Origin of the sequence: Cryobacterium sp. TMT4-10 (genome assembly GCF_004403275.1) — a bacterium.
GTDB lineage: Bacteria > Actinomycetota > Actinomycetes > Actinomycetales > Microbacteriaceae > Cryobacterium > Cryobacterium shii.
Genome location: NZ_SOGU01000048.1, coordinates 1 through 55,722 on the forward strand (window position 1 = coordinate 1; position 55,722 = coordinate 55,722).

At 69.4% G+C, this 55,722-nt stretch carries 54 protein-coding genes, 2 pseudogenes and 1 riboswitch; of the genes and pseudogenes, 29 read left to right on the plus strand and 27 right to left on the minus strand.

Going from position 1 to position 55,722, the window contains the following annotated elements; all coding sequences use genetic code 11:
• Window positions 1-1,152, minus strand: a pseudogene (locus tag E3T42_RS07420) (hypothetical protein); the annotation flags it as partial.
• Window positions 1,153-1,310: 158 nt separating this feature from the next.
• Here E3T42_RS07420 and E3T42_RS07425 point away from each other — a divergent pair.
• From E3T42_RS07425 to E3T42_RS07440, 4 genes are read left to right on the plus strand one after another with little or no spacing between them, the layout of a single operon-like run.
• The gene (locus E3T42_RS07425) at window positions 1,311-2,585 is read left to right on the plus strand and encodes an MFS transporter (protein ID WP_134366528.1); all 1,275 of its coding nucleotides are present in this window, start codon (window positions 1,311-1,313) and stop codon (window positions 2,583-2,585) included.
• Complete coding sequence (locus E3T42_RS07430; protein ID WP_134366527.1) at window positions 2,585-3,820, plus strand: amino acid deaminase/aldolase; 1,236 nt, start codon at window positions 2,585-2,587, stop codon at window positions 3,818-3,820. Before E3T42_RS07425 ends, E3T42_RS07430 begins: the two co-directional genes overlap by 1 nt.
• A complete protein-coding gene (locus E3T42_RS07435; protein WP_134402749.1) occupies window positions 3,817-5,130 on the plus strand; it encodes a D-arabinono-1,4-lactone oxidase in 1,314 nt (437 codons plus the stop codon). Before E3T42_RS07430 ends, E3T42_RS07435 begins: the two co-directional genes overlap by 4 nt.
• Window positions 5,127-6,596, plus strand: coding sequence for a glycoside hydrolase family 1 protein (locus E3T42_RS07440; protein ID WP_134366525.1), 1,470 nt, complete (start codon window positions 5,127-5,129; stop codon window positions 6,594-6,596). The genes E3T42_RS07435 and E3T42_RS07440 overlap by 4 nt, the downstream gene beginning before the upstream one ends.
• Before the next feature lie 208 nt (window positions 6,597-6,804).
• Here the strand turns inward: E3T42_RS07440 and E3T42_RS07445 are convergent, their stop codons facing one another.
• Both E3T42_RS07445 and E3T42_RS07450 read right to left on the minus strand, forming a co-directional pair.
• Window positions 6,805-7,539: an ABC transporter permease gene (locus tag E3T42_RS07445; RefSeq protein ID WP_134402750.1), complete on the minus strand. Its 735-nt coding sequence runs from the start codon at window positions 7,537-7,539 to the stop codon at window positions 6,805-6,807.
• A complete protein-coding gene (locus tag E3T42_RS07450) occupies window positions 7,536-8,303 on the minus strand; it encodes an ABC transporter ATP-binding protein (protein WP_134402751.1) in 768 nt (255 codons plus the stop codon). Before E3T42_RS07450 ends, E3T42_RS07445 begins: the two co-directional genes overlap by 4 nt.
• A 221-nt stretch (window positions 8,304-8,524) precedes the next feature.
• On the opposite strand from E3T42_RS07450, the gene E3T42_RS07455 reads away from it, so the two are divergent.
• Both E3T42_RS07455 and E3T42_RS07460 read left to right on the plus strand, forming a co-directional pair.
• Window positions 8,525-9,091: a LemA family protein gene (locus tag E3T42_RS07455; RefSeq protein ID WP_134402752.1), complete on the plus strand. Its 567-nt coding sequence runs from the start codon at window positions 8,525-8,527 to the stop codon at window positions 9,089-9,091.
• 12 nt (window positions 9,092-9,103) lie between these two features.
• On the plus strand, window positions 9,104-9,988 hold the full coding sequence (locus E3T42_RS07460) for a M48 family metalloprotease (RefSeq protein WP_134366521.1): 885 nt from the start codon (window positions 9,104-9,106) through the stop codon (window positions 9,986-9,988).
• Between the two features lie 82 nt (window positions 9,989-10,070).
• Here the strand turns inward: E3T42_RS07460 and E3T42_RS07465 are convergent, their stop codons facing one another.
• The gene (locus E3T42_RS07465; protein ID WP_370261980.1) at window positions 10,071-10,961 is read right to left on the minus strand and encodes a winged helix-turn-helix domain-containing protein; all 891 of its coding nucleotides are present in this window, start codon (window positions 10,959-10,961) and stop codon (window positions 10,071-10,073) included.
• Window positions 10,962-11,415: 454 nt separating this feature from the next.
• Here E3T42_RS07465 and E3T42_RS07470 point away from each other — a divergent pair, with 454 nt between their 5' ends.
• From E3T42_RS07470 to ilvA, 6 genes are all read left to right on the plus strand, one after another.
• Window positions 11,416-12,552, plus strand: a complete 1,137-nt coding sequence (locus E3T42_RS07470; protein ID WP_134366519.1) for an ABC transporter substrate-binding protein — start codon at window positions 11,416-11,418, stop codon at window positions 12,550-12,552.
• The gene (locus E3T42_RS07475; protein WP_174235672.1) at window positions 12,539-13,402 is read left to right on the plus strand and encodes an ABC transporter permease subunit; all 864 of its coding nucleotides are present in this window, start codon (window positions 12,539-12,541) and stop codon (window positions 13,400-13,402) included. Before E3T42_RS07470 ends, E3T42_RS07475 begins: the two co-directional genes overlap by 14 nt.
• Window positions 13,399-14,262: an ABC transporter permease gene (locus E3T42_RS07480; RefSeq protein ID WP_134366518.1), complete on the plus strand. Its 864-nt coding sequence runs from the start codon at window positions 13,399-13,401 to the stop codon at window positions 14,260-14,262. Before E3T42_RS07475 ends, E3T42_RS07480 begins: the two co-directional genes overlap by 4 nt.
• On the plus strand, window positions 14,259-15,386 hold the full coding sequence (locus tag E3T42_RS07485) for an ABC transporter ATP-binding protein (RefSeq protein WP_134366517.1): 1,128 nt from the start codon (window positions 14,259-14,261) through the stop codon (window positions 15,384-15,386). Before E3T42_RS07480 ends, E3T42_RS07485 begins: the two co-directional genes overlap by 4 nt.
• 62 nt (window positions 15,387-15,448) lie before the next feature.
• Window positions 15,449-16,753, plus strand: coding sequence for an AI-2E family transporter (locus E3T42_RS07490; protein ID WP_241975906.1), 1,305 nt, complete (start codon window positions 15,449-15,451; stop codon window positions 16,751-16,753).
• Entirely contained in the window at window positions 16,746-17,981 is a 1,236-nt protein-coding gene (gene ilvA, locus E3T42_RS07495; RefSeq protein ID WP_134366516.1) for a threonine ammonia-lyase, read from the plus strand. Before E3T42_RS07490 ends, ilvA begins: the two co-directional genes overlap by 8 nt.
• A gap of 334 nt (window positions 17,982-18,315) precedes the next feature.
• Here the strand turns inward: ilvA and greA are convergent, their stop codons facing one another.
• On the minus strand, window positions 18,316-18,807 hold the full coding sequence (gene greA, locus E3T42_RS07500) for a transcription elongation factor GreA (protein WP_134366515.1): 492 nt from the start codon (window positions 18,805-18,807) through the stop codon (window positions 18,316-18,318).
• 167 nt (window positions 18,808-18,974) lie between these two features.
• Window positions 18,975-19,376: a DUF4307 domain-containing protein gene (locus E3T42_RS07505; RefSeq protein ID WP_134366514.1), complete on the minus strand. Its 402-nt coding sequence runs from the start codon at window positions 19,374-19,376 to the stop codon at window positions 18,975-18,977.
• Between the two features lie 70 nt (window positions 19,377-19,446).
• Here E3T42_RS07505 and mca point away from each other — a divergent pair, with 70 nt between their 5' ends.
• The gene (mca, locus tag E3T42_RS07510) at window positions 19,447-20,310 is read left to right on the plus strand and encodes a mycothiol conjugate amidase Mca (protein ID WP_174776682.1); all 864 of its coding nucleotides are present in this window, start codon (window positions 19,447-19,449) and stop codon (window positions 20,308-20,310) included.
• Window positions 20,307-20,579: a hypothetical protein gene (locus tag E3T42_RS07515; protein WP_241975907.1), complete on the plus strand. Its 273-nt coding sequence runs from the start codon at window positions 20,307-20,309 to the stop codon at window positions 20,577-20,579. The genes mca and E3T42_RS07515 overlap by 4 nt, the downstream gene beginning before the upstream one ends.
• A 24-nt stretch (window positions 20,580-20,603) precedes the next feature.
• On the opposite strand, the gene E3T42_RS07520 is transcribed toward E3T42_RS07515, so the two are convergent.
• A complete protein-coding gene (locus tag E3T42_RS07520; protein WP_134366513.1) occupies window positions 20,604-21,305 on the minus strand; it encodes a hemolysin III family protein in 702 nt (233 codons plus the stop codon).
• A 70-nt stretch (window positions 21,306-21,375) separates the two neighbouring features.
• On the opposite strand from E3T42_RS07520, the gene E3T42_RS07525 reads away from it, so the two are divergent.
• The 3 genes from E3T42_RS07525 (at window position 21,376) to E3T42_RS07535 (ending at window position 24,859) form a co-directional block, all read left to right on the plus strand.
• Window positions 21,376-22,161: an isoprenyl transferase gene (locus E3T42_RS07525; RefSeq protein ID WP_134366512.1), complete on the plus strand. Its 786-nt coding sequence runs from the start codon at window positions 21,376-21,378 to the stop codon at window positions 22,159-22,161.
• Between the two features lie 8 nt (window positions 22,162-22,169).
• Entirely contained in the window at window positions 22,170-23,291 is a 1,122-nt protein-coding gene (locus E3T42_RS07530) for an aminotransferase class V-fold PLP-dependent enzyme (protein ID WP_134366511.1), read from the plus strand.
• A gap of 215 nt (window positions 23,292-23,506) precedes the next feature.
• Window positions 23,507-24,859: a PhoH family protein gene (locus E3T42_RS07535; RefSeq protein ID WP_241975908.1), complete on the plus strand. Its 1,353-nt coding sequence runs from the start codon at window positions 23,507-23,509 to the stop codon at window positions 24,857-24,859.
• Window positions 24,860-24,987: 128 nt separating this feature from the next.
• Here E3T42_RS07535 and E3T42_RS07540 read toward each other — a convergent pair whose 3' ends face one another.
• The 5 genes from E3T42_RS07540 to xseA form a co-directional block, all read right to left on the minus strand.
• The gene (locus E3T42_RS07540) at window positions 24,988-26,400 is read right to left on the minus strand and encodes a class II fumarate hydratase (protein ID WP_370261987.1); all 1,413 of its coding nucleotides are present in this window, start codon (window positions 26,398-26,400) and stop codon (window positions 24,988-24,990) included.
• 113 nt (window positions 26,401-26,513) lie between these two features.
• The gene (locus tag E3T42_RS07545) at window positions 26,514-27,155 is read right to left on the minus strand and encodes a carbonic anhydrase (RefSeq protein ID WP_134366509.1); all 642 of its coding nucleotides are present in this window, start codon (window positions 27,153-27,155) and stop codon (window positions 26,514-26,516) included.
• Window positions 27,152-27,811 carry a DUF4245 domain-containing protein gene (locus tag E3T42_RS07550; protein WP_160141013.1) on the minus strand — a complete coding sequence of 220 codons (660 nt, stop codon included), beginning with the start codon at window positions 27,809-27,811 and terminating at the stop codon, window positions 27,152-27,154. The genes E3T42_RS07545 and E3T42_RS07550 overlap by 4 nt, the downstream gene beginning before the upstream one ends.
• Window positions 27,808-28,050, minus strand: coding sequence for an exodeoxyribonuclease VII small subunit (locus E3T42_RS07555; RefSeq protein ID WP_198416031.1), 243 nt, complete (start codon window positions 28,048-28,050; stop codon window positions 27,808-27,810). The genes E3T42_RS07550 and E3T42_RS07555 overlap by 4 nt, the downstream gene beginning before the upstream one ends.
• On the minus strand, window positions 28,038-29,282 hold the full coding sequence (xseA, locus tag E3T42_RS07560; protein WP_134402755.1) for an exodeoxyribonuclease VII large subunit: 1,245 nt from the start codon (window positions 29,280-29,282) through the stop codon (window positions 28,038-28,040). Before xseA ends, E3T42_RS07555 begins: the two co-directional genes overlap by 13 nt.
• Before the next feature lie 90 nt (window positions 29,283-29,372).
• Between xseA and E3T42_RS07565 the strand changes: the two genes are divergently transcribed.
• Window positions 29,373-30,413 carry a 4-hydroxy-3-methylbut-2-enyl diphosphate reductase gene (locus tag E3T42_RS07565; protein ID WP_134366532.1) on the plus strand — a complete coding sequence of 347 codons (1,041 nt, stop codon included), beginning with the start codon at window positions 29,373-29,375 and terminating at the stop codon, window positions 30,411-30,413.
• Between the two features lie 18 nt (window positions 30,414-30,431).
• Here the strand turns inward: E3T42_RS07565 and E3T42_RS07570 are convergent, their stop codons facing one another.
• The 3 genes from E3T42_RS07570 to fbaA all read right to left on the minus strand — a co-directional run bounded on the left by E3T42_RS07570 (window position 30,432) and on the right by fbaA (window position 32,597).
• Entirely contained in the window at window positions 30,432-30,860 is a 429-nt protein-coding gene (locus E3T42_RS07570) for a VOC family protein (RefSeq protein ID WP_134366505.1), read from the minus strand.
• A 129-nt stretch (window positions 30,861-30,989) separates the two neighbouring features.
• Window positions 30,990-31,565 carry a DUF6264 family protein gene (locus tag E3T42_RS17280; protein WP_370261991.1) on the minus strand — a complete coding sequence of 192 codons (576 nt, stop codon included), beginning with the start codon at window positions 31,563-31,565 and terminating at the stop codon, window positions 30,990-30,992.
• A 6-nt stretch (window positions 31,566-31,571) separates the two neighbouring features.
• Complete coding sequence (gene fbaA, locus E3T42_RS07580) at window positions 31,572-32,597, minus strand: class II fructose-bisphosphate aldolase (protein WP_134366503.1); 1,026 nt, start codon at window positions 32,595-32,597, stop codon at window positions 31,572-31,574.
• Between the two features lie 246 nt (window positions 32,598-32,843).
• Here fbaA and glpX point away from each other — a divergent pair, with 246 nt between their 5' ends.
• The gene (gene glpX / locus E3T42_RS07585; RefSeq protein WP_241975912.1) at window positions 32,844-33,776 is read left to right on the plus strand and encodes a class II fructose-bisphosphatase; all 933 of its coding nucleotides are present in this window, start codon (window positions 32,844-32,846) and stop codon (window positions 33,774-33,776) included.
• A gap of 101 nt (window positions 33,777-33,877) precedes the next feature.
• Here glpX and rmuC read toward each other — a convergent pair whose 3' ends face one another.
• Window positions 33,878-35,215 (minus strand): DNA recombination protein RmuC, encoded by a 1,338-nt coding sequence (gene rmuC, locus E3T42_RS07590; protein ID WP_134402756.1) that lies wholly within the window; start codon window positions 35,213-35,215, stop codon window positions 33,878-33,880.
• 89 nt (window positions 35,216-35,304) lie between these two features.
• Entirely contained in the window at window positions 35,305-35,922 is a 618-nt protein-coding gene (locus E3T42_RS07595) for an exonuclease domain-containing protein (protein ID WP_134366500.1), read from the minus strand.
• 83 nt (window positions 35,923-36,005) lie between these two features.
• On the opposite strand from E3T42_RS07595, the gene ychF reads away from it, so the two are divergent.
• Together ychF and E3T42_RS07605 are read left to right on the plus strand one after the other, a co-directional pair.
• Complete coding sequence (ychF, locus tag E3T42_RS07600) at window positions 36,006-37,079, plus strand: redox-regulated ATPase YchF (protein WP_134366499.1); 1,074 nt, start codon at window positions 36,006-36,008, stop codon at window positions 37,077-37,079.
• A gap of 759 nt (window positions 37,080-37,838) precedes the next feature.
• Complete coding sequence (locus E3T42_RS07605) at window positions 37,839-38,618, plus strand: SDR family oxidoreductase (RefSeq protein ID WP_241975910.1); 780 nt, start codon at window positions 37,839-37,841, stop codon at window positions 38,616-38,618.
• A gap of 24 nt (window positions 38,619-38,642) precedes the next feature.
• Here E3T42_RS07605 and E3T42_RS07610 read toward each other — a convergent pair whose 3' ends face one another.
• From E3T42_RS07610 to E3T42_RS07640, 8 genes are all read right to left on the minus strand, one after another.
• Window positions 38,643-39,029, minus strand: coding sequence for a hypothetical protein (locus E3T42_RS07610; protein WP_198418097.1), 387 nt, complete (start codon window positions 39,027-39,029; stop codon window positions 38,643-38,645).
• Between the two features lie 199 nt (window positions 39,030-39,228).
• Window positions 39,229-39,501, minus strand: a complete 273-nt coding sequence (locus E3T42_RS07615; protein WP_134402758.1) for a DUF2277 domain-containing protein — start codon at window positions 39,499-39,501, stop codon at window positions 39,229-39,231.
• A gap of 170 nt (window positions 39,502-39,671) precedes the next feature.
• Window positions 39,672-40,271: an NAD(P)-dependent alcohol dehydrogenase gene (locus E3T42_RS17020; protein WP_198416907.1), complete on the minus strand. Its 600-nt coding sequence runs from the start codon at window positions 40,269-40,271 to the stop codon at window positions 39,672-39,674.
• 45 nt (window positions 40,272-40,316) lie between these two features.
• Complete coding sequence (locus tag E3T42_RS17025) at window positions 40,317-40,694, minus strand: alcohol dehydrogenase catalytic domain-containing protein (RefSeq protein WP_198417467.1); 378 nt, start codon at window positions 40,692-40,694, stop codon at window positions 40,317-40,319.
• Complete coding sequence (locus E3T42_RS07625; RefSeq protein WP_134402759.1) at window positions 40,691-41,383, minus strand: DUF2306 domain-containing protein; 693 nt, start codon at window positions 41,381-41,383, stop codon at window positions 40,691-40,693. Before E3T42_RS07625 ends, E3T42_RS17025 begins: the two co-directional genes overlap by 4 nt.
• Window positions 41,384-41,388: 5 nt before the next feature.
• Window positions 41,389-41,601 carry a hypothetical protein gene (locus tag E3T42_RS07630; RefSeq protein ID WP_134366496.1) on the minus strand — a complete coding sequence of 71 codons (213 nt, stop codon included), beginning with the start codon at window positions 41,599-41,601 and terminating at the stop codon, window positions 41,389-41,391.
• A 33-nt stretch (window positions 41,602-41,634) separates the two neighbouring features.
• The gene (locus tag E3T42_RS07635; protein WP_134366495.1) at window positions 41,635-42,324 is read right to left on the minus strand and encodes a hypothetical protein; all 690 of its coding nucleotides are present in this window, start codon (window positions 42,322-42,324) and stop codon (window positions 41,635-41,637) included.
• A gap of 127 nt (window positions 42,325-42,451) precedes the next feature.
• Window positions 42,452-45,166, minus strand: a complete 2,715-nt coding sequence (locus E3T42_RS07640) for a LuxR C-terminal-related transcriptional regulator (RefSeq protein WP_134402760.1) — start codon at window positions 45,164-45,166, stop codon at window positions 42,452-42,454.
• A gap of 274 nt (window positions 45,167-45,440) precedes the next feature.
• On the opposite strand from E3T42_RS07640, the gene E3T42_RS07645 reads away from it, so the two are divergent.
• Together E3T42_RS07645 and E3T42_RS07650 are read left to right on the plus strand one after the other, a co-directional pair.
• A complete protein-coding gene (locus tag E3T42_RS07645) occupies window positions 45,441-45,752 on the plus strand; it encodes a hypothetical protein (RefSeq protein WP_134366493.1) in 312 nt (103 codons plus the stop codon).
• 185 nt (window positions 45,753-45,937) lie between these two features.
• Window positions 45,938-46,507: an HhH-GPD-type base excision DNA repair protein gene (locus tag E3T42_RS07650; protein WP_174235670.1), complete on the plus strand. Its 570-nt coding sequence runs from the start codon at window positions 45,938-45,940 to the stop codon at window positions 46,505-46,507.
• A gap of 245 nt (window positions 46,508-46,752) precedes the next feature.
• Here the strand turns inward: E3T42_RS07650 and E3T42_RS07655 are convergent, their stop codons facing one another.
• A complete protein-coding gene (locus tag E3T42_RS07655; protein WP_134402761.1) occupies window positions 46,753-47,559 on the minus strand; it encodes a 2'-5' RNA ligase family protein in 807 nt (268 codons plus the stop codon).
• 88 nt (window positions 47,560-47,647) lie between these two features.
• On the opposite strand from E3T42_RS07655, the gene E3T42_RS07660 reads away from it, so the two are divergent.
• From E3T42_RS07660 to E3T42_RS07675, 3 genes and pseudogenes are all read left to right on the plus strand, one after another.
• On the plus strand, window positions 47,648-47,842 hold the full coding sequence (locus E3T42_RS07660) for a hypothetical protein (RefSeq protein ID WP_198416027.1): 195 nt from the start codon (window positions 47,648-47,650) through the stop codon (window positions 47,840-47,842).
• Window positions 47,843-47,901: 59 nt separating this feature from the next.
• Window positions 47,902-48,621: pseudogene (locus tag E3T42_RS17285) on the plus strand (DUF2461 domain-containing protein).
• Between the two features lie 38 nt (window positions 48,622-48,659).
• Window positions 48,660-49,898, plus strand: coding sequence for an FAD-binding domain-containing protein (locus tag E3T42_RS07675; protein WP_198416026.1), 1,239 nt, complete (start codon window positions 48,660-48,662; stop codon window positions 49,896-49,898).
• On the opposite strand, the gene E3T42_RS07680 is transcribed toward E3T42_RS07675, so the two are convergent.
• Complete coding sequence (locus tag E3T42_RS07680) at window positions 49,895-50,239, minus strand: LysR family transcriptional regulator (RefSeq protein WP_134366489.1); 345 nt, start codon at window positions 50,237-50,239, stop codon at window positions 49,895-49,897. The genes E3T42_RS07675 and E3T42_RS07680 overlap by 4 nt on opposite strands.
• Window positions 50,240-50,464: 225 nt before the next feature.
• Window positions 50,465-50,562: riboswitch (glycine riboswitch) on the plus strand.
• 180 nt (window positions 50,563-50,742) lie between these two features.
• On the opposite strand from E3T42_RS07680, the gene gcvT reads away from it, so the two are divergent.
• From gcvT to gcvP, 3 genes are read left to right on the plus strand one after another with little or no spacing between them, the layout of a single operon-like run.
• A complete protein-coding gene (gene gcvT, locus E3T42_RS07685) occupies window positions 50,743-51,915 on the plus strand; it encodes a glycine cleavage system aminomethyltransferase GcvT (protein ID WP_134402764.1) in 1,173 nt (390 codons plus the stop codon).
• Window positions 51,916-51,948: 33 nt separating this feature from the next.
• A complete protein-coding gene (gene gcvH / locus E3T42_RS07690) occupies window positions 51,949-52,320 on the plus strand; it encodes a glycine cleavage system protein GcvH (RefSeq protein ID WP_134366487.1) in 372 nt (123 codons plus the stop codon).
• Window positions 52,321-52,349: 29 nt separating this feature from the next.
• A complete protein-coding gene (gene gcvP / locus E3T42_RS07695) occupies window positions 52,350-55,325 on the plus strand; it encodes an aminomethyl-transferring glycine dehydrogenase (protein WP_134366486.1) in 2,976 nt (991 codons plus the stop codon).
• Window positions 55,326-55,722 lie beyond the last annotated feature (397 nt).

Consider the following 55,722-nt stretch of genomic DNA (forward strand, 5'->3'; position numbering starts at 1 on the left):
GCTCCGGGCCGGTTCCGGCGCGGGCGCCGCGGTCGCGGTCGCGGCGGCGAGTGGAGCGGATGCCCGCGGAGAGGGGGTCGCCCGGCCGGCGGCCGGTGCCGGTGCGGCCGGGCCGTAGGCGAGGGTGAAGGCGGGGCTGCCCTGGCCCACATTGCCCGCGGCATCCTGCTGCACCGCGATCACGGCGTACGAACCGGCGGCCACGCCGCCGGCGGAACAGGTCCAGGAGCCGCCGGCGACGACGCCGCTGCAGACCGAGTACGCGCCCGCGAAGACCGTCACGGTCGAACCGTTCTCCCCGGAACCGGCGTAGGTGGCCCGGTCCAGCGGCACCCGTCCGCCCGCGGCCGGCTCGGTCACGGTCGGCGGCGCGGGCCGGTCGACGTCGAACAGGAGGGCGATGGCGGCGCTCTCGTTCGACCAGGAGGGCAGGCTGAAGGTGGCCTGCTGGGCTGCCGTGACCTCGGCGGCCCCGCTGGCAAGGCGCCCGCCGAATGCGCAGGTCCAGGCGCCGGAGGTGTCGGCCGTCGCCGTGCAGCGATTGCCGTCGGCCAGGCGGACGATGACGGATGCGTTCGGGTACGCCGTCCCGCGCACCACGCCGTTCGATGCCGCCTGGCCGCTCGGCCCGCCGGTCACGACCGGTGCGGCCAGCACGGCGATGGTCTGCTCCGCGGCGAAGGCCGGGTCGGCGGTGACCACGACCCGCAGCCGCACCGACGGGCCGCTGGGCAGGCGCACCCCCGTGCAGCTCCACTCCGAGGAGTCGTCGACGACCAGGATGCAGGACGGGTCCTCGCCCGGGAACGCCGACAGGAGCTGGATCTCCTGGCCGGGCTCGCCCGTGCCGGAGACGGTGGTGCTGCCGCTGCCGACGAAACTGCCCGGCCGTGGACCGGTGATCGTCGGTGAGACGGTGGGCGGCGCCGACGACCGGGTCGGCGCCGGTGTCGCTGCGGGGGTCGCTGCGGGGGTCGGCGCGGGGGCCGGCGTGGGGGAGGAGGTGGCGGCGACCGCGGACCCGACGGAGCCGCCCGCCAGGAGGGCCGGAACGAGGAAGCCGAGCAGAAGGACCCCTGCAAGGAGACGGCCGGCGCGGTAGGACCGACGGGCCCGCGATGAGCCCGATCCGGTGAAGCGTGTCCCAACCATGATTTCCCCCCGTGACCATTTCAGGGGGTGGGGGCCTCAAAGTCAACGCCGGACACGCCGTGCCGGTTGCACCGCGACACATTCGTGATCTTCCGGGCATGGTGCATACTGAAAAATCGGGTCATCTGTCCCGCCCACCAACCAGAACGGGACGGCGCATGAGCGCACCGAACCTACTCGCGGGCTCCGGCTCCGGCTCCGTCTTCGCCGAACCGAACCGGCGCGTTCCCGGGCGCTGGATCGCCGTCTTTGCGACGGCCTGGCTCGGCATCTGGATGGCGCAGCTCACCCCGGTGCAGCTCCTCCTGCCGGCCCAGATCGACCGGCGCCTCCAGCCCGAGAATTGGGTGGACAGCGTCGTGGCCTTCGGCGTGATCTCGGGCATCGCCGGCCTGTGCGCGATCGTGGCCTACCCGCTGACCGGGGCGCTGTCCGACCGCACGACCTCCCGGTTCGGCCGTCGCCGACCCTGGATCGCCGGCGGGGCGGTGCTCTTCGCGGCCGCCCTGCTGCTGCTCGGCGCGCAGACCACCATGCTGGGGATCGGGTTCTTCTGGGCGCTCGCCCTGACTGGTTTCTGCGTGATGACGGCCGCGCTCACCGCCACCATCTCGGACCAGGTCCCGGTCGACCAGCGCGGGTACGTGTCCGGCTGGCTGAGCGCCCCGCAGGCGGTGGGCATCATCGTGGGCCTGCTGCTCGTGACGATGCTGTTCACCGGCCAGTTCGCCGGCTATTTGGTCGTAGCGGTGCTCCTGCTGGTCCTGGCGGTTCCGTTCCTGCTGCTGCCCGACGCGGTGCTCCAGCCGCACCAACGCGCGCCGGTGACCGTGCTGGGCCTTCTGTCCAGCCTCTGGATCAGCCCGCGGGAGCACCCCGATTTCGGCTGGACCCTGCTCAGCCGGGTGCTGGTCAGCTTCGGCAACGCGTTCGGCACGACCCTGCTGCTCTACTTCCTGATGTTCGGGCTGAACGACGAGAATGCGGAAGACGACCTGATCCTGCTCACCCTCGTCTACATGGTGTTCGTGATCCTGGCGTCGATCTTCCTGGGCCGGTGGAGCGACGCGCTGGGCATCCGCAAGGGCTTCGTCTTCGTCGCCGCCGGCCTGCAGGGGTTCGCGGCGCTGCTGCTCGCCTTCATCCCCGACCTGGGCGTCGCGATGGTGGCCGCCGGCATCCTCGGTCTCGGCTACGGCTGCTTCCTCTCCGTCGACCAGGCGCTGGCCACCCAGGTGCTGCCCGACCCGGCCGCCCGCGGCAAGGACCTCGGCATCATGAACATCGCCACCGCGGTGCCGCAGGCGCTCGCGCCGCTGCTGGGGGCGTTCACGGTCGCCGTGGGCGGCGGCTTCCAGGCCCTGTTCGTGCTCGCGGGCCTCTGCGCCTTCGGCGGGGCCCTCGCGGTCACCCGGGTGAAGGCGGTGCGCTGATGGGCCTCGACCTCGGCTCCCGGCCGGCGTCGCAGCCCTGGCTGACCCCCGGGCAGTACTGGCCCGGACTGACCGCCGCCACGGCGCAGCTGGAGACCCCCGTCGCCGCCCTGCACCTGGACGCGCTGCGGCACAACACCCGGTCCCTCCTCGGTCGTGCGGGCGGCACCCCGATCCGGGTGGCGACGAAGTCGATCCGGGTGCGCGGCGTGATCGAGGCCCTCCTGACCCTCCCCGGTTTCCAGGGGGTCCTCGCGTACACGCTCGCCGAGGCGCTCTGGCTGGCCGAGACGGTGACGGATGTCGTCGTCGGCTACCCCACGGCCGACCGGTCCGCGATCCGGCGGCTGGGCACCTCGCCACACCTGGCCGCGACGGTCACGCTGATGATCGACTCGGTCGCGCAGCTGGACGAAATCGACGCCGTGCTCCCGCCGGCCGGCCGGGCCCCGATCCGGGTCTGCCTGGAACTCGATGCCGCCTGGGACGCCCCGGTGCTCGGCCACCTGGGCGTGTGGCGCTCGCCCGTGCACACCCCGGCGGATGCCCGCAGCCTTGCCGCCGCCGTCGTGGCCCGGCCCGGCTTCTCCCTGGTCGGCCTGATGGCCTACGAGGCGCAGGTGGCCGGAATCGGCGACCGCCCGGCCGGCAAACCGGTGCAGGGGCGGGTCAACCGCTGGGTGCGGCGGCGGTCCGTGGCCGAGATCGCGGACCGGCGCAGCGCGGCCGTCGCCGCGGTGCGCGAGATCGTCGCGCTCGAGTTCGTGAACGGGGGCGGGACCGGTTCGCTGGAGACCACCCGCGCCGACGCATCCGTCACCGACATCGCCGCCGGCAGCGGCTTCTTCGGCGGGCACCTGTTCGACCACTACGCCAGTTTCCGGCCCGCGCCGGCCGCCGCGGTCGCCCTCTCGATCGTGCGCAAGCCGAGCCCGGCCACGGGTACGCTGCTCGGTGGAGGCTGGGTGGCCTCCGGGGTGCCCGGCCGCGACCGCTTGCCGCGCCTGGTCTGGCCGGAGGGCCTGCGCCTGATGCCGCGGGAGATGGCCGGCGAGGTGCAGACCCCGCTGACCGGGCCCGGAGCGGCCGGCCTCTCCGTCGGCGACCGGGTCTGGCTGCGGCACGCCAAATCCGGGGAGCTGAGCGAGCACGTGAACGAATTCGCCCTGGTCGACAACGGGCGGGTGGTCGACATCCTGCCGACCTACCGCGGCGAGGGGAAGGCCTTCCTGTGAGTGCGAGCGGAGGGGTCTGGACCAACTGGGCCCGCAACCAGAGCGTGCGGCCGGTGCGCGTCGAACGGCCCCGCAGCGTCGGCGCCGTGCAGCGCGCGGTGGTGTCGGCCGGGAAGGCCGGGCTGCGGATCAAGGCGGTGGGGTCCGGGCACAGCTTCTCCGCGATCGCGGTGGCCGGCGGCGTGCAGCTGGACCTGCTCGACCTGGCCGGCCTGATCAGCGTCGACCCGGTTCTGGGCCGGGTCACGCTCGCCGCCGGCACCCGCCTGTTCGAGCTGCCGCGGCTGCTCGAACCCCACGGCCTGGCCCTGGCGAACATGGGCGACGTGGACCGGCAGACGATCTCCGGCGCCACCTCCACCGGCACGCACGGCACCGGCGGCCGTTTCGGCGGCCTCGCCACCCAGATCACGGCCCTCACCCTGGTCACCGGCGACGGCACCCTGCTGCGCGTGAGCGAGACCGAGAACGCCGAGCTGCTCCCGGCGGCCCGGCTCGGGCTCGGGGCGCTGGGCATCCTGGTGGACCTGACCCTGCAGTGCGTGCCCGCGTACCTGCTGCGCGCCGTCGAGGCCGCCGAACCCCTCGAGGAGGTGCTGGACACCTACCTCGATCGGTCGGAGAACCCCGACCACTTCGAGTTCTACTGGTTCCCGCACACGGACACCGCGCTGACCAAGACCAACACCCGACTCCCGGCGGACGCGGGCCGGTCCCCGCTCGGCCGGGTCTCCCGCTGGGTCGACGACGAACTGCTCGCGAACGGGGCCTACCGCGCCATCTGCGCGCTCGGCCGGCTGGCGCCCCGGGCGGTGCCCCCGTTCAACCGGCTCGCCACCCGCCTCAGCGGCCGGCGTGAATTCACGGATGTCTCCAACCGGGTGTTCGTGACCCGCCGCACGGTGCGCTTCCGGGAGATGGAGTACGCCCTGCCGCGCGAGCAGGTGCCGGCGGCGCTGCGCGAGGTGCGGGCCCTGATCGAGGAGCGCGGCTGGCGGATCTCCTTCCCGATCGAGGTGCGCTCCGCGGCGGCCGACGACCTGTGGCTCTCCACCGCCAGCGGGCGGGACACCGGCTATATCGCCGTGCACCGCTACTTCCGGGAGGACCCGGCCGAGTACTTCGACGCGGTGGAAGCGATCATGCGCGCGCACGACGGGCGCCCGCACTGGGGCAAGCTGCACGACCGGGACGCGGACTCGCTGCGCCAGAGCTACCCGCACTTCGACGACTTCCTCTCGGTGCGTGACAGGCTTGATCCGGAGCGCCGCTTCAGCAACAGCTATCTGGAAAGAGTTTTGGGTCGATGAGCACCAAGCCAGTCAACAGCAACACCCCCGCGGCGCGCGCCTGGGAACACCGGGCCGCAGAGTTGGGCGACCGGCTCCCGGACGGTTTCGTCGTGGGCACGGCCACCTCCGCCTTCCAGATCGAGGGCGGGGCTCGCGAGGGCGGACGCGGGGAATCGAGCTGGGACCCGTTCACGGCGGCGACCGGCCGCATCCGTGACGGTTCGAACGCCTCGGTGGCGACCGACCACTTCACCCGGGTCGACGACGACGTCGTCCTCCTCCGCGAACTGGGCGGTGACGCGTACCGGTTCTCGCTGGCCTGGTCGCGGGTGCAGCCGGACGGCCGCGGGGCGCTCAGCCGCGCGGGCCTGGCGTTCTACGACCGCCTGCTCGACGGCCTGCTCGCGGCGGGTATCAGCCCGATGGCGACGCTGTACCACTGGGACACCCCGCTGAAACTCCGCGGAGGCTGGCTGAACCGCGACACCGCGATGCGGTTCGGTGACTACGCGCACCAGGTCGGCGAGGCCTTCGGGGACCGGATCGATTCCTGGGTGACCCTGAACGAGCCCGCGACGGTGACCCTGAACGGCTATGCCCTGGGCACCGACGCGCCCGGGGAGGCCCGGCTCTTCGGTGCCCTGCCGGCCGCCCACCACCAGCTGCTCGCCCACGGCCTCGCCGTGCAGGGGCTCCGCGCCGCCGATGTGCGCGGCGGCATCGGCATCGCCAACGCGCACTCGCCCGTGCAGGCCGCCAGCGGCCGGGAAGCCGACGAGGTGGCGGCGCAGCTGTTCGACGTGCTGCACAATCGGATGTTCGCCGACGCGGTCCTGCTCGGCCGCTACCCGGAACCGCCCGAACCGTACGCGGTCCCGCTGCGGCTGCTGCTGGAGACCGACCCCGACGACCTGCGCACCATCCGGCAGCCGCTGGACTTCTACGGCCTCAACTACGTGCAGCCGTCCCGGATCAAGGCCGGCCCGGCCGCGCCGAAGACCCCGCAGGGTCCGCCCCGGGAGGGGCCGGCCGAGACGGTGGTCGCGTTCCCCTTCCACGTGATCCCGTTCCGCGAGTTCCCGGTGACCGGGTCCGGCGCCGCCATCGCCCCGGAGTACCTCGGCGTGGCGCTGGGCGAGCTGCGGGACCGCTACAGCGACGACCTGCCGCCGGTGTACGTCACGGCCGGCGGCGCGGCCTTTCCCGACGTGGCCGACAAGTGGGGAGCCGTGCACGACCCGGCCCGGATCGACTACCTCGCCGAGCACCTCACGGCCGCGCTCGCCGCGGTCGCCCCGGGCGGCACCGCGGCCGGGGTCAGCCTCCGCGGCTACTTCATCTGGTCCCTGCTGGACAGCTTCGAGTGGACGGCCGGTTACACCCGCCGGTACGGGCTCGTGCACGTGGACTTCCTCGACGGAACCCGTCCCCGCACGCCCAAGTCCTCCTACCGCTGGCTGCAGAAGGTGCTCGCCGCCCGCTGACCCGCCCCCTTCCCCGTCACGCCTGCCTCGCTACCCAAATCCCGCCTGCCCGTGTGTGGCTAACTCAGGAGAAACGCGGCTACCGCGGGGTGCAGGCCGCGGACCAGTGCGACGGATGCCGCCACTCTGGCGGGATCTCCTGAGTTGGCCACGGGAGGGCAGAGCAGTGGATGCGCGCGGAGGGTGGTGGGCGCAGCGTAGGAGGCGGCTACGGGGTGCGGCGGCGCAGGGTGATCGAGCCGAGCACGACGGTGCCGACGATCCAGGCGCCGATGATCAGCAGCTCGCCGGCGACGTAGGCGGCATCCTGCGAATCGGTCGCCACCGCCCGAAGCGCGTCGACGGCGTGCGAGAGCGGCAGCCAGTCGCTGACCGCCTGAAGGGCGTCCGGCAACTGGTCGCGGGGGAGGAAAATGCCGCAGAGCAGGATCTGCGGGAAGACCAGCAGCGGCATGAACTGCACCACCTGGAATTCGGTGCGGGCGAACGCGCTGGCCAATAGGCCGAGGGTGGTGCCGAGAATCGCGTCGGCGACCGCGACGGCGAGCAGCAGCCAGATCGAGCCCTGGATCTCCAGCCCGCAGACCCAGACCGAGAAACCGACCGCGATCGAAGACTGCAGCACCGCGAGCAGACCGAACGCGAGCGTGTAGCCGAGGATGAAATCACCCTTGCCGAGCGGCATAGAGAGCAGCCGCTCGAGGGTTCCGGTGCGCCGCTCCCGCAGGGTCGTGATGCTCGTGACGACGAACATGATCGTGAACGGGAACAGGGCGATCATCGCCGGGCCGACCGTGTCGAAGACCCGGGTGTCGGAGAAGATCCAGGCCAGCAGCCCGATCAGCAGGCTGGGCACGGCCAGCAGGAGCACCACGGTGCGCGGGTCGTGCCGGATCTGGGTGAGCACCCGTCCGGCCGTCGCGAGGGTGCGGCGCGGATTCACGAATGGCCCGCGTCCGTCGGGCCGGCGGGGAACGTGTCATCGACCGACGGATGTGACGCGATCAGCGCGAGGAACGCCGCCTCGATATCGGGGGTGCCGGTGGTGCCCAGGAGAACCGCCGGTGTATCGTCGGCGAGGATCTCACCGCCGCGCATCAGCAGGAGCCGGTCGCAGCGGCTGGCCTCGTCCATCACGTGGCTGGAGACGAGCAGGCTCGTTCCGGCCGCCGCGAGGCGGTGGAACAGGCTCCACAGCTCCACCCGCAGCACCGGGTCCAGGCCGACCGTCGGTTCGTCGAGCACCAGGAGCTCGGGCGAGCCGAGCAGCGCACCGGCCAGGGAGACCCGGCTGCGCTGGCCGCCGGAGAGGGACCCGGCCAGCTGGCCCGCATACGGGGCCAGGTCGGTGGCGTCGATCACCCGGTCGACGTCGCCCAGGGGCACCCCGAGCACGGAGCGGAAGTACAGCAGGTTCTGGCGCACCGTAAGGTCGTCGTAGACGCTGGCATCCTGGGTGACGTAGCCGACCCGGCGCCGGAGCGGCGCGGAACCGGCGGGACGTCCGAGCACGGTCACGGTGCCGGACCGCACGATCTGAACGCCGACGATCGCCCGCATCAGGGTGGTCTTGCCGCATCCGCTGGGTCCGATCAGGCCGACGACCAGCCCGCTGGGCACCGTGAGGTTCAGGCCGTGCAGAACCGGATGCGCGCCGCGACGGGCACGAAGGTCGCGCACCACGACGGCGGAAGTTTCGGAGGTCACTCCTGCATTATTCGCCCGTGCTGCGGGAATGTCGATCAACCGCCGGGGCGATTCTTGGAGTCTGATGGGAAGCGGATGGGAGCCTCAGGACGCGCGGTTATGATGGTCACGAACTGCGAGTACGCCTCCGAGGCGAGCTTGTTCAGTCCGTGTCTCCTCTCTCAAACACAAGCTCAATCGCCCGCTCAGAATTGCCTCACCCGTCTCAAGGAGAAGCTGCCATGGAATGGCTCATCCCGGTCCTCATCATCGTTGTACTCGTCGCCATCGTCGGGATCTACCTGTGGGCTACCTACAATTCCCTCGTCACGCTCAAGGTTCGCGTCGACGAGGCGTGGAGTGACATCACGGTGCAGATGAAGCGGCGGGCCGACCTGATCCCCAACCTGATCGAAACGGTCAAGGGCTACGCCGCGCACGAGAAGGCGGTCTTCGAGAACGTCACCAAGGCGCGCGCCGAGTCGCTTAGCGCGCAGGGCCCGGCCGAGGCCGCCGCCGCGGAGAACCACATGCAATCCGCCCTGCGCAGCATCTTCGCCGTCGCCGAGGCCTACCCGCAGCTGCAGGCCAGCCAGAACTATCTGCAGCTCCAGGCCGAGCTGGTCGACACGGAGGACAAGATCCAGGCGTCACGCCGCTTCTACAACGGCGGCGTGCGCGAGCTCAACACGAAGATCCAGGTCTTTCCCAACAACCTGATCGCCCGCAATCTCGGTTTCACCCAGCGCGATTTCTTCGAGGTGTCCGACTCCGACGCCATCGCGGAGCCGCCTCGCGTGCAGTTCTAGCGGCCGGCCGATATGTACAGCGCGATAGCGCGCAATAAGCGCAACACGGTCTTCATCATCATCCTGTTCCTGGTGATGATCGCGGGCCTCGGCTGGCTCGCCAACTATGTCTACAGTCCTCCGGGCAGCTACGGCATCCTGATCATGACGATCGTGATCGCCTCCGGCTACGCCCTGGTGCAGTACTTCATGGCCGGCCGCCAGGCGGTTGCCCTGAGCGGTGGAGTGCGCCTGAACAGCAAGGCGGAGAATCCGCGGCTGTGGAACATCGTCGAGAACCTGTCGATCACGACCGGCACCCCGATGCCCGAGATCTACGTCATCAACGACCCGGCCCCGAACGCCTTCGCGACCGGCCGCGACCCCCGACACGCGATCGTGGCGGCCACCACCGGGCTGCTGGAGATCATGACCGATTCCGAACTCGAGGGCGTCATGGCGCACGAGCTCGGGCACGTGCGCAACTACGACATCCGGGTGTCGATGGTCGTCTTCGGGCTGGTCGTCGCCGTCGGTTTCATCTCCGACATGTTCCTGCGGATGGCGTTCTTCGGCCGCGACAACAAGAACGGCAACCCGGTCGTGATGGTGTTCGGGCTGGTCGCCATGGTCGTGGCGCCGTTGGTGGCCAGCATGGTGCAGCTGGCCGTGTCCCGTCAGCGCGAATACCTGGCGGATGCGACGAGCGCGCTGACCACCCGCAACCCGGACGCGCTGGCCAGCGCCCTGGCCAAACTCGAGACCTACGCCCGGCCGATGCGCAAGCAGAACACGTCGATGGCGCACCTCTGGATCGCCAACCCGCTGAAGCCGGGCGCGATGGCGAAGCTGTTCAGCACGCATCCGCCGATCGAGGAACGGATCGAACGCCTGCACACCATGGGCCGCAAGTTCTAACTGCCGTTCCCGCCGCCCGAGAGTGACCGTTCCGGTCGAGAGTGCCCGCTCCGCCGGGCACTCTCGACCGGAACGGGAACTGTCAGAGCTCTGCGGCCAGCGCGGCCGCGAGGGTGCCGCGCGGCCGGACGTCGATCGCGCCCAGTCCCTGCCAGGCGGCGGTCTCGCGCAGCACGCCGGCGAGCCGTTCGGCCGTGTCGCGGGGCGCGCCGGGCTCTGACCAGGCCGCCTGCACCCGGAGCACCCCCGCCTGGCGGTCGTTCTTGAGGTCGACCCGGCCGACGATCGTGTCGCCCAGCAGCACCGGCAGAACGTAGTAGCCGAAGACCCGTTTGGGCTGCGGGGTGTAGATCTCGATCCGGTAGTGGAAGCCGAACAGGCGCTGGGCCCGGCCCCGATTCCAGACCACCGGGTCGAAGGGCGAGAGCACCGCGTCGGCGTCCACGCTGCGCGGCAGGCGGGCGTCCCGGTGCAGCCAGGCGGCTCCCGGTGAGCCCGCGGGGCCCCAGCCCGGCACCTCGACCGGGAGCAGCTCGCCGGCATCCGTCAGGTCCCGGATGGCGGCCAGCGTCGGTGCGCTCTTCAACCGGAAGTAGTCGGCGAAATCGTTCGCCGTGCCGATGCCGTGGGCGCGCGCCGCCCGGCGCACCAGCTCCCGGTGCGCGTCGGCCGGTTCGACCCTTCGGCCGAGCAGCTCGGCCGGGAAGATCTGCTCCGGCAGCCCGTACACCCGCTCGAACCGTGAACGCCCGGCGCTGACCACATCGCCCCAGCGGAAGAGCACCTCGAGCCCGGTCTTCACGTCCGACCAGCCCCACCACGGGCCGCTGCGCCTGTTCGCGTCGTGCTCGATCGCGCTCGCGGGGAGGGGGCCCTTCTCGGCGAGTTCCGCCAGCAGCCAGTCCAGCAGGGGCTTGTTCCCCGCCGACCACGCATCCGGGCTGCGTGCGGACAGGTCGCGGTACTGCTGCATCCGCCAGCCGAACAGCGGCCGGGTGTCGAGCGGCAGGAACGACGCCTCGTGCGCCCGGCGCTCCCCGCGAGACGGCTGAACGCCGGCAGGTAGTGGCTGCGCTCGAACACGTTCACCGAGTCGATCTGCAGCAGCTCCAGCCGGTTCACGAGGGCGTCCAGCTGACGGATGCCCGGAGTCACGCCCGAGCGCCGGCCGAAACCCTGCGCGCCGAGCGCGATCCGGCGGGCGAGGGCGGGGGAGACGGTCTGGAGCACAGTCCGACCCTAGCGGCACCGGGCGCGCTGTCGGCGCGGGCGCCCACCGGCATCCGTCATGCGTCATTCACGCGGCGTTCAGGTCGGTGCCGCCTGCCGGTCGAATTCCGATCCTAGTCTCGCGGTGACCAGTTACCCGGTTACGAACGGCCCGCGCTGACGCGTGAGCGGCCGGGCCCTGGTCCGACGGAGGAAAATTGTTCAGCACCCGAACCCTGGCCACCACCCTGGCCGCGGCCGCACTCGCCCTCAGCCTGGCGGCGTGCAGCGGATCGGCCGCGGGCGGCACCCCGGCGGCCGGCGCGGTCGACGCCGCCACCGCCACCAGCCTCACCGCTTTCGGCGACCTGACCGCGCTGGAGGACGCAGCCCAGGCCGAGGGCGCCCTGAACGTCATCGCCCTGCCGCGCGACTGGGCCAACTACGGCGCCGTGCTCGACGCGTTCGCGAAGAAGTACCCGGGGATCGCCATCACCGAGGCCTCGCCCGACGGTTCCAGCGCCGAGGAGATCCAGGCGGCCGACAACCTCAAGGGCCAGGACACCGCCCCCGACGTGTTCGACCTGGGCCTGGCCGTCGCCCTGTCGAGCACCGACCGGTTCGCGCCGTATCAGGTCGCCACCTGGGCCGACATCCCGGATGCGCTCAAGGAGGCCAGCGGCCTCTACACCGGCGACTACGGCGGATACATGGCCGTCGGCTACGACCCGGACGTGGTCCCGGCACCGAAGAAGCTGGATGACCTGCTCGGCAGCCAGTACAAGGGCAAGGTCGCTATCAACGGCGACCCGACCCAGGCCGGTGCGGCGTTCGCCGCCGTCGGGATGGCCGCCGTGCAGAACGGCGGCACGGTCGACGACTTCCAGCCCGGCGTCGACTTCTTCGCCAAGCTCAACACGGCCGGCAACTTCGTCAAGATCGACCCGACCCCGGCCACCATCGCCTCGGGCGAGACCCCGGTGGTGCTCGACTGGGACTACCTCAACGTGGGTTACGGCACCAAGCTGAAGGGGGAGCGCAACTGGAAGGTCGTCGTCTTCCCCGGCACCGGCTACGCCGGGTACTACAACCAGGCCGTCAGCAAGGATGCCCCGCACCCGGCAGCCGCCAGGCTCTGGCAGGAGTTCCTCTACAGCGACGAGGGGCAGAACCTTTGGCTGGCCGGCGGGGCCCGCCCGGTGCGAGCCGAGGCCATGGCCGAGGCCGGCACCATCGATTCCGCCCTCTTCGACGCCCTCCCCGCCGCACCGGCGGAGACCGTCGTGCCGACCGAGGACCAGAGCGCCACGGGAGCCGCACTGCTCGGCGAGAAGTGGGCGGCTGCTGTCCGCTAGACGACGCCCGCCGGCAGCGGCCTTCGGGCTGCTGCCGTTCGCGGCGTATGTGCTGCTCTTCCTGGTGGTGCCCACGGTCATCGCGGTGGGCACCGGCTTCGTCGACCAGGACGGCGCGTTCACTCTGGCCACCGTGGCCGCCCTCGGCGACCCGGTCGTCCTCGGCGCGTTCTTCAACTCCTTCTGGCTGTCCGCTCTGACGGCGGTGATCGGCGCCACCGTCGGCGCCGCGGCCTGCTACGCGCTGCTGGGCGCCCCCAGCGGCGGCCCCCTGCGTGCCGTGGTGGATTCCCTCAGCGGCGTGCTGGCCCAGTTCGGCGGCGTCATGCTGGCCTTCGCGTTCATCGCGACCATCGGCATCCAGGGCATGGTCACCGTGGTCCTGCGCGACAGCTTCGGCGTCGACATCTTCGCGGACGGGGTCTGGCTCTACGAGATGCCAGGCCTGGTGCTGCCCTATATCTACTTCCAGGTGCCGTTGATGATCATCACCTTCATGCCGGCCTTGCAGGCGCTGAAGCCCACCTGGGCCGAGGCGAACGCCACGCTCGGCGGCAGCCGGTCCACCTACTGGCTGCGCATCGCGCTGCCCATCCTCGCCCCCTCCTTCCTGGGCAGCCTGCTGCTGCTCTTCGCGAACGCGTTCTCGTCCTATGCGACCGCCGCGGCCCTCACCAGCCAGGGTTCGCAGATCGTGCCGTTGCAGATCCGATCCGCCCTGACCAGCGAGACCCTGCTGGGCCGGGAGAACCTCGCCGGCGCGCTGGCACTCGGGATGGTCGTGGTCATGGGCCTGGTCATGTTCGGGTACTCGGCGCTGCAGGCCCGCGCGGCCAGGTGGCAGCGATGAACCGCTCCGAACTTTCGAGCGGCCGGCCGGCGGCTCCCGCCGTGGCGCACGCCCCGTCCCGCCCGGTCCGAACGGCGATCCTGGGCGTGATCGGCCTGGTCTTCGCCGTGCCGATCGTGGCGATGGTCGAATTCACGCTGCGCAAAGGCCTCGGCGGGGGACACGACTTCAGCCGCTGGAGCGCACTCTTCGCCGGCGGAGCCAGCGGTCAGTACCGGCCGGTGCTGACCGCCCTGGGCAACTCGGTCGGGCTGGCCCTGGGCACGGTCTTGATCGTGCTCCTGCTGCTCGTGCCCACCCTGCTGCTCGTGCACCTCCGCTTCCCACGGTTGCGGCGGCTGATCGAATTCGTCTGCATCCTGCCGATCAGCATCCCCGCGATCGTGCTCGTCGTCGGGCTGGCGCCCGTGTATTCGGTGATCGCGGGGATCGTCGGCAGCGGCGTCTGGACCCTCGCCTTCGCCTACGGCATCACGGTGCTCCCGTTCGCCTATCGGGCCATCCAGTCGAACCTCGACGGCGTGGACGTGCGCACACTGAGCGAGGCGGCCCGCACCCTGGGCGCCGGGTGGGGCAGCGTGCTCCTGCGTGTGCTCGTGCCCAACCTCCGCCGGGGCATCCTGGCCGGGGCCTTCATCGCGATCGCGGTGGTGCTCGGCGAGTTCACCATCGCGTCCCTGCTCAACCGCATCACCCTGCAGACGGCGCTCGTGGTCGTCAGCAAGGCCGACCCGTACACGGCCGTCATCCTGTCCCTGCTCGCACTCGGGTTCGCCTTCGTGCTCCTGCTCGTCATCGGGCGGCTGGGCGCGGTCCGCACGCGCCCCGCACGTCGACCAACCCCCGGAGGTCAGCCATGATCCAGCCTCAGACCCAGCCCACGATCCAGGCGGAGACCCGGCCCCGGACACAGGCGGAGAGCCGCCCCCGGCCGGGCGCGGTCGTCGAATTCTCCGGGGTCGTCAAGGAATTCGCCGGCCACCGGGCACTGGCCGGTTTCGATCTCACGCTGCACGCAGGGGAGTTCGTGGCCCTGCTCGGTCCGAGCGGGAGCGGCAAGACCACGGCGCTCCGGGTGCTCGCCGGCCTGGAATCCACGGATGCCGGCAGCATCCTGATCGACGGCACCGACGTGTCCCGGATGGCGACGAGTCGGCGCGACATGGGGATGGTGTTCCAGTCGTACTCCCTGTTCCCGCACCTCAGCGCCGGGGAGAACGTCGAGTTCGGGCTGCGGATGCGCAAGGTCCGGGGCGAGGAACGTCGCAGCCGTGCCGCCGAGGCGCTGGCGCTGGTGGGCCTGGACGCCCACTACGACCGCTTCGCCCACCAGCTGTCCGGCGGGCAGCAGCAGCGGGTGGCCCTGGCCCGCGCCCTCGTCACCCGGCCGCGCGTGCTCCTCCTGGACGAGCCGCTGTCCGCCCTCGACGCCAAGGTGCGCGTGCAGCTGCGCGAGGAGATCCGGCGGATCCAGACCGAACTGGGAATCACCACCCTGTTCGTCACCCACGACCAGGATGAGGCGCTCGCCGTCGCCGACCGGGTGGCCGTGATGCGGGACGGATTGGTCGAGCAGGTCGGCACGCCCGAGGAGCTCTACACCCGGCCCGCCTCGCCGTTCATCGCCGATTTCGTGGGGCTGAGCAACCGGCTCGCCGGGGAGGTGCGTCACGGCTTCGCCCGCGTGCAGGGCGCGGTGCTGCCGCTGGTCGATCCCTCGCACCCCGACGGCGACGTGCTGGTCTCGGTGCGCCCCGAGGACCTTGAACTGACCGATCTCGAACTGACCGAGGATGACGCGCGGGGCCAGGTGCTGTCCACCAGCTTCCACGGTTCGCTGCGCCGCACGACCGTGCGGCTGGATGACGGGACGCTCGTGTTCGTGCAGCACGGTGCCCGGCTGCATCCGTCGAAGGGAGACCGAATCGGGGTGCGGTTCACGGGGGTGCCGGTGTCGGTGGAAACGGTGCGGCCGGAGGCCTGACCCCGGCCCGGAAACGGCGGAACATGCCTGACCCGGCACGTGTGACTGCCTAGAATGATGCCGTGACTGAATCCGAGACAAACCCGGCCCGTGGCAGGTTGTTCGGTGCGCGGGGACGCCGCCGGGTGCCGGCTTCGATCCGGACCCAGGTCCCGACCGCCGAGGCCCCCAACGGCACGGTCCCGAACGGCACGGTCCCGAACGGCGTCGACGAGAACCTTCCGCCCGGTCTGCGTCTGGCCGCCGCCTGGTCGTGGCGCCTGCTCGCGCTCACCGCCGCGATCGCGGTGTTCATCTTCATCGTCATCCAGCTGCGGCTGATCGTCATCCCGGTGCTCGTGGCCGTGCTGGTATCCGCGCTCCTCGTGCCCCTCGTCGGCTTCCTGGTGCGTCATCGGTGGCCCAGGGGCCTGGCCGTCGCGGCGGCCCTTCTCGGCACCCTCGCGGTCGTCGCCGGGCTGATCACGCTGGCTGTGACCCAGATCGCCGTCGGCACGGTCGGCCTGAACGACCGGGTCGCCGCCTCCTACCAGAGCCTGAAGGCCGTGCTCCTGGCCTCCCCGTTGCAGCTGACCGAACCCGAGCTGAACGCGTTCCTGCAGCAGGTGTGGAAGGCCGTCCAGGCTGACAGCCAGGTCTTCGTGAGCGGGGCCCTGACCGTGGGATCCTCGCTGGGGCATCTCCTGACCGGGCTGCTGCTGGCCCTGTTCAGCCTCCTGTTCATCTTGATCGACGGCAGGGGGATCTGGGCCTGGGTCGTGCGCATCTTCCCGCAGCGGGCCCGGGCGGCCGTGGACGGCGCGGGAACGGTCGGTTGGGCGGCCCTGGGCAACTTCGCGAAGGTGCAGATCCTGGTGGCCTCCATCGACGCGGTCGGCATCGGCGTCGGGGCGGCGCTGCTCGGCGTGCCCCTGGCCATCCCGATCGGCGTGCTGGTCTTCCTCGGCTCCTTCATCCCCATCATCGGAGCCGTCGCCGCCGGAGCCGTGGCGGTCGTCATCGCCCTGATCTTCAACGGCTGGGTGGTGGCCCTGCTGATGCTCGGGGTGGTGCTGTTGGTGCAGCAGGTCGAGGGGCATGTCCTGCAGCCGCTAATCATGGGAACCGCGGTCAAGGTGCATCCGCTCGGCGTCGTGCTCGCGGTCGCCGCGGGATCACTGCTCGCCGGCATCGCCGGGGCGCTCTTCGCAGTGCCGGTCGCGGCCGTGCTCAACGTCATGATCACCTACATCAACAGCGGAGTCTGGCGGGACGTACCGCCCACGACGGTCCCCGTCGCCCGTTCCCCGCTCTGGCAGACCGTTCCGCAACGCCCCGGATTCCGCCGAACCGGCTACCGCATCGAGAAAAGTGCCACCCATGACTAACGCCTCCCTCGTCGGACCGACCTTGGCCGACTTCGAGTCCGCCCGTGCCGTCGTCGCCCGGGTCACCGCCGTGACCCCGATGGAAACCTCCCGCTACCTGTCCGAGGTCCTGGGCGCACCGGTCCTGCTCAAATGCGAGAACCTGCAGCGCACCGGCTCCTACAAGATCCGCGGCGCCTACAACCGCCTCTCGAAGCTGACCGACGAGGAGAAGCAGCGCGGCGTGGTGGCGGCGTCGGCCGGCAACCACGCTCAGGGCGTCGCCTTCGCGGCCCGGGAGCTGGGCATCAAGGCCACCATCTTCATGCCCGTGGGCGTGGCGCTGCCCAAGCTGCAGGCGACCCGCGACTACGGCGCGCACGTCATCCTGCGCGGCAACACGGTGGCCGAGCCGCTCCTCGCCGCGGCCACCTACGCCGAGGAGACCGGCGCGATCCTGATCCCGCCGTTCGACCACCCGGATGTCGTCACCGGCCAGGGCACGCTGGGCCTGGAAATCCTCGATCAGGTTCCCGACCTCGAGACCGTGATCGTCCCCATCGGCGGCGGCGGTCTCATCTCCGGCGTGGCCAGCGCGCTCAAGCAGCGCGCGCTCCGGGACGGCCGCCGGATCCGGGTGATCGGGGTGCAGGCCGAGAACGCGGCGGCCTACCCGCCCTCCCTCGAGGCCGGCCGGGCCCTGGAGATCACCATCACGCCGACCATCGCCGACGGCATCGCCGTGGCCAAGCCGGGCCTGCTCAATTTCGAGATCGTGCGCGACACCGTGGACGAGATCGTCACCGTCAGCGAGGACGACATCGCCCGGGCGCTCCTGGTGCTGCTCGAGCGGGCGAAGCTCGTGGTCGAACCGGCCGGCGCGGTGGCGGTCGCGGCCATCCTGGCCGGCAAGGTCACCGCGTCGGGCCCCACGGTCGCGATCCTCAGCGGGGGCAACATCGACCCGCTGCTGATGCAGCGCGTGATCAGTCACGGCCTGTCGGCATCCGGGCGCTATCTGACCCTGCGCATCATGCTGCCGGACCGGCCGGGGCAGCTGGCCCGCATCTCCGAGCTGCTCGCCGAGGCGCACGCCAACGTGATCGAGGTGCTGCACACCCGCCACGGGGTCGGGCTGCAGATCAGCGAAGTCGAGCTGGACGTCAGCGTGGAGACCCGGGGACCGGACCACCGGCAGCTCGTCGTCGACGTGCTGCGCGCGGCCGGCTACGACCCCCAGTTCGACTAGCCGGACCGCCCGGCCACTCCCACCGTCTCGACTCCTCCCGTCTCGACTCCTCCCGTCTCGACTCCTCCCGTCTCGACTCCTCCCGTCTCGACTCCTCCCGTCTCGACTCCTCCCGTCTCGACNCGACTCCTCCCGTCTCGACTCCTCCCGTCTCGACTCCTCCCGTCTCGGCGTGGAACCAATTCGACGGAGATTTTGCCCGGATCGGCCCCAAACCGGCTGAAAACGCTTTTTTACAGCGGTATCTCCGTCGAATTGGTTCGGGGCCGGACGGGTTAACGAGCGATGGGCCCCGCCTGCCGGCGGGGCCCATCGGGTGCGGGGAGCGGTTCGGCTAGTTGCCGGTCCAGGTCTCCACGAGGAAGATCTCGACGGCGATGTCCTTGCCGGTCGGGGTGATGTACGACGTCTTCGCGCCGACCTTGAGGCCGAGGATCGCCGCGCCGAGCGGGCTCTGCTCGCTGAAGACGTCGAGGTCGCTGTCCCCGGCGATCTCGCGGCTGCCGATCAGGAAGCGGTTCTCCTCGCCGGCGATCGTGGCGGTGATGACCGTGCCCGGTTCGACGACGCCCTTGCTCTCGGGGGCGTGGCCGACCTCGGCGTTGCGCAGTAGCAGGACCAGCGTGCGGATGCGCGCCTCCATTTTGCCCTGCTCGTCCTTGGCGGCGTGGTAGCCGGAATTCTCCTTGAGGTCACCCTCTTCGCGCGCAGATTCGATCTTCTTCGCGATCTCCACGCGGCCGACGGTGCTCATCGTCTCCAGCTCGGCAGCGAGGCGGTCGTAGGCCTCCTGCGTCAGCCAGGTGACAGTGGTCTCGGTAGTCATGGTGGTCCCCTCCTCGTGCTCGTGTGGTGCCCGCGCAATGATCCCGCCATTCGCCGATACGTCTGCGCGGATGAACGCGGATGAAACCGCGCGGATCAGACTGTGCAGGTCAAACTGCAATTATATGACGGACGCCCCGACGTTGACCGTCAGGGCGAACCCTCAGTCTAGGTCAGCCAGCAGCGGTAAATCAATCCCGTGTTGCTCTGCTCGGTGGTGCGGACATCCGTCGTGAACGACCGGGAATAGACGGTGCTCGCCGGTACGTCGATCACTTTCCAGCCGACGACCGTGAAGCTCTCGTTCAGGGCCTGCACGGCGCAGGCGGCGCTCCGGCCGACCGGGATCGACGCCTCGAACGTGATGCTGACGCCGTTCTCGTCGACGATGCTGTGACCGATGTCCCGGGTCTCGATCAGGGGTTTGGACGCGCCGAGCCCCACCCAGACCACCCAAGCGACGAGGACGACAGCGAGGGTTCCGGCGACGGTCCACAGCACACGGCGGTCCCGGATGCCCCGGTTCGCGGCGCGCCCGTAGCGCGTGTCGAGGTTGTTGCTCACGGCCACTCAGACTCCACACTCACGGATCAACGATTAGTCTTAGTACCAAGGTTATCTGGCATTTCTGAGGAGTTTCATGACGCTGCGACTCTTGGCGGTGCACGCCCATCCCGACGACGAGTCGAGCAAGGGCGCTGCGACCTACGCCTACTACCGGAGCCGGGGCGCCGAGGTGATGGTGCTCAGCTGCACCGGCGGCGAACGGGGGAGCATCCTGAACGAAGCCCTCGTCGGGCACCCGATGGCGGAGCGCGACCTCGCCGGCCTGCGCCGGCTGGAGATGAAGGAGGCCCAGCGGGCACTCGGCGTGCAGCACCGGTGGCTCGGCTACGAGGACTCCGGGATGAACGACGACGGCTCGGTGCCGACGAATTCGTTCGCCTCGATCCCGGTCGAGATCTCGGCCGAACCGGTCGTGCGGTTGATCCGTGAATTCAAGCCGCAGGTACTGATCACGTACGACGAGAACGGCGGCTACCCGCATCCGGACCACATCCGCTGCCACGACGTGTCGATGGAGGCCTACCGGGCCGCCGCCGACCCGGCCCGGTACCCGGACGCCGGTGAGCCCTGGCTGGTCGACAAGCTCTATTTCGACCGCATCTTCAACCTCGAGCGGATCGACGCCATGCTCCTCGAACTGAGCGTCAAGGAACCCGACTCGCCCGTGCTGGAGCCGCTGGGCGCCGCGCGGGACTGGATGAAGGACTACCCGAAACTGGCGACGACCCATGTGAACGTCGGCGACTTCCTGGAGGTGCGGGACGCGGCGCTCCGCGCCCACGCCAGCCAGGTTTCCCCCAAAAGCAGCTTCTTCTTCTGGCCGAACGACCTCATCCGAGAGGCCTGGCCGTACGAGGACTTCCAGCTCGTCGAATCGAAAGTGGACACCGTGATACCTGAATCCGATCTCTTTGCCGGAGTGCGGGAAGACGCATGAGCGCCGTTTTCCTGAGCCCCGTGGTCTCGTTCGTACTCGCCGCGACGCCGCCGCCCGAGTTCGACCCCACGACCGTGACGCCGGGGCCGGCCGGCTTCGTGGCGATCGCGGTGGTCGCTGCCGGCACGGTGCTGCTGGCGATCGACATGGCCCGTCGCATCCGTCGCAACACCTACCGGGCCGAGATCCAGGAACGTCTGGCGGCGGAGATGGCCGCCAATGCCGCGGCCGAGGCCGGTTCACCGGACCAGGGCCGCCCGCAGGGATAGCCCGGCAGGGTCAGGTCCGCACCCTTAGGGGTAGAGCGGGTGGGTGGCGATGATCAGGATGGCCACCCAATGGCAGAGGAACGCCACGACGGTCAGGGTGTGGAAGATCTCGTGGAACCCGAACACGCCCGGGACCGGGTTGGGCTTCTTGAGTCCGTAGACCACGGCGCCCACGGAATAGCAGAGCCCGCCGATCATGATCAGGGTCATCATCGCGGCATTGGCCTGGAAGAAGTCCACGATGAACATCAGCGCGCCCCAGCCGAGCGCCAGATACAGCGGAACGTACAGCCAGCGCGGGGCATGGATCCAGAACACCCGGAAGGCGATCCCCAGGATCGCCCCGCCCCAGACCAGCGACAGCAGCAGCGTGGACTTCTCCGGCGGCAGCGCCAGCACCGCGATCGGCGTGTAGGAGCCCGCGATCAGCAGGAAGATGTTGGCGTGGTCGATCCGCTTCAGGATCACCTTCGTGCGGGGCTGCCAGTCGAACCGGTGGTACAGCGCCGAATTGCCGAACAGCAGCATGGAACTGAGCACGAACACGAGCGAGCTCCACCGGGCCGCGGCGCCATCGGCGGCCAGCAGCAGGATGATGCCCGCGACGATCGTCAGCGGGAACGTGCCGGCGTGGATCCAGCCGCGCCAGGTGGGTCTGACGTCCACCGGCTGAGGGGTGTCATCCTCGAGAAACGGCAGGTTGGGGATGTCATCTGGTGTGGCCATGAGGCAAGAATACGGCAGGCTTCATGCCCGGAGCGGTACGCAACGGCCCCGAGTGGGCTAGCGTCGATGTGTGCAGAAGCGGGACATTCCAATAGCGCGCGGCATCCTCTACGGGGTGTACCAGCGCCGACTCCGACGCGGACTGACCCCGGAGGTGCTGCCCGATCACGTGGCCATGATCATCGACGGCAACCGTCGGTGGGCCAAGCAACTCGGCTTCGATTCCGCCGCCCACGGGCACCGGGCCGGCGCCGCCAAGATGCGCGAGTTCCTCAAATGGTGTGACGACCTCGGGATCTCCGTGGTCACGCTCTACCTGTTGTCCTCCGACAACCTCACCAACCGGCCGAGCGAGGAGCTCACCGAGCTGACGAAGATCATCGCCAAGCTCGCGGAGGAGCTCTCCCGCTACCGGGACTGGCGGGTGCAGCAGGTCGGGTCCAAGGCCGGCCTGCCGGAACCGCTGATCGCGGCCCTGGACGCCGCGGAGGCGCGGACGGCACGCAAGAAGGGCCTGCACATCAACCTCGCCGTCGGCTACGGCGGGCGCACCGAAATCACCGACGCCATGCGCAGCATTGTGGGCGCCCACCACGCGAGCGGCGGGTCGCTCGAGAACCTGGCGGAAACGCTCACCCCCGAATTGATCGGCCAGCACCTCTACACGGGCGGCCAGCCCGACCCCGACCTGGTGATCCGCACCTCGGGCGAGCAGCGGATCAGCGACTTCATGCTGTGGCAGAGCGCCCACAGCGAGTTCTACTTCGTGGAAGCCCTCGGCCCGGACCTCCGGCAGGTCGACTTCCTGCGTGCCCTGCGTGACTTCGCCAAACGCCAGCGCCGGTTCGGCGGGTAGGAGACCCCATGAGCTCCATCGAACGGTTCACGGCGGGGTTCCTCGAGGAGCCCGGGTACCTGGACTATGCCAGGGTGGGGCCGCTGTCCGCCGGCGTGGTGAGCGAGACGCTCGGCCAGACGGATGTCCTCTCCCGCGCCCGATACGGCAGCCTGGACCACTTCCGGACCCAGGATGAACGGTTGCGTGCCGCGGTCGCCGCGGCCACCGGCTTCCGCGCCGACCAGGTCGTCTCCGAGCCCAACACCACCACCGGGATCATGCAGGCCATGTTCGGCCTGACCGGGGGAGTGCTGCTCTCGCCCGGGGATTTCCCCACGGTCCCCTTCGCCGCCGCGCGTGCGGCCGAGGCGCTGCGGGTGGTGACCCCGCTCTGGCTGGAGACCGAGCACGGCCGGGTGACCCCCGGGGAGATCAGGGAACAACTCACCCCGGCCACCGCCGCGGTGGCGGTCTGCCTGGTCGACTCCCGCACCGGGTACCGCGTCGACCTGGACGGCATCCGTCAGGTCATCGGCGACCGCCTGCTCATCGTCGACGCCATTCAGGGGTTCGGAATCACGGATGTCCCGTACGAGGTCGCGGATGTCGTCGCCTCGGGCGGACAGAAATGGGCCAGGGCCGGCTGGGGCACCGGGTTCCTGGCCCTCAGCGACCGCGCGATCGAACGGCTGATCCCGGTGTTCTCCGGTTTCGCCGGCACCGACACGGCCGAGCCGTGGGACGAGATCCTGCCCCCGAGCCGCGGCGCGAACGCCTTCCGGGTCAGCAACCCCGACCCGATCGCGCAGGCGCGGTTCGCGACCGCCCTCGAAGAGGTGGCGGAGGTGGGCATCCGTTCGATTGAAGCGGCGGTCGCCGTGAACGTGTCCACACTCATCGACCTCGCCGACGAATTCGCCGTGCCCGTGGCGTCCTCCCGGGACGAACGCGAACGTGCGGGGATCGTGGTGCTGGAACCGCCCGCGAGCCAGTTCACCCTGCTCAGCGCCGCCCTGCACAACCACGGGGTCACCGCGACCGCCCGCCAGGGCACCGTGCGGCTCAGCGTCCACGCGGCCCTGAGCGTCGACACGGTAGATATGCTGCGCGGGGCACTGACCTCGTATGCCACCGCGGTGACCTACTGACCGCTGACGTGCTGACGGATGACCTGCTGACTGCGGGCGGGTTAACGTACGGTCTCAATGGGCGTGTCGCTCTTCCCTTGCCGGGCCGCGCTCACTAACGTCATCCTCATCAGGCATACTGCCTGGTCGAGACGGCCACATAAGTACGGCTCGATAACCCTGTGGCCTCTCGCCGACACAATCTGCGCCCCCGGGGGCGCGGGGTGGGAGTGATTGTGACCGCTAATCAGGTTGACAATGCGGGTTCGAACCGGGCGGCCTCGGCTGAGGCCGAACAGGCGCAGTGCACGTATGTGCTGGACACCTCGGTTCTGCTCTCGGATCCCAAGGCGATCTTCCGTTTCGCCGAGCACTCCGTCGTGCTCCCCGTGGTGGTCATCGCGGAACTCGAGGCCAAGCGCAACGACCCGGAGATCGGGTACTTCGCCCGCCAGGCGCTGCGGCTGCTCGACGAGCTCCGGATCAAGCACGAACGGCTCGACTTCCCGATCCCGGTCGGTGAGGGCGGCAGCCTCCGGGTGGAGCTGAACCACTCCAACATGTCGGTGCTGCCCTCCGGGCTGCAACTGGGCGACAACGACTCCCGCATCCTCGCGGTGGCCCTGAACCTCGCCAATGACGGGCTGAACGTGACCGTGGTCTCCAAGGACCTTCCCCTGCGGGTGAAGGCCGCCTCGATCGGCCTGATGGCGGACGAGTACCGCCACGAGCTGGCCGTGGACTCGGGCTGGACCGGGATGGATGAGATCACGCTCGGCTCCAACCAGATCAACGAACTCTACGAGAACGAGGTCATGCACACCCGCCTCGTGCAGGACATGCCGATCAACACCGGGCTCGTCATCCACTCCGACCGGGGCTCGGCCCTCGGCCGGGTCACCGGCAGCGGCCAGATGAAGCTCGTCCGCGGCGACCGCGACGTCTTCGGGCTCAAGGGCCGGTCGGCGGAGCAGCGGCTCGCCATCGATCTGCTCCTCGACCCGGAGATCGGGATCCTGTCGCTGGGAGGTCGAGCCGGGACGGGGAAGTCGGCGCTCGCCCTCTGCGCCGGGCTCGAAGCGGTGCTGGAGCGCCAGCAGCACCGCAAGATCATGGTCTTCCGCCCCCTCTACGCGGTGGGCGGCCAGGAGCTGGGCTACCTGCCGGGCGACGCGAACGAGAAGATGAGCCCGTGGGCGCAGGCGGTCTTCGACACGCTCGGGGCGATCGTCTCGGAGAACGTGCTGGAGGAGGTCATCGACCGTGGCATCCTCGAGGTGTTGCCGCTCACCCACATCCGTGGCCGGTCGCTGCACGACGCCTTCGTCATCGTCGACGAGGCGCAGTCCCTCGAACGCAATGTGCTGCTGACCGTGCTGAGCCGGATCGGCACGAACTCCCGGGTGGTGCTGACCCATGACGTGGCGCAGCGGGACAACCTGCGGGTCGGCCGGTTCGACGGGGTGGCTTCCGTGATCGAGACGCTCAAGGGGCATCCGCTCTTCGCCCACATGACCCTGACCCGCTCCGAGCGGAGCGCGATCGCGGCCCTGGTCACCGAGATGCTCGAGGGCAACGAGATCGCCTAGCCCCAACGAATTCGACGGAGATTTTGCCCCAAAACCCGTTTTCGGACCGAAAACAGACTTCTGGGAGCAAAATCTCCGTCGAATTGGTGACTGCGCGAGCGGCGGAGGTGCCGGGCGCTCGGGGCGGGCTACCGGGCCTGGGGCGGACGGGTCATGCTGAGCACGTCGAGCGCCGTGTCGAGCTGCTCGAGGGTGACCTCGCCGCGCTCGACGAAACCGAGGGCGATCACGGACTCGCGCACGGTCAGCCCCTCGGCCACGGCGTGCTTGGCGACCTTGGCGGCGGCCTCGTAGCCGATCACCCGGTTCAGTGGGGTGACGATCGCGGGGGACGACTCGGCCAGCGCGCGGGCGCGCTCCACGTTCGCGGTCAGGCCGTCGACGGTCTTGTCCGCCAGCGCGCGGGTCGCGTTCGAGAGCAGCCGGATCGACTCGAGCAGTGCGGTGCCCATCACCGGGATGGCGACGTTCAGCTCGAACGACCCGGACGCGCCGGACCAGGCGATGGTGGCGTCGTTGCCGATGACCCGCGAGCAGACCATCAGCACGGCCTCGGGGATGACCGGGTTGACCTTGCCGGGCATGATCGAGGAACCGGGCTGCAGGTCGGGGATGTTCAACTCGGCGAAGCCGGTGTTGGGGCCCGAGCCCATCCAGCGCAGGTCGTTGCAGATCTTGGTCAGGCTGACCGCGATGGTGCGCAGGGCGCCGGATGCGTCGACGAGGCCGTCACGGTTGGCCTGCGCCTCGAAGTGGTCGCGTGCTTCCGTGACCGGCAGCTCCGTCTCCTCGACCAGAAGCTCGATCACGAGCTGCGGGAACCCGGCCGGCGTGTTGATGCCGGTGCCGACGGCGGTGCCGCCGAGGGGGACCTCCGCGACGCGGGGGAGGGCGGAGCGCACGCGCTCGATGCCGAGGCGCATCTGGCGCGCGTAGCCGCCGAACTCCTGGCCGAGGGTGACCGGGGTGGCGTCCATCAGGTGGGTGCGGCCGGCCTTAACGGCGCCGACCCACAGCTCGGCCTTGGCCTCGAGTGACACGGCCAGGTGGTCGAGGGCGGGAATCAGCTCGTCGATGAGCGCGCTCGTGACCGCCAGGTGCACGGATGTCGGGAAGACGTCGTTCGAGGACTGGGACGCGTTCACGTGGTCGTTCGGGTGCACCGGGCGGCCGAGGCTCCGGGTCGCGAGGGTCGCGAGGACCTCGTTCATGTTCATGTTCGAGGAGGTGCCGCTGCCGGTCTGGTAGACGTCGACCGGGAATTCGGAGTCGTAGCGGCCGGTGATGACCTCGTCGGCCGCCGCGGCGATCGCGTTGGCGATGTCGCCGTCGAGCACGCCGAGCTGCGCGTTGGCCAGGGCGGCGGACTTCTTGATCCGGGCCAGCGCGCCGATCTGGGCCGACTCCAGCACGGAGCCGGAGATCGGGAAATTCTCCACGGCGCGCTGCGTCTGGGCCCCGTAGAGGGCGGCGGCCGGAACCCGGACCGCGCCCATCGTGTCGTGTTCGATCCGGTAGTCGGCTTCAACGGTCTTGTCCACCACGGTGTGTATTACCTTTCGGTTGGGGAAACTGCAGTTCGTAAAACGTGAGCGACGCCGGCAGGCCGGCGGAACGCCACAATGCGCGCCGGAGCGCGGCTGGACACGTCGACCTAGACCACGCCGACGACGATGTCGGGCACGGCACGGCCTTCGAGCAGCCGGTAATTAGCCCCGACGATAGCCAATGTACCTTCTGCGACGGCGGCGCTGATCACCTCCGAGCGCTCCAGCAGTTCGGCAACGGTGTCGCGCAGGTGCTCGCGACCCACCGCGAGGGCGTCGACGTGATCCGGGTCGATCGGCGTCGCATCCGTCGCCCCGCTGACGCGGCGCACGGCGGGCACGATCTTCTCGATGATCTTCGTGATGTGCACGGGCAGGGCGACCGCGTCGGCGGACTGCGAATCGATCGCGGCCCGCACGGCGCCGCAGCCGTCGTGTCCGAGCACGAGGATCAGCGGCACCTCCAGCACGGCGACGGCGTATTCGAGCGAGCCGAGCACGGAGTCGGAGATGACCTGGCCGGCGTTCCGCACGACGAACAGGTCGCCCAGACCCTTGTCGAAGATGATCTCGGCGGCCAGTCTCGAGTCGCTGCACCCGAACAGGGCCGCATCGGGGGTCTGCACGAAGGCGAGTTCGGCACGGCGGTCGACGTCCTGGCGCGGATGCCGCGGCTCGCCCCCCACAAAGCGGTCGTTGCCCCGCTGCAGGTCGCTCCAGACCTCGGCCGGAGTGGATTTGCCGGTCATTGTGTTCCTCCGGTGTTGGTGCTGATCTGCGCGGCGAGTACCTCGGCGAGGGCCGCGAATTCGTCTTCGCCGGCCGTGCCGACCAGAACGTAGGTGCTGCCCGCGGTGGTGGTCACGAGGGCGGAATCGAAGTTGCCGTGATCCTGCTCCGGCGCGGTGTTGCGGTAGACGTCCCAGGTGACCCCGTTGATGGTGACGGTGTCGACGACCGGCGCGTTGTCCAGCTTCTCGGCGAGCCAGCTCGGGTTCGCGTCGAGGCCCTGGGTGAGGCCGATGAACTCCTTGCCCGGGGTGAGCAGGCCGATGTACCAGGACGGGATCCTGTCGGTGCCGCCGAGGCGCCACTGGGCCGCATTCGCCTTCCAGCCGGTGGGCAGTTTCGGCACGATCAGGGTCTGGTCGAGCCCGGTCTGAGCCTGGGCGGCGACCGTGGCGAAGTCGACGGGGCGGTCGATCGGAGCCTCGCTGCGCGGAACCAGCAGCACGAGCACGAGCACCGTGCCGAGTGTGGCCAGCAGCGACAGCACCAGGTTGTTCACGGTCTTGTGAGACCGGTACTTGCGCGAATTCTCGGCCAGCCTGCTCTTCGTCTCTTCCGGCGTCTCGGGGCGTCCGAGTTCGGCGACGACGCGGGGAGCGCGCCTGGCGGCGCTCATCCGGCGGTCGCGGCGGACGGGGCCTGGCCGGCCCGGGCGGCGTCCAGCCTGGCCTTCGCGCCGATCAGCCATTCCTCGCAGCGACGGGCGAGGGCCTCGCCGCGCTCCCAGAGCGCGAGGGATTCTTCGAGCGTCGATGAACCCTGCTCGAGGGCGTTCACCACGCGCACGAGTTCGTCCCTGGCCTGTTCGTAACTCAGGGCTGTGATGTCATCTGCTGCCGGGGTCATGGCTTCCATTCTAAGTCGAGGGGAGGGGCGGACGGGGCGGCGCCCGCGGTGGCGCGCAGGTTCCCCTCGGCGAGGGTGATCAGGAGCGCGGTGCCGGCGGGCGCCTGGCCGGGTGCGCGCACGATCCGCCCGTCCGCCAGCTGCACGATGGCATACCCGCGGTCAAGGGTGCCCTGGGGCGAGAGGGCGCGCAGCCGGGATCGCAGCTCGAGCACCGTGGTGCCTGCGCGCTCGACCGCCCGGCCGACCAGCTCGGTGCCGCGCGCGACGAAACGGGTGAGGTCCTCTGAGCGGGAATCGATCAGCCACTCGGGGGTGCTGAGCACGGGGCGGGACCGGAGCTGCCCGATCCGGTCGACCTCATGAGCGAGGATGCCGGTGAGCCGGTTGCTGAGGCGGGCACGGGCCTGCTGTACCCGGTTCAGTTCGTCGGACACGTCGGGAACCACGCGCTTGGCGGCATCCGTGGGCGTCGAGGCACGCAGGTCGGCCACCTCGTCCAGCAGCGGCCGGTCGGCCTCGTGCCCGATCGCGCTGACCAGTGGGGTGACGCAGGCGGCCGCCGCGCGAACCAGTCTCTCGTCGCTGAAGCCGAGCAGGTTCTGGAAGTCGCCGCCGCCGCGGGCGACGATGATCACGTCGACCTCCGGGTCGGCGTCGAGCCTCTGGATGGCCGCTGTCACCTCGGCGACCATGCGGTCGCCCTGCACGGCCGCGTAGGCGAGGTGGAAGCTGACGGCCGGCCAGCGCAGCTGGGCGTTGCGGATGACGTCTTTCTCCGCGTCGGAGTCTTTGCCGGTGACCAGCCCGATGCAGTGGGGGAGGAAGGGCAGCGGCTTCTTGCGGGCGGCGTCGAAGAGCCCCTCGCCGGCCAGCTGTTTGCGCAACCGCTCGAGCCGCTCCAGCATGTCGCCCAGGCCCACATGGCGCATCTCGAACACCTGCATGGTGAGGGTGCCGCCCTTGACCCAGAAGTTGGGTTTGACGAGGGCGATGACACGGTCGCCCTGCTTGAAGTCGCTGGTGAGCTTCGCGCGCACCGACGACCAGACCGTGAAGCTGACCGTGGCGTCCTCGGTGAGGTCTTTCAGCTTGCCGTAGACGTTGCCGCCGCTGGCGCCCCACTGGACGATCTCGCCCTCCACCCAGGCGGTGCCGAGCCGGTCGATGTAGCCGCGGATCTTGTTGGCCAGCAGCGCGACCGGCCACGGGGTCTCCAGGGTGGGCGGTGCATCCGTCATCAATCGTTCCTCCCACGGACTGTGCAGTCGGGCACCCATAGACTGGATGGCGTGACTATCAGTACGGATTCGCCTGTGATCGGCCTCGGCATGCCCCGGATTCCCCGGGCACGCAACAGGCTCAACGATACCCCGGTGCACGGACACAAGCGGGTGCTGCTGGCCGCCCCCCGCGGTTACTGCGCCGGCGTGGACCGTGCCGTGATCGCCGTCGAGAAGGCGCTCGAGCTGTACGGGGCCCCGGTCTACGTGCGCAAGCAGATCGTGCACAACGTGCACGTGGTCTCCGAGCTGGAGAAGAAGGGCGCCATCTTCGTCGAGGAAGTCGACGAGGTGCCCGCCGGCTCCCATATCGTTTTCAGCGCCCACGGCGTCTCGCCGGCCGTGGTGAACGCCGCGGCCGACCGTGGACTCCTCGCCATCGACGCCACCTGCCCGCTGGTCACCAAGGTGCACCGCGAGGCCGTGCGGTTCGCCCGCGACGACTTCCAGATCCTCCTGATCGGCCATGCAGGCCACGAAGAGGTCGAGGGCACCGCCGGCGAGGCGCCGGAGCACACCACGCTCGTGGGCAGCCCCGACGAGGCCGACACCATCGAGGTGCGCGACCCGGACAGGGTCGTCTGGCTGTCCCAGACCACCCTGAGCGTGGACGAGACCATGGAGACCGTTCGACGCCTGCGCGCCCGGTTCCCTAATCTGCAGGACCCGCCCAGCGACGACATCTGCTACGCCACCCAGAACCGCCAGGTAGCGATCAAGAAGGTAGCCCGCGACTCCGACCTCGTCATCGTCGTCGGTTCCGCGAACTCGTCCAACTCGGTGCGTCTGGTGGAGGTGGCGCTCGAGTACGGCGCCCAGGCCGCCTACCGGATCGACTACGCCAGCGAGATCAAGCAGGAGTGGCTCGACGGCGTCGTCACCGTCGGGGTGACGAGCGGGGCATCCGTTCCGGACGAGCTCGTGCACGAGGTGCTCGCCGACCTCGCCGAAGCCGGCTACGGCGACGTCGAGGAGGTCAAGACGGCCGAGGAGGACCTCCTGTTCTCCCTGCCCAAGGAACTCCGCAAGGACCTGGCCGGCAACGCGGATGCGCGCGCGCTCGGCGGGCGGGTCAGCCGGCCCGAATAGGCAGCCTGACGGGGCCCCTCAGCCGGTCTGGAACTCCAGCTCCTGAAAGAGGGTCACGGTCAGGTCGGCCGGCCCCTGCAGGCGAGAGTTGAGTGACTGCCACGGGGTGACCCGCGGCGAGGCGATCAACGCGGCGCCGGCATCCGTGAGCTGCCGGGTCTTGCCGGCCGCGTCGGAGACCTCGAAGGCCACACGGATGTGCCCGCTCGGGTTGCCGTCGGTCTCGAGATCGTCGACCATCCGCCGCTGGGCTGGATTGTGCAGCTCCGGGGTCGCCCGGCCGGCGTCGAGGACCATGCCGCGGGCCCCGCTCTCGTCCTCGAAGGACTCCGCCTCGGTGAGGCCGAGAGCGTCACGGTAGAAGCGCACGGCGGCGTCGTAGTCTGCCGCCTCGACGACCAGGCGCAGTTGGAGGACGGGCGGTATCGGTACGGTCTCATCGTTCATGCGTTCAGGCTAGGAACGGTGGCCGGTGCGCGCAAGGAGGCGTCGACCGTCACATCCACGGTGACCGTGTCATGCACACGATTCGTGCGGCTGAACGTCTGGGCGGCCGAACCGCTCAGCGGCTGAGCGTTACGGCTTCAGGTTGAGCAGGGTCGGGTCGGTGGTCAGAGCCACGCTCACGATGACGATGAGCACGGTGAAGGACACGACCCCGCCGATCAGGGGCAGGTAGAAGGCCCGCTTGCCGCGCACCGTCATCAGGATCGAGCCGACGGCGGTGGCGAGCCAGATCAGGGCTTCGGCGATGCTCCCGGCCACGATCAGGCCCGGGATGGCGTCGTCCGGTGTGTATGTGCCCAGGTCTCGCTGCTCGTAGAGGATCTTGAACGCGTCGGGGAGCCCGCTCAGGGCACCGATGAAGAAGATCGTCGCCAGGAGCCCGAAGACGAGCAGGCTCAGGGTCACGGGGCGGTCCCAGGCCGGCGTCTTGCCGCCGCGGAAGGGCCCGGCGGGTTTTTCCGGGGAACCCGGGCCGGCAGCCGGGGCGGCAGCCGGTGCGACTGCCGGTGCGGGGAGCGTGCGCTCATCCGGGGCGGGAGTCCAACTCCAGCCTTCGGGCGCAAGCTCGCCGTACCGGGGACGTGGCCGGGAATCCTCCGGAGGGGTTCCCGAAGGAGTCGACAGGGGATTCTCGGCCATCGTCATTCGGTGCTAGCTGTTCGACTGGCCGGCGGAACCGAGCTGGCGGGTGGCTTCGGACACGCGGGCGGCCATGGCCGTCTCGGCAACTTTGCCCCAGGCGCGGGGGTCGTAGACCTTCTTGTTGCCGACTTCGCCGTCAACCTTGAGCACGGCGTCGTAGTTCTTGAGCATGTAGCCGGCAACCGCGCGCGTGAACGCGTACTGTGTGTCGGTGTCGATGTTCATCTTCACGACGCCGTTGGCGACGGCCTCGGCGATCTCGGCGTCGGTTGAGCCCGAGCCGCCGTGGAAGACGAGGTCGAGCGGCTTCGGGCCGGTGCCGAGCTTGGCGGCGATGCCGTCCTGGATCTCCTTAAGCAGCTCCGGGCGCAGCTTGACATTGCCGGGCTTGTAGACGCCGTGCACGTTGCCGAAGGTGAGCGCGGCCATGTAGCGGCCGTTCTCGCCCATGCCGAGGGCGTCGATCATGGCGAGTGCGTCATCGAGGGTCGTGTACAGGTTCTCGTTGATGTCGCCTTCGACGCCATCCTCTTCGCCGCCGACGGCGCCGATCTCGACCTCGAGGATCGCGTTGATCGCCTGGGTGCGCTTGAGGATGTCCTTGGCGATTTCCAGGTTCTCGGGGAGAGCGATGGCGGAACCGTCCCACATGTGCGACTGGAAGATCGGGTTGCGGCCGGCCTTGACCTCTTCTTCGGAGGCGCTGATGAGCGGCAGCACGAAGTCTTCAAGGGCGCCCTTGGGGCAGTGGTCGGTGTGCAGGGCGACGGTGACGGGATAATTGTCGGCGACGGACTGCACGAAGTGAGCCATGGCGAGCGCACCGGATGCGCGGTTCTTGACCGTGTGGCCGGCGAAATAATCTGCGCCACCGGTGGTGACCTGGATAATGCCGTCTGAGCCGGATTCGGTCAGGCCCTGAAGGACAGCATTAATGCTTTGCGAGGACGAAACGTTGAACGCCGGGTAAGCGAACCCCTTCGTCTTGGCCTTGCTGAGCATCTCGGCGTACTGGTCTGGGGAAGCGATGGGCATTGTTGAGTCTCCTCGGTTGAACCGTTTCGGTTCTCTCATCCTACCGAGATGGGTACCCGGACGTGCCAGCGCCGGAAGAGGCGGTGCGCGGGGAGCGGGCGCTAGGCTGAAGGAGGCAGCACCGGTATCACCGATGCCGGCCCAAAGATGGGTCTTGCCACTGCCGCACTCTTCGTCCGGGAAGGACCATCTGTGAACAGCCCCGAAATCGCCCTCAATTTCACGCACCCCGACCGCAACCTGGCCATGGAGCTGGTGCGAGCGACAGAGGCTGCCGCAATCCGTGCGGTTCCGTTCATCGGTCGCGGTGACAAGAACGCCGCCGACAAGGCGGCCGTCGACGCCATGCGCGTCTTCCTCGGCACCGTCAATTTCGACGGCCTCATCGTCATCGGCGAGGGTGAAAAAGACGAAGCCCCCATGCTCTTCAACGGTGAACGCGTCGGCAACGGCACCGGCCCGCACTGCGACATCGCGGTCGACCCGATCGACGGCACGAGCCTCACCGCCGCCGGCCGCCAGAACGCCCTTTCCGTGATCGCGGTCTCCTCCCGCGGCACCATGCTCGACGCGTCATCCGTCTTCTACATGGACAAGATCGTCACCGGCGGCGCCGGCCGCGGAGTCGTCAGCCTCGACGCACCGATCGGCGACAACATCCGTGAGCTGTCCCGAGCCACCGGCAAGCCGGTCGGCGAAATGGTCATCGCGGTGCTCGACCGTCCCCGCCACGCCGAACTGATCGACCAGATTCGCAGCGCCGGCGCCGGCACCCGGCTGATGAGCGACGGCGACGTCGCCGGCGGCATCAACGCGGCCCGCTGGGAAACCCGGATCGACATGTGCGTCGGCATCGGCGGCAGCCCCGAGGGCATCACCACGGCCTGCGCGCTCAAGGCGATCGGCGGCTACATGCAGGGACGCCTCGCACCGAAGGATACCGCCGAGCGCGCGGGCGCGGTCGCGGCCGGGCTCGACGTGGACAAGCTGCTCGAACTCGATGACATGGTCAGCGGTGACAACACGTTCTTCGTGGCGACCGGCGTGACGGATGGCGGACTCGTCGACGGCGTGCGCCGCCAGGGCCCGATCATCCGCACCGAGAGCATTGTGCTGCGCGCCAAGTCGGGCACCACCCGCCGCGTGGTCGCGGAGCACCTCGCCTCCAAGTGGCTCTAGCCACCGGGCGCGGGGCTCGCTCGGCACGCTGACCCGCTGAGGTCGCCGCCGAGTGTCGCCCAATACGCTGAGAATCGCCGTTCCGACGGCGATTCTCGGCGTTAAGGGCGATTCTCGGCGGCCTCCAGTTCGGCCGACTGGAGCTCCGTCACGAACTCCCAGGCGGCCAGCTCCCGAGGGGCCTCTTCGATGCCGACCAGCGGCGCCAGCACCTTCGACTCGTCCAGCGCGCTGAGCTTGCGGGCCGTGGGCAGCACCTGGCGCTCCATCGAGCCGACGAAGCCGTTGTAGTCCTTGACGGTGCGCTCGATCGACCGGCCGAGTTTCTCGATGTGGGTGGCCGTGGTGGCCAGGCGGGCGTAGAGCTCCCGGCTGAGGTCGAACAGGACCTTGGCGTCATGGGTGAGCACATCCTGCTGCCAGCTGAACGCCACCGTCTTCAAGACCGACCACAGGGTCACGGGGGAAGCCAGGGCGACCCGCTTGGAGAAGGCGAACTCCATGATCGACGGGTCGGCCTCCAACGCAGACGAAACGAGGGATTCGCTCGGGATGAAGGCGATCACGATCTCCGGCGAGGCCTCCAGGCCCTGCCAGTAGGCCTTACTGCCGAGGGCGGTGATGTGGTCGCGCACGGCCTTGACGTGCGCCTTCATGTACGCGGCCCGTTGCGCGCCCAGGGCGCCGGTGGCGGTGACCGGAATCTGGCTGGCCTCCAGGAACGCCGTGAACGGCACTTTGGCGTCGACGGCGATGTTTTTCCCCCCGGGCAGGTGCACCACCATGTCGGGGCGACCCGCGCCGGCATCCGAGTTGATGCTCGACTGCAGGTCGAAGTCGACCCGCTCGATCAGGCCCGCCGCCTCCACCACGCTGCGCAGCTGGGTCTCGCCCCAGACCCCGCGGGTGTTGTTGGCGCGCAGGGCGGACGCGAGCGCCTCCGCGGTGCTGCGCAGACGTTCCTCCGACTCTGTGGCGGACCGCAGCTGTTGGCTCAACTCGCCGTGCTGCAGGCTGCGCTGGGCCTCCAGCTCGAACACCTTCTGCTGCATGTCCTGCAGGCTCTCCTTGACCGGGGCCAGGGCCTGCAACACCTTGCTCTCCTGCTTCTGCCGCACGGCCTCAGCGTCCTGGTCACCCTGCTGCCGTTGGAGCAGCTCGCGGTACTGCCGCCCGGCGTCGACGACCTGCCCGCGCAGGGCGTCGGCCGTGGCGTGCACCGAGGCGAGTTCTTCCCGGAGCAGCGATTGGACGGCGGCCTCTCGGGAGCGCGCCTCGACCAGCGCCACCTGGTGACGGGCCTCGATCACGGCCGGGTCGTCGCCCGCTGAAGCGTTCACTGAGGCAGCGCGGCACCGCTGACCGGCGACGATCGCGACCAGGGCGCCGAGGAGGGCGCCGATGACAATACCGAGGAGAAGAGGGAACCAGGAATCCATGGCTCCACTCTGCCAGTGACCACCGACACGACCTCGACACGGCGGCTGGAGGGCCTCGACGCGGCCTCGGCGCGCAGGGGAGGAGGGACCTAACTGAGCGCCATCGGGCCGTGCGTCGCGGCCTTCTCCTTCGTGGCGACCGGCCCGATCGCGCCGATGTTCACCCCGGTGATGCGGGCCAGATCTTCGAGGGTGTCTGCCTCGTGCCGCCCGGCCGCGTGCACCATGATGGCGGCGCAGGCCTCCGCGTCGGCGAGGGCGTCGTGGTGGGCGAAGCCTTCGAAACCGGCCGCCATCGCCGCGACGGGCAGGCGGTACGAGTCGAGATGGTAGGTGCGGCGGGCCACCTGGAGGCTGCAGACGTAGTTGAAGTCCGGGACCGACAGGCCGGCGACCGTGGAGGATGTCTTGATGACTCCCAGGTCGAAGCCGGCGTTGTGGGCGACGAGGTGGTCGCCGTCGGCGAAGGCGACCAGGTCGGGGAGCTGCTCGGCCCACGTGGCCGCGTCCACGACATCCGTCGGCCGGATGCCGTGGATCTTGATGTTCCAGGCCAGGAAAGCGTCGTGCCCGACCGCCGGTTTGATGAACCAGGCGATCTTGTCGACGACTTTTCCGTCTCGAACCTTCACCAGCCCGACCGAGCACGCCGAAGCGCTGGAGGAGTTGGCGGTCTCGAAATCGATGGCGGTGAAGTTGACTGGCACCGCATCATCATTTCACGGGCCGCTGACAGCCCGTCCCGGTCGGCTCGACGGGGCCGGGGACACACCCGGTACGATGGACTCTCGTGGCTCTTACTATTGCAATCGTCGGACTGCCCAATGTCGGCAAGTCCACCCTCTTCAACGCGTTGACCAAGAACAACGTGCTCGCGGCGAACTACCCGTTCGCCACCATCGAGCCGAACGTGGGCATCGTCAACCTGCCCGACCACCGCCTGGCCAAGCTGGCCTCGGTCTTCGGCAGCGAACGCCTGCTGCCCGCCCCGGTGTCCTTCGTCGACATCGCCGGGATCGTGCGCGGCGCCAGCGAGGGGGAGGGGCTCGGCAACAAGTTCCTCGCCAACATCCGTGAGGCCGACGCCATCGCGCAGGTTATCCGTGGCTTCGCCGACCCCGACGTGGTGCACGTCGACGGCGCCGTGAACCCGGCCGGCGACATGGAGACCATCAACACCGAGCTCATCCTCGCCGACCTGCAGACCCTCGAGAAGGCGGTGTCCCGCTTCGAGAAAGAGGTCAAGGGCCGCAAGCTTCCCCCGATCGTGCTGGAGACCGCCCTCAAAGCGCAGGCGATCCTCGACGCCGGAGCGCCATTGTCGTCCGCCACGCTCGACATCGAGCCGATCCGTGAACTGGGCCTGCTCACCGCCAAGCCGTTCATCTACGTGTTCAACGTCGACGAAGCGGTGCTGCAGGATGCCGAGAAGCTCGCCGTGCTGGCCGCGCTGGTGGCCCCGGCCAACGCCGTGTTCCTCGACGCGAAGCTCGAGTCCGAACTCAGCGAGCTCGACGCCGAGGACGCCGCCGAGATGCTCGCGTCGACCGGCCAGGCCGAGAGCGGACTCGACCAGCTCGCCCGCATCGGCTTCGACACGCTCGGCCTGCAGACCTACCTGACCGCGGGCCCCAAGGAAACGCGGGCCTGGACCATCCATAAGGGCTGGACCGCCCCGCAGGCCGCCGGAGTCATCCACACCGACTTCCAGAAGGGCTTCATCAAGGCGGAGATCTTCTCCTTCGAGGACCTGATGGACGCCGGCTCGGTGGCGGAGGCCCGCTCGAAGGGCAAGGCCCGGATCGAGGGCAAGGAATACATCATGCAGGACGGCGACGTGGTGGAGTTCCGTTTCAACGTCTAGCTCGCCCTCTGCGGCTCGCGGCCGAGATCGACAGTTCCGGTCCAGTTCACCCTGTGTGCTGGACGATCTCGACCGCAAAGGGCGAACTCGGCTGGCAGCGTCTCAGCGGAGCACCGCGCGGATGAAAATTCGCGGTGAGCCTCCCGCGGCAGAATCCGGCGCCGTGGGTGTGTGGCTGACTCAGGAGATCCGTCGGCCGGGGATGCCGTCAGGCTCGTCTTTCTCAGTGGATCCAGTCTCAGCCGGATGATATTCCTGAATTAGCCACACTTCTCAGGGCTCCACGCGTCTTTCGGCGACGTGGTGGAGTTCCGCTTCAACGTGTATCTCGCGGTAGTAGCGCGTGGGGCTGGCCCGAGCGGCAGGTCCGCCTCGGCCAGCGGTGGGGAGTCTCGTCGAGATCGACAGTTTCGGTCGACTTCGGCAGGCGTACCAGCCGAACTCAACCGCATCCGTCGCCCTCGGCGGCCAGCACTCCCGGCGGAACATCCGGTGCAGGACATTCGCGGCGAGCCTCCCGCGACGCAATCTGACACGTGGGTGTGTGGCTTACTCAGGAGATCCGTCAGCCGGGGATGCCGCCAGGCCGGTCTTTCTCAGTGGATCCAGTCTCAGCCGGATGATTTTCCTGAATTAGCCACACTTCACAGGGCTCCACGCGTCTTTCGGTGACGGAACATGGTGGAGTTCCGTTTCAACGTCTAGGCTCGGGCAGGTCGGAGGGGGCCCGCGCCTACCTCTCGCAGGAGCTCTCAGTATTTGCTTCGCGTCAGCGAATTTGCTCAGCTGCGTGATCCCGAAGGGCTGTCGTCCAATCTGACCTCACTCCAGACACCACAACATCATCACTCGAAGGAGACCACCGTGCCTGTCATCGCCATCATCGGAGCTGGACCGGGACTCGGAGCTGCAGTTGCGCGAAGGTTCGGGCGCGAGGGCTTCTCAATCGCCCTGATCTCGAGGAACCAGTCGAAGCTGGACTCCATGGCTGCGGAGCTCACTGCCGCCGGCTTCACCGTGAGTGGTTACGCTGCGGATGTCCGAGTACCGGCGGCGCTTGAAGATGCCCTTGCGCGTGCCGCGGCAGAGCTGGGACCCATCAATACGTTGCAGTACAGTCCGCTCCCGTCGCGTGACTACCTGAAGCCGGTGCTGGAGATGTCTCCGGAACTGGCTTTGGAGGCATTGCAGTTCTCGGCTCTCGGGCTCATTCACGCGGTGCGTACGGTGCTCCCGGCCATGCGGCAGGCAGGAAGCGGCAGCATCATCATGATCAACGGCGGAACCTCGGTGAAGGCCCGCGCTGACTTCGCAGGTACATCGGTCGCCTTCCCGGCCGAGAGCGCCTACGGTGAGATGCTCCACGACGCACTCGAGGGTGAGGGAGTCCGTGTCAGCCAACTCGTGATCCCGGGAGGGATTCCTCAGCTTCAGCTTGACAATGGCATCGACGGCGTCGCCGATCGCATTTGGGACCTCCACGCCGTTGCCGGTCCCTTTCGAACGATGCTCATCCCGCTCGAGGACGGCAGGGAGTAGGGGCACTCCGCTGTTGGGGTCGGCTCAGGCCAGGGCCTCGATCTCGAGCTTGTAGGTGGCGAGGGCGCGCTCGATGTCCCTGTCCCCGTGGAAGAAGACCGCGTCGATCATCTTCATCAGCGTGGAGGAGTCCCAGCTGGCTGTGAGCGACGTTCCGCTGTCGTCGGCCTCGACGGAGATGGTGAAGATCGGGCCCATCGAGGAATGGTCCACGATGCGCTCGTTGACCACATACTCCTCTCTGGTGACGACGGCGGTGAGGTGCATGCCGAGTTCGCGGTACTTGATCTCGTAGCTGACCACCGCCCCTTCGGGCGTCCGTTGCACCGCCCCCAGGGTGCTGTGGTCCTCCTCCGGCATCGCGCCGACGAAGTGCGCCGGATCCTCGACGTAGTGGAAGACCTTCGCCACGGGCGCGTCGATGTGGATGCTGTGTGTGTGTGCTTATCCGAGGCCATGATGCTCCGCTCCTTCGACGACGGCGATCCAACCGGATGGGGCTGTATCGCACAGTGGGGGAGTGTGCCCTCGTTCTCATCGTTTGGCAAGCTCGAGAGGGCCAGGACGGCGGGCCGCTCGTCGCCTCCCGCGGAACCTCCCTGCCGAGCTGTTAAGCGGCGGCGAACCGTTTCGCCGAGCGGGCCTTCGCCTTGTCCGCCTCGATTTCGCGGTTTTTGGGCGGAGCCGTGCTCACCAGGTCCTCGAGCAGGTGCCTCGAGATGTGGGCGATCTCCTCGACAGCCCGGTTGAACGCCTCGGCATTGGCGTTGGAGGGCTTCGTGGATCCGCTGATCTTGCGCACGAATTGCAGGGCGGCCGCGTGTACCTCATCGTCGGTGGCCGCCGGCTCAAAATTATGCAGCGTATGGATGTTCCGGCACATGCATCCAGAATAGCCAACCGACCCGGAGCCGTCACCCCGCAGTTCCGGGACCGTCGCGACCGCCGAAATCGTCAGTTCCGGTCGACTTCGACAGGCGTACCTGTCGAAGTCGACCGGAACCGTCGAAGTCGAGGGGAGCGGGACCACAAGAAGACTGCGATCCGCTCCGATCAACCGGCCGCGACCCGCAGCACCACGTTGCCCTTCTTGTGCCCCGTGTCGACGTGGCGGTGGGCCAGGGCGACATCGGCAAGGTCGTAGGTTCGGTCGATGACCGCCCTGAACCGGCCCGACTCGGCGAGGTCGACCAGCAACGCCAGGTCTTCGGCCGTGTAGTCGACGTTGCCCGCGGTGACGAGCTTCCCGCTCTTCCTGCTGCGCCGGGACGCCAGGAGAATTCCCTGCAGGTCGGAAATGACGAGCAGCAGGGCGCCGCCGGGATTGAGGCACGCCGCGGCCCGCTCGAAGGGAAGGTTCCCGACGCAGTCCATGATGACGTCGTAGGACCGGCCCTCGGCGAGGAAATCCTCCTCGGCATAGTCGATCACCCGGTCCGCGCCGAGCGAGGTCACCAATTCCCGGTTGCCGCCGCCGCACACGCCCGTGACGCGCGCCCCAAGTTCCGCGGCGAGCTGCACCGCCGCGGTGCCCACGGCGCCGGACGCGCCGTTGACGAGGACGGTGCCACCCGGTGCGAGGGCGGCCCGGTTCAGGAAGGCACGGGCGGTGATTCCCCCGAACACGACTGTCACGGCTTCCTCGAAGGTCATGTTCCGCGGCTTCGCCGTGATCGCGCCGCTCTGTGGGACGCAGACTTATTCGGCGTGCCCGCCGAACCTGCCGCCGAGCATCGCGATCACCTCGTCGCCGGGTGTGAACGACGCGACGTCCGCTCCCACCGCTTCCACGACGCCGGCGACATCCATGCCCAGGACCCGCGTGCGAGGGCGGAAGACGCCGAGCGCGAGCGCGCTCATCAGTCCGAGCCCTTTTGGGACGGTGCGTCCCCGGGCCCGGTGGTCGGCGGCGCTCACCGTGCTCGCGTGAACCTGGACGAGCACCTCGTCCGGCCCCGGCAGAGGTTTGGGGACCTCCTCGATGTGCACCACCTCCGGGGACCCGAACCGGCGATAGACGGCGGCTCGCATCCGGGCATCCTGAGCGTGAGTGCGAGTGGCTGGTTGTGACTTCATGTCGACTCCTTGAGTAGTGATGCGGTTGTTGATGGTCGGACTGCATTTCGTGCCGGCCGGGCACGGCGACGGATGACGTACTCGGCCACCGAGAGATTGATCACCCAGGCGGCACCCATGAACACGGCCCGGGACAGCTCGTCGGTTGAGCCGAAGATCATCGATTGCGGGATCAGGACGAGGGCCTGGGTGCCCGCCCCGACCCCGATCGCGTAGGCGCGGGTCATCCAGGCGCCGTGCTGGACGAAATCTCGACGCACGATGCCTCGAATCCCCAGTCCGAGGCCCGCCACCATCGCGGCCCCGAAGACCAACCGAAGAACCACCAGAATCGCGCCGTCCCCGGGCGGGTGCGGGTAGAAGGCCGCCATCCACATGCCGGAGAGCGCCGCCGGCAGGCCGGCGGGAATGAGGATGCGTCCGGCGAGACGATGCCAGGCTACCCTGCGGCGCCGCAGAGCCGGGACGAACTGGAACGCTCCGAGCAGGCTGAACACGGTCACGCTCACGATGTGCGTCACGACCGGTACGGGGGAGTCGAGAAAACGGGCGTTCTGCGGAGTCGAGGCGGCTCCGCCCGTCAGCTCGGTGAGTCGCGCAGCACCGGCGAGCAGCGGGATGAGGGAGAGGAGGATCAATCCGGTGGGGGCCGGCCACTGGCCTCGAGGGCTCCGGGTGTCTTTCGTCATGGTTTTCAGCTCCTCAGAATGTTGACCGAGATCAGTGTCACGCCCAGGTTTCCGACCCGTCGCAGCAGCCCGTGCAGCGCGGCCTGATCGATGACCGGGCCTGTGAGGGTGGTTGTTCCATCGCTTTCGCTGGTGAGGGTGAAGCCCCCGAACCAGTCGCTCCAGGACCCGTCGAGCTGCCCCCGGAGGCGAATCTCATACCAATCGACTTCAGTCATCGCTCTCCTCCTCTTGCACAGACCCGCGTCCGGTCAGACCGCCGGCGTGCGGTCGAGTCGGGTGCCGTGCCCGGTGGGAGCCGTCCGGCCTGCGATCCTGCGCTGGTCCGACCACAGAGAGTAGCCGAGCCAGATCAGGGCCAGGCCCATCGGGATGGCGGCCATCCGTTCGAGCGTGTGCGGAAGCAGCGCGCCCGCGACGGGCGTCACCGCCGCGGCGGCAATGAGAAGGATGCCGGCGCCGCGCGACAGCACCCGGGCACGGAGGACGGCGATCCCGAACACGATCGCGCCGATGACGTAGACGGCGGCTCCGACCAGGGGGAGTGCGGCGAGGGGGCCGAGGTCGGTCACGGCCGGGTGCCGGCCGAAGAGTCCGACGAAGTCCTCGGCGAACTGCGGTGCGTCCGCCGCGACCAGGGGCGCGATGAACGCCTCGGCGAAGACAAAGGCGGATTGCAGGATGAAGAACAGTGCGAACAGCGCGTATCCGATCAGGCCGAGCAGCCCGAATTCTCGCACCTGGCGCAGGTAGATGCCCGTGAGGCCGATCGGGCCGAGGATGGCCATCGCGAAACTGAGACTGTGAACGCTCACCCACATCTGGGTGGTGAGGGAGGCGACCTCGTCGGCGGGATGGATGAACTGGATGACGATGTAGAGCAGACCCGACACGGCGGCGGCGACGGCGGCCGCCCGGGTGAGGGTGGACGTTGTGATCATGATTGCTCTCCTTCGTTCTGAGTGCCCCAGGCCACTACCTGAGAACGACCCGAATCTACGGAGACATGTGATGACGCGGCATCACCGTGCGTGGTGATTGAGGTGGTGATTGTGTCGCGGAGCCAGATCAGACCCGGCGCTGGATCAGACCCAGCTCGGCGGCGCGGGTGACGGCGGCCGGGCGGCTGTTGACGCCGAGCTTGGCGAAGATGTGCCTGGTGTGGGTGCGCAGCGTGTTGAGCGAGACGTAGAGTTCGCTCGCGATCTGGGGGCCGCTGAGCTCGGTCGCCAGCAGCCGGAGCACGTGCGACTCCCGCTCGCTCAACGCCTCCGGGATGCCCGGGAGACTCGCCCTGTCGACGTCGGTCTGCCGCAGGGCCCGACCGAGCCGGCGAACGTAGTCGGGGAGGATTCCCGCGTCGGCGGCCGCGTCCAGAAGCGCCGTCATCGGCGCACCTTCGTCGGCGAAGAGCCGCAGGTAGCCTTCCGGTTCGGCCAGGGAGAGTGCTCGGTGGAGCGGTGGCAGCGCCGAGGGAATCCGGCCCTGCGCCTCCTGCGCCAGCGCTTGCAGGATGAGGATCTCGTTCGCGCTGCCGGTGCGTCCGCCCGCTTCCGCGGCGACGAGAAGGCGGTCGAGTAATCCGGTGGCCGCCTGGATCGACCCCCGCGGATCGGCCCGCTGTTGCGCGATCAGCAGCCGCGCCAGGGTGATGTGCCCGAACTCGCGCAGGTAGGTGAGGTCCTCATCCACGGACAGGCCCTGGCCCGTGACCCAGGCGAGGGCCTCGGCGAGCCTGCCTTGTTCAATCCAGATCCGTGCCCTGATCGCGGCGATCGGGCGCACCTCCGGGAAGAACCCGCGCCGGTAGAGGCCCTCAGCCGTGCCGAGCAGGTCGAGGGCGGCGTCGAAATCTCCCTCGGTCTGCCTGATTCGCGCCATCGCCACGAACCGGCGATGCCGGTTCTCGCTCGACGAGGCCTGTTCGCCCAGCGCCTCACTCGCAGCCAGGTGCTCGGCGGCGGCCGGTAGTTCGCCCCGCTCCCTGAGCAGTTCACTGATCCCGACGTGCAGGTCCGCCGTTGACTGTGGGGGCGGGTCGCCCTGCTCGGCCGCCAGCTGCAACGCCTGCTCGTATGCCCGTTGCGCCTCCCGCAACCGGCCCAGCGGAACGAGCATGTCGGCCAGCACGATGGTGGTCGCGAGCACGTCGGCCAGGTTGCCGGCCAGACGCAGGCTGGACCTGACCTCGCCGAAGGCACGCAGCCCGGACTCGAGATCGCCGGTCGTCCACGAAGCGAGCCCGAGGAACCCAGCTGCCGCGCCGCGCCCCAGATGATCGTCGGGTTGGGTGAGCGCCAGGGCTCGCTCGGCGTGTTCCTTCATGCCGACCACCTTCCCGCGCGCCTGCGCTGCGGCAGCCCGGTAGACGGCGATGGTCACGGGGAGAGTGCGAAGTTCCTCGCTGTCGGCCGAGTCGTGGCCGGGGGCGCCGTCATCCGTCGTGGCAGCCAACGCCCTCTCCGCGACGCGCAGGCGCGGTTCGATCGCTTCCACGTCGCCGGAGACCAGCGACGACCACGCGCGGTACACGCCCAGCACGGGTCGGCGATCGATGACCTCCTCGGGCAGCAGCGTCAGCCAGCGGAGCAGTGTGGCATCCTGCCGGCTCTTGCGAACCGCGGGAACGGAGCCCTCGATCACTCTGGCTGCGCGGGCGAAATCCGCCGCCGCCAGGGCATGCGTGACCGCCTCCTCCGGCAGGTCGTTCCGCTCGTGCCATTCGCTGGCGCGACGGTGGAGGGTCGGCACGAGGTCGGGCCGGTCGCGCAGCAGCCGCGCCCGGAGCACATCCGCGAAGAGGTGGTGGTAGCGGTACCACTGCCGTCCGTCATCCAACGGAACGAGGAACAGGTTGTCCCGCTCGAGCGACTCCAGCACGTCGCTGCCGCCGGCCTGCCCGGTGACGGCCTCGCAGAGGGATCCGCTGAGCCTGTCCAGGATCGCGGTGCGGAGCAGGAATTCCCGCACCTGCTCGGGCTGACGCTGCAGCACCTCTTCGGCGAGATAGTCGATCACGAAGCGGTTGCTTCCGGTGAATCCCCGGATGAAACCGGAGACGTCCGAGCGGTCCCGCATGGACAGAGCGGCCAGTTGGAGGCCGGCGATCCAGCCCTCCGTGCGCGATTCGAGAGCGGCGACGTCCTCGGGGGAGAGCTCGAGGCCCGCCATCTGGCTGAGGAAGGCGGCGGCCTCGTCCGGAGTGAACCGCAGGTCGGCGGCACGCAACTCGGTGAGCTCGCCGCCGGCGCGCAGTCGCGCCACCGGGAGAAGGGGATCGGAGCGGCTCGCGACAGCCAGGTGCAGATTCGACGGAAGGTGGTCGAGGAAGAAGACGAGGGCGTCCCGGATCGTCTTCTCCTCGATCAGCTGGAAGTCGTCGAGTACCAGGATGATCTCGGCCGGGCTCTGGGCGACGTCGTTGATCAGCCCCGTCAGCGCCGGTTCGATCGAGGCCGGCGAGAGCGTCAACGATTCCGAGCCGAGAGCGGGATCGGCCCGCTGCAGGGCTCCGACGAGGTAGGTGAGGAAGCGGGACGGGTCGTTGTCGCCCTCGTCGAGCGACAGCCAGGCGACGCGCAGCTGGGGGTCGCGGCGCCGGGCATCCGCGATCCACTCGCTCAGCAGCGTGGTCTTTCCGAAACCGGCCGGGGCGGAGATGAGCGTCAGCTTTCGGCCGGAGTGCAGCCCCTCGCGCAAACGCTCGACGAGGCGCGGTCGAGGAACCGCTCGGGACCGGAGTCGGGGGATGAAGAGCTTGGTCGCGAGGACCGGCATCGCCATGCCCTCATCCTAGAGACAGACGACGTCACGACAACCGCACCGAAATCCTGGGGCCTGGCTATCCGCGGCGGCGGGAGTCGCTGAGATCGCCGGTTCCGGTCGAGTTCGGCAGGCGTGCCGATCGAACTCGACCGCAAGTGTCGAGCTCGGCGGGGTGCCATCGCCGCTCGCGGCGGTTGCCGACGCATCCGCGCCCCGATTGTCGCCGGGCGGCATTCAGTCGTACGGCGTCCTGGGTTAGATTGGCTTCGACCGGATCGATCGGAGGCCGCAGATGGACATTCCCAGGGACAAGCCTGTCGTCACTTCAGTCGACGCGAGGGGGTTGCCGGAGCGTGAAGGCGACCTCCTCGACGGTTACCGGCGGATGCTTGCGGCGGGGCAGCCGGACGGGCTGGTCAGGTCCGAGCTCCTGCGCGGCCAGGACGGGTCCTGGCGAATCCAGTCCACCTGGTGGGACATGGAGGCCCTCCTGGCCCTGCGCAAGGCGGGCGTGCCGCACGCGGCGCAGGCCCTTCTCGACGGCGTCGGAGCCGAACACACGCACAGCTGGTTCGTCGTGGAGGACGGTTTCGACACGACCTAGTCGTATCGATGGGCACGCTCGATCGAGCTGCCGGTGCGGCGAGTTCGACACTTCCGGTCGAGTTCGAGGGGCGCGCCGGTCGAACTCGACCGAGACGGTCGAACTCGACCGAGACTGTCGAACTCGGCGGGGGCGATGGCCGGCGAACGGCACCGCCAGCGCCGGCCGGTGACACAATGAGCACCATGACGCTGCACATTACCGGTGACGCCGCCGCCGACACCCTGCTCAGCGAGGACCCGTTCGCCCTCCTGGTCGGAATGCTCCTCGACCAGCAGATCGCGATGGAGACGGCGTTCGCCGGTCCCGCCAAGATCCGCGACCGGATCGGGACCCTCGACCCGGGGGTGATCGCCGGTTTCGATGCTGACGCCTTCGCCCAGGTGTTCCGGAGCACCCCGGCCGTGCACCGCTACCCGGGCTCGATGGCCGCGCGCACCCAGGCCGTGGCCGAAGTCGTGGCCACAGAGTGGGACGGCAACGCCGCCGCAATCTGGACCACCGGCACCCCGGACGGCGCCGAGATCCTCCGCCGGTTGAAGGGGCTGCCCGGGTTCGGCGAGCAGAAGGCCAGGATCTTCCTCGCCCTGCTCGGCAAGCGGCTCGGGGTCGAGGCGCCGGGGTGGCGGGAAGTGTGCGCCCCGTACGGCGAGGAGGGCTCGCACCGCTCCGTCGCCGACATCGTCGACCCGGAATCGCTCGCCCTGGTGCGGGAGACGAAGCGGGCGGCCAAGGCAGCCGCGAAAAAGGCCTAACCGGGCGCAACCTCGCGCGGCCCGCGTCCGGGGAATACAGTGGCCGCCAGCCGGTTACGCAGCCGCGGCCGCGCATTTGGAGAAGCGTGCACAGGGAGAAGAGGTGGATGCTCGTGTCGAATCCACGGGACGAGCCCGCCCCGGCCCCGATACCACCCCCCCCTCACTCGACCTCACCCCGCCAGGGCGGCGGCATCACCCAGGCGTTTCCGCGCAGCCCGATCGGCTGCTGGGCGATCGTGCTGTCAGCCCTCGGACTGGCGTCCTGGCTGGTGTTGCCGCTGATCACGACGCTCTTCCGCGAGACCTACCCGGTCACCGACACCTGGGTGATGCCCGCGATCGGAACCGTGCTGATCGATGCCGCGGCCATCGTGAACCTGCTCTGCGTCTGGCTGTGGCGGGAGCGCTCGGTGCTGAACATCATCGCCCTCGCCGTGGCGGTACCGGCCGCCCTGTTCTTCACCGTCTTCGTGGTCGGCGAGGGCCTGGGCGGAGCCTGAAACCCCGTTGCCTGGGCCGAGCGCGGTCGCCGCGGGAGCCGCCAGGGGGAAAACGGCGAGCACGCTCCGGCCGCCGGCCGCCGCCCGGGGCGCCATGTCCACGAGGGCGATCTGGGCGAGGGTGAGCACCTCGCCCTCGTGCACGCGGGCGCCGTTCTTGATCGTGATGTGGGCCCGGAAGCCGGGGCCGGTGAACGCGGGTTCGTCCGGGGAGGACGCGAAGGGCCGCACGGCGTCCACCAGTGCCCGGTGCAGCTCGGTCAGGGCCGCGTCGTCCACGACCAGGGTCACCGGCACGTCCTCACGCCGTCCGAACAGCGCTTCGACGCCCGCGACGGCCGTGATGGCGGTGCGGCCGCCGGCCGAGACGGCGTCGACACCTCCGGTGACGCCCACAACGACGCCGGCAACGACGCCGGCGATCACGGATGCCGCGGCATCCGTGTGGAAAGGAGGCAGCACGGTGATGTGGAGGGGCCACTCCGACACCGGGAAGCTGTCACCGGTGCGCAGCGCCGTGAGCGGAAGGACGACGACGAGGCGGGACATGCGCCGATTCTAGGTGCTTCCCGCTGGAGCGCCGCGGGTGACACAATGCTCGGACGCGGCGAAGGCCGCGGCCACGAAAGGGGCAGTCATGATCCGCTTTCTGATTCGCACGGCCATCTTCCTCGGCTCCGGCACTCTCGGCCTCTGGGTGGCGTCGCTGGTGCTCGACGGCTTCACCCTCACCTGGCAGGGATGGCTGGCAGGCCTGGGTCCTGGCCACGCTGGTGGTGTGGCTGGTCACGGCCCTCGCGACCGTGACCTTGCCGCTGCTGTTCCTGCGTAGGGTGGCTAAGAAGGACGGCCCCGCGGTTAGGCGCCGCCGGCCACGTCAAGGAGCGTGCAGTGGGTCCCCATTTCAGCGAACAGACCTTCGATTTTCTCGAGGAGTTGGAGCACCGCAACAACCGCGAATGGTTCGAAGAGCACAAACCGACCTACGAGCTCGAATTGAAGAAACGGATGCTGGCCGTCGCCGAGGCGGTGAACGTCAGCTTGGCCGAGTTCGCGCCAAACCATCTGCGCCCGCCGAACAAGGCCATGATGCGCATCTACCGCGACGTGCGGTTCTCCCATGACAAGACCCCCTAGAAGACCAATTTGGCGGCGTTCTGGCCGCGCCAGGGTCTGGAGAAGAGCGGGGGAGCGGGCTTCTTCCTGCAGGTGGGCGTGCAGAGCGTGATGGTCGCGGGCGGTTCCTGGGGTCCCGGCCCGCAGCAACTGCGGGCCATCCGCGACTACCTGCTCGAGCACCACGGCGCCATGAGAGGCGTGCTCGCCGACGTGTCGCGCACCGGGCTGGCCGACCCGCTGGACGGCAACCCGCTCATCCGGGCGCCCAAGGGATTCCCGGCGGAGCACCCGGCAGCCGACCTGCTGCAGAACCGCAGTTGGGCGCTGACCGGCACCCTGCCCGGCGCGGTGGCCCTCGGCGAAGACTTCACCGACCTGGTGCTCGAGCGGTTCCGGGCGTTCGCCCCGCTGGTCGAGCGGCTGAACGTGCCGCTGGCCTCGGTGACGCCCCTGCAGCGCGAGGCAGCGGCCGGTCGCCGCAAGCAGGCGTAGCGCTTCCTGGCGCCGTGGGGCGGAGTCTAAAATCAGACGTGCTCATCGCCCTGAACGACGGAACCGCGGAAGCCGTCGTGCGCCGCCACCTGCGCCACCTGGTCGACGACGACGACGAGGTGCGGGCGAGTCCGGGCATCCGGGGCGGCCAGACCAGCGCCGACCGTGCCCTGGCCGGGTTCTCGGTCGCGGGCTATGCGGCCAGGCGCAGTCAGGTACTGCCGGAAACCGACCGCGGGGCCTCCCGGCTCTCCCCGTACATCCGGCACGGGCTGGTGCCGCTCGGCCGGGCGTGGGATCACGTCGCAGACGGACCCGCCCGGGACACCCGCAAATTCCGGGACGAGTTGCTCTGGCAGGAATACGCCCGACATCTCTATGCGCGGGTGGGCGTGGCCCTGCACCGAAACCTGCGGTTCGCGGCGCCCTGGGCCGGAGGGTTCGAACCCGAGGCCTGGCCGCGGCGCATGCACTGCGTCGATTCGGTCGTGTCGGAGCTGGAAACCGACGGCTGGCTGGTCAACCAGACCCGGATGTGGCTGGCTTCCCAGTACACGGTGAGGTTTGGCGCCGGGTGGCATGCCGGCCAGGAGGAGTTCTACCGGCACCTGCTCGACGGCTCGCGCGCGGCCAACCTGCTGGGCTGGCAGTGGACCGTGGGCGCCGGGACCGGCAGCCCCTACGGTTTCGCCCGCTGGCAGGTGGAGAAACGGGCCCCGCAGCTCTGCCGTGCCTGCCCGCTCGCCCAGGCCTGCCCGATCGAGCAGTTCCCGGCGGCCGCCGCACCGGCGCCGGTGACGGATGCGCCGGCGAACCTGACACGCGATCCGCACCTGGCCGCCACAAGGGGACCCTCCGTCGCCGTCCGGCGCCGCGCGGCCCGGTCGGTCCTGCTGACGGTGGATTCCCTGGGCGACGCCGATCCGGCCCTCGAGGCGCATTCCGCGCTTCCGGTCGTCTTCGTCTTCGACGAGCCGGCCCTGGCCCGGCTGCGGCTCTCGAGCAAAAGACTGATCTTCACCGTCGAAACCCTGCAGGATCTGGCCCGGCGGCGCGAGGTGGTCGTGCACCTGGGCGACCCGCGGGTGGTCGTTCCGAGCCTCGACGCGGCCGTCACGTCCGCGCCGGTGCCCAGCTTCGCGCGCTACGCGGAGGGCGCGGCCGAACTGCATCCGTGGCCGTGGCTGGTGGCGCCGCACAGCGGCTCGGTGGCCAGTTTCTCGGCCTGGCGCCGAGCCTCGGCCGGGGTCGTCGCCGACGATCCGGGCGCGGGCTAGCGGCCCTGGCGGCGCTTCCCCGGGCGCGGCTGGCCCTTGACCTCGGGCGCGCGGCCCTTGCCCTTCGAGGCCTTGGCCTTGCCGCCCGCGGGCAGCGGCGGCTGCCAGGGCTCATCCGAGGCGGCCAGCTCGGCGCGGGCCTCCGTCAGAAACAGGTTGCCCGCCGTGGTCAGCCGGGTGGTCTCCGTGGTGCGGTCGATGAGCACGACGCCGAGGTTCGTCTCGAGTTTCGCGATCGAGGAACGCAGCTTCGGGGTGGAGACATTGAGGTTCATCGCGGCGCGCGGGAAATGCAACTCCTCGGCGACGGCGATGAAATGCCGGAGGAGGGTGATGTCCACGGAACGCCTTTCTTCGTGCCCCGCATGAATCGCGGGCAGAGTAACAGGGTACGCGCTCCCTCCCGCGGGCGTCGCCCGGAGGCCGCGGCATCCGTCACGGCCCCCGTGCCGGCTCGTCCGCTGCCCGCTCGCCCGGTGCCCGGCGCACGCTAGGCTGAGAGCGCACACGCCCTAGCGCGCAGCACCAGCATCAAGTGAATACCCTCAAGTGAATACCGGGCCATCAAGGTCGATGCGGGAGAGTTCGACGCCGGGAGGCGAGCGAACACCGAAGGAGCAATCCTCCCCGACAATCTCTCAGGTACTCGTACCGCATCGAACTGGCCACTCTGAAAAGTAGTCGCGGCACCAACGCGGCTCGCCCATGGTGAAAGTCACGTCCCGACGGATGCGGTGAAGCTCTCAGGCCTGACGACAGAGGGGGAGTTCCCAGGAGTTCGATCGCTCGATCGTGCCCCGGAGAATCTCGCTCGGCTCTTAGCCGACGACGACCTGGAGAACTCATGACCTCGGACAACGCCGCCCTCACTTCTTCTGCCGACACCGATTCCGCTCCCGCCGCCACGGAGCGATTCTCCCCGCTGCACCAGGCGCACGTCGAAGCCGGCGCCAGCTTCACGGACTTCGCCGGCTGGCAGATGCCGGTGCGGTACTCCAGCGACCTGGCCGAGCACCACGCGGTGCGCACCGGCGCGGGCATCTTCGACCTTTCGCACATGGCCGAAATCGTCGTCGTCGGGCCGGATGCCGGGGCGTTCCTCGACTACGCGCTCGCCGGCAAGCTCTCCGTGATCGAGCTGCTGCAGGCCAAGTACAGCCTCATCCTGAACCGCGCCGGGGGCATCATCGACGACATCGTCGTCTACCGCACGGCGGAGGAGGAGTTCCTCGTCGTCGCCAACGCGGGCAACCGGTTCCAGGCCGTCGAAGCGCTCTCCGCGCGCGCCGCCCGCTTCGACGTCACCGTCACCGACCGGAGCGACGCAGTCGCCCTGATCGCCGTGCAGGGCCCGAACTCCCGGGCCATCCTGGAAGCCACCGCGGGTCTCACCGTCGACGGCGACCTGGCCGCGCTCAAGTACTACCGCGCCCTCGGCGGCACCTTCCAGAGCGCCTCGGTACTGATCGCCCGCACCGGCTACACCGGCGAAGACGGGTTCGAACTCTACGTCGACGTGCCCGACGCCCTGGCTCTCTGGAACGCCCTCTTCGTCGCCGGCGAGGTCCACGGGCTGGTCCCGGCCGGGCTCGCCAGCCGCGACACCCTGCGGCTCGAGGCCGGCATGCCCCTCTACGGCCACGAACTCAGAACCTCCACCTACCCGGCCCAGGCCGGGCTCGGCCGGGTCGTCAACCTGGCCAAGGAGGTCGACTTCATCGGCCGCGAAGCCAGTGAGGAAGGTCCCAGCGCCGAGGCCCGCGTGCTCGTGGGACTCGCCTCGGCCGGCAAACGCGCCGGCCGGGCCGACTACGCGATCTTCCGCAGCGCCGACGCGACCGTGGCCGACGGCGTGATCACGAGCGGGGCGCTGTCACCGACTTTGGGACATCCGATCGCCATGGCCTACGTGGCGCCGGGCCTCGCCCGCCTCGGAACCGAGGTCTTCATCGACGTGCGCGGCACCCGCATCCCCGCCACCGTGACCGCCCTTCCGTTCTACCAGCGCCAGAAATAGACACCCCTAATCCATCCCTCGAGAGGAAACCCCATGGCAGACAAGACTGAACTCCAGTACACCGCCGAGCACGAGTGGGTGCTGGTCGACGGCGACACCGTCACCGTCGGCATCACCGCCTACGCCGCCGACAAGCTCGGCGACGTCGTCTTCGTCGAGCTGCCCGCCGTGGGCAGCGATGTCGCCGGGGGCAGCGTCGTCGGCGAGATCGAGTCCACGAAGTCGGTCGGCGAGCTGTTCGCCCCCGTCACGGGCACCGTCGCCGAGACCAACGACGCCGTCGTCGACAGCCCCGAGCTCGTCAACAGCGACCCGTTCGGCGCCGGCTGGTTGATCAAGGTCACCTACGCCGAGCTTCCTCCCCTCCTCAGCTACGCCGAGTACTCCGCCCTCGTCGGCGAGTAACGAAAACAAGAAGCACAGGTTCCCGACACATGTCACAGCCCTTCACCCAACGCCACATCGGCACGGATGCCGACGCCCAGTCCCGCATGCTGGCCATCCTCGGTTACGACTCGGTCGACGCTCTCGTCAACGCCGCCGTGCCCGCTTCGATCCAGGTCGACCAGTTCCGGGTGCTCGGCGACAGCACGTTGCCGCCGGCCGCCACCGAGCGGGAGGCGATCGCCGAACTGCGCACGCTGGCGGACCGTAACACCGTCAAGCGGTCGATGATCGGGCAGGGCTACTACGACACCGTCACCCCGGCGGTGATCAAGCGGAATGTGTTCGAGAACCCCAGCTGGTACACGGCGTACACGCCCTACCAGCCCGAGATCTCGCAGGGCCGGCTTGAGGCCCTGATCAACTTCCAGACCATGATCGCGGACCTCACCGGACTGTCCACGGCCAACGCGTCCATGCTCGACGAATCGACCGCCGTCGTGGAGGGCATGCTCCTCACCCGCCGCGCGTCGAAGTCGAAGTCGAACCGGTTCATCGTCGACGCCGACGCCCTGCCGCAGACGAAGGCGCTGCTGGCCAACCGCGCGGCCGCACTCGGAATCGACCTCGTCGAGATCGCCCTCGCCGACGTCAGCACCGGCGGCGCCGGCCAGGTCGCGACCGGCGCGGCCACCGTGGCCGACCTCGGCGAGCACTTCGGGATCTTCGTGCAGTACCCCGGCGCGTCCGGCCGGGTCTGGAACCCGGCGGCCGTCATCGCCGCCGCCCAGGCGCAGGGCGCGCTCACCGTCGTCGCTGCGGACCTGCTCGCCCTGACCCTGATCACCTCGCCCGGCGAGCTCGGCGCGGACGTCGCCGTCGGCACCAGCCAGCGCTTCGGCGTGCCGATGGGTTTCGGCGGTCCCCACGCCGGCTACATGGCCGTGCGCCAGGGCCTCGAACGCCAGCTTCCCGGCCGGCTCGTCGGCGTCAGCGTGGACGCGGTCGGCCACCCGGCCTACCGACTGTCGCTTCAGGTGCGTGAGCAGCACATCCGTCGTGACAAGGCCACGTCGAACATCTGCACGGCCCAGGTGCTGCTGGCCGTGATGGCCGGCATGTACGCCGTCTACCACGGCCCCGACGGGCTGAAGACGATCGCACGTCAGGTGCACGAACGGGCCGGCCAGCTCGTTGTGGCGCTCCTCGCCGCCGGAGCCGACGTCGTGACCGCGACCTTCTTCGACACCGTCCGGGTGTCGAGCCCGGGTCGCGCCGCCGAGATCGTCGCCGCGGCCGCCGACGGCGGAGTCAACCTGCACCTCGTCGACGCGGACACGATCGGGATCTCGGTCGACGAAACGACGACGCTCGCCGACCTCGCCCTGGTCGTCGGGGCGTTCGGCGGCCGGGAATCCTTCGGCCTCGTCGACTTCAGCATGGTCGAGGCCGGCCTGCCGCCCGAGCTGCACCGCACCAGCGAGTTCCTCACCCACCCGGTGTTCAACACGCACCGCTCGGAGACGAGCATGATGCGCTACCTGAAGCGCCTCGCCGACTACGACTACGCGCTCGACCGGGGCATGATCCCGCTCGGCTCCTGCACGATGAAGCTGAACGCGGCCACCGAGATGGAGGCCGTCAGCTGGCCCGAATTCGGTGGGCTGCACCCCTTCGCCCCGCGCGCCGACGTCGAGGGCTACCTCGAACTGGTCCGCCAGATCGAGACCTGGCTGAGCGATGTCACCGGTTACGACTCCGTGTCGCTGCAGCCCAACGCGGGCAGCCAGGGCGAACTGGCCGGCCTGCTCGCCATCCGCGGCTACCACCTGTCCAACGGCGACGCGGAGCGCCTGGTCTGCCTGATCCCGTCCAGCGCCCACGGCACGAACGCGGCCTCCGCTGTGCTGGCCGGCATGAAGGTCGTCGTCGTCGCCTGCGACGAGCTGGGCAACGTCGACCTGGACGACCTGCGCGCGAAGATCGCCGTTCACGCCGACAACCTGGCCGCGCTGATGATCACCTACCCCTCCACGCACGGCGTCTACGAGCACGAGGTCGGCGCCATCTGCCGTGCCGTGCACGACGCCGGCGGCCAGGTCTACGTGGACGGTGCGAACCTGAACGCGCTGCTCGGCTTCGCCCGCTACGGCGACTTCGGCGGCGACGTGTCGCACCTGAACCTGCACAAGACCTTCTGCATCCCGCACGGCGGCGGCGGACCCGGCGTCGGGCCGGTCGCGGCCAAGGCGCACCTCGCCCCATTCCTGCCCGGCCACCCGCTCGCACAGAGCGACGAGCACTACCTGCTCGGTGCCGGCGGGGGTGCCGGTGTTGGTGCCGGTGCCGGTTCGGGCGATGGATCAGGCGGCACGATCGTGCACGCCGGCGGACCCGTCTCGGCGGCGCCCTACGGCAGCCCGAGCATCCTGCCCATTTCCTGGGCCTATGTGCGGATGATGGGGGCCGAGGGGCTCAAGGAGGCCACCGGCGCCGCTGTGCTCGCCGCCAACTACGTGGCCAAGCGGCTCGACGCGCATTTCCCCGTGCTCTACTCCGGCGACAACGGGCTGGTCGCGCACGAGTGCATCCTCGACCTCCGCCCGCTCACCGAGGCCACCGGGGTCACCGTCGATGATGTCGCCAAACGCCTCGTCGACTACGGCTTCCACGCGCCGACCATGAGCTTCCCGGTGTCGGGAACGCTGATGATCGAACCCACCGAGAGCGAGGACCTGGGCGAGATCGACCGGTTCGTGGAGGCCATGATCGCGATCAAGGCCGAAGCGGATGCCGTGGCCTCCGGTCGCTGGCCGGCCGACGACAACCCGCTGCACAACGCCCCCCATACGGCGCAGTCGGTGATCGAGGGGGAGTGGACGCACGCCTACGACCGCGAGACCGCGGTCTACCCGGTGCGCTCGCTCATCCGTGGCAAGTACTGGCCGCCGGTGCGTCGCATCGATAACGCCTTCGGCGACCGCAACCTCGTCTGCGCCTGCCCGCCGCCCGAGGCCTTCGAGTAGTAGGGCGGCCCCTGCCCCCCCTTGCTTCGCAGAGGCCCCGCCCGCGTCCGCGGAGCCGTGAGGAAAGCTCCTCTTTTTTGGAAATAGAGAGTCGCAACTCACGGCTCGGCGAGGTTTCGGTGCACCCTGCGTCTCCGTGCCTGCTTTCGCAGACACCCTGCCGGGCGGCACGGCCGGCGCCGGTCGGCCAGGCCTCCTGGACGAATTCGACGGAGATTTTGAGCATCCGGCCGCTTTTCGGCCCGATTTGAGCCTTTTGCAGCAGAATCTCCGTCGAATTCGCACGGGCACCGGCGGGCGAGGTTCGGCGGGGGAGGCGGGGCGCGGCGGGCAGGTGAGGCGGGGCGCGGCGGGCAGGTGAGGCGGGGCGCGGCGGGCAGGGGAGGCGGGGCGCGGC

Coding starts and splice junctions, on each gene's coding strand:
- E3T42_RS07640 (WP_134402760.1), bottom strand. CDS start 45,166: ATGGCGATGCCGGTCCTCGCGACCAAGCTCTTCATCCCCCGACTCCGG.
- ilvA (WP_134366516.1), top strand. CDS start 16,746: ATGACTAACGCCTCCCTCGTCGGACCGACCTTGGCCGACTTCGAGTCC.
- E3T42_RS07625 (WP_134402759.1), bottom strand. CDS start 41,383: ATGACGAAAGACACCCGGAGCCCTCGAGGCCAGTGGCCGGCCCCCACC.
- E3T42_RS07530 (WP_134366511.1), top strand. CDS start 22,170: ATGAGCTCCATCGAACGGTTCACGGCGGGGTTCCTCGAGGAGCCCGGG.
- gcvT (WP_134402764.1), top strand. CDS start 50,743: ATGACCTCGGACAACGCCGCCCTCACTTCTTCTGCCGACACCGATTCC.
- mca (WP_174776682.1), top strand. CDS start 19,447: ATGACGCTGCGACTCTTGGCGGTGCACGCCCATCCCGACGACGAGTCG.
- gcvH (WP_134366487.1), top strand. CDS start 51,949: ATGGCAGACAAGACTGAACTCCAGTACACCGCCGAGCACGAGTGGGTG.
- E3T42_RS17025 (WP_198417467.1), bottom strand. CDS start 40,694: ATGAAGTCACAACCAGCCACTCGCACTCACGCTCAGGATGCCCGGATG.
- E3T42_RS07550 (WP_160141013.1), bottom strand. CDS start 27,811: ATGAGCGCCGCCAGGCGCGCTCCCCGCGTCGTCGCCGAACTCGGACGC.
- E3T42_RS17020 (WP_198416907.1), bottom strand. CDS start 40,271: ATGACCTTCGAGGAAGCCGTGACAGTCGTGTTCGGGGGAATCACCGCC.
- E3T42_RS07515 (WP_241975907.1), top strand. CDS start 20,307: ATGAGCGCCGTTTTCCTGAGCCCCGTGGTCTCGTTCGTACTCGCCGCG.
- E3T42_RS07480 (WP_134366518.1), top strand. CDS start 13,399: ATGAACCGCTCCGAACTTTCGAGCGGCCGGCCGGCGGCTCCCGCCGTG.
- fbaA (WP_134366503.1), bottom strand. CDS start 32,597: ATGCCCATCGCTTCCCCAGACCAGTACGCCGAGATGCTCAGCAAGGCC.
- greA (WP_134366515.1), bottom strand. CDS start 18,807: ATGACTACCGAGACCACTGTCACCTGGCTGACGCAGGAGGCCTACGAC.
- E3T42_RS07570 (WP_134366505.1), bottom strand. CDS start 30,860: ATGAACGATGAGACCGTACCGATACCGCCCGTCCTCCAACTGCGCCTG.
- rmuC (WP_134402756.1), bottom strand. CDS start 35,215: ATGGATTCCTGGTTCCCTCTTCTCCTCGGTATTGTCATCGGCGCCCTC.
- E3T42_RS07615 (WP_134402758.1), bottom strand. CDS start 39,501: ATGTGCCGGAACATCCATACGCTGCATAATTTTGAGCCGGCGGCCACC.
- E3T42_RS07630 (WP_134366496.1), bottom strand. CDS start 41,601: ATGACTGAAGTCGATTGGTATGAGATTCGCCTCCGGGGGCAGCTCGAC.
- E3T42_RS07545 (WP_134366509.1), bottom strand. CDS start 27,155: ATGACCGGCAAATCCACTCCGGCCGAGGTCTGGAGCGACCTGCAGCGG.
- E3T42_RS07555 (WP_198416031.1), bottom strand. CDS start 28,050: ATGGAAGCCATGACCCCGGCAGCAGATGACATCACAGCCCTGAGTTAC.
- E3T42_RS07425 (WP_134366528.1), top strand. CDS start 1,311: ATGAGCGCACCGAACCTACTCGCGGGCTCCGGCTCCGGCTCCGTCTTC.
- E3T42_RS07565 (WP_134366532.1), top strand. CDS start 29,373: ATGCCCCGGATTCCCCGGGCACGCAACAGGCTCAACGATACCCCGGTG.
- E3T42_RS17280 (WP_370261991.1), bottom strand. CDS start 31,565: ATGACGATGGCCGAGAATCCCCTGTCGACTCCTTCGGGAACCCCTCCG.
- E3T42_RS07650 (WP_174235670.1), top strand. CDS start 45,938: ATGACGCTGCACATTACCGGTGACGCCGCCGCCGACACCCTGCTCAGC.
- gcvP (WP_134366486.1), top strand. CDS start 52,350: ATGTCACAGCCCTTCACCCAACGCCACATCGGCACGGATGCCGACGCC.
- E3T42_RS07645 (WP_134366493.1), top strand. CDS start 45,441: ATGGACATTCCCAGGGACAAGCCTGTCGTCACTTCAGTCGACGCGAGG.
- E3T42_RS07460 (WP_134366521.1), top strand. CDS start 9,104: ATGTACAGCGCGATAGCGCGCAATAAGCGCAACACGGTCTTCATCATC.
- E3T42_RS07455 (WP_134402752.1), top strand. CDS start 8,525: ATGGAATGGCTCATCCCGGTCCTCATCATCGTTGTACTCGTCGCCATC.
- E3T42_RS07520 (WP_134366513.1), bottom strand. CDS start 21,305: ATGGCCACACCAGATGACATCCCCAACCTGCCGTTTCTCGAGGATGAC.
- E3T42_RS07465 (WP_370261980.1), bottom strand. CDS start 10,961: ATGCAGCAGTACCGCGACCTGTCCGCACGCAGCCCGGATGCGTGGTCG.
- xseA (WP_134402755.1), bottom strand. CDS start 29,282: ATGACGGATGCACCGCCCACCCTGGAGACCCCGTGGCCGGTCGCGCTG.
- E3T42_RS07660 (WP_198416027.1), top strand. CDS start 47,648: ATGATCCGCTTTCTGATTCGCACGGCCATCTTCCTCGGCTCCGGCACT.
- E3T42_RS07440 (WP_134366525.1), top strand. CDS start 5,127: ATGAGCACCAAGCCAGTCAACAGCAACACCCCCGCGGCGCGCGCCTGG.
- E3T42_RS07485 (WP_134366517.1), top strand. CDS start 14,259: ATGATCCAGCCTCAGACCCAGCCCACGATCCAGGCGGAGACCCGGCCC.
- glpX (WP_241975912.1), top strand. CDS start 32,844: ATGGAGCTGGTGCGAGCGACAGAGGCTGCCGCAATCCGTGCGGTTCCG.
- E3T42_RS07635 (WP_134366495.1), bottom strand. CDS start 42,324: ATGATCACAACGTCCACCCTCACCCGGGCGGCCGCCGTCGCCGCCGCC.
- E3T42_RS07430 (WP_134366527.1), top strand. CDS start 2,585: ATGGGCCTCGACCTCGGCTCCCGGCCGGCGTCGCAGCCCTGGCTGACC.
- E3T42_RS07655 (WP_134402761.1), bottom strand. CDS start 47,559: ATGTCCCGCCTCGTCGTCGTCCTTCCGCTCACGGCGCTGCGCACCGGT.